This is a genomic window from Rhizobium sp. BK098, assembly GCF_014193155.1.
Lineage (GTDB): Bacteria > Pseudomonadota > Alphaproteobacteria > Rhizobiales > Rhizobiaceae > Rhizobium.
The window spans coordinates 113,351-168,863 of sequence record NZ_JACHYY010000006.1 but is presented as its reverse complement, the minus strand read 5'-3'; the positions used below and the strand labels follow the sequence as shown (position 1 = coordinate 168,863).

Annotated in this window: 56 protein-coding genes, 2 tRNA genes and 1 riboswitch (2 of these 59 cut by a window edge); of the genes, 34 read left to right on the top strand and 24 right to left on the bottom strand. The window is 60.4% G+C overall.

Annotated features, from left to right (window positions below; genetic code table 11):
• Both FHT73_RS17250 and FHT73_RS17245 read left to right on the top strand, forming a co-directional pair.
• A protein-coding gene (locus FHT73_RS17250; protein ID WP_183713260.1) for a HAMP domain-containing sensor histidine kinase crosses the window boundary here: on the top strand, positions 1-730 show its final stretch. Its footprint begins 791 nt before the window's first position; 730 of the gene's 1,521 nt are visible here — the last part of the coding sequence; its start codon lies beyond the left edge, outside the window; it ends in the stop codon at positions 728-730.
• A gap of 125 nt (positions 731-855) precedes the next feature.
• A tRNA-Arg gene (locus tag FHT73_RS17245) sits at positions 856-932 on the top strand.
• 113 nt (positions 933-1,045) lie between these two features.
• Here FHT73_RS17245 and FHT73_RS17240 read toward each other — a convergent pair.
• Complete coding sequence (locus FHT73_RS17240; protein WP_183713257.1) at positions 1,046-2,596, bottom strand: MDR family MFS transporter; 1,551 nt, start codon at positions 2,594-2,596, stop codon at positions 1,046-1,048.
• Positions 2,593-3,042 carry a MarR family transcriptional regulator gene (locus FHT73_RS17235; RefSeq protein ID WP_183713254.1) on the bottom strand — a complete coding sequence of 150 codons (450 nt, stop codon included), beginning with the start codon at positions 3,040-3,042 and terminating at the stop codon, positions 2,593-2,595. The genes FHT73_RS17240 and FHT73_RS17235 overlap by 4 nt, the downstream gene beginning before the upstream one ends.
• Positions 3,043-3,187: 145 nt before the next feature.
• Between FHT73_RS17235 and FHT73_RS17230 the strand changes: the two genes are divergently transcribed.
• On the top strand, positions 3,188-3,661 hold the full coding sequence (locus tag FHT73_RS17230) for a BA14K family protein (protein WP_183713250.1): 474 nt from the start codon (positions 3,188-3,190) through the stop codon (positions 3,659-3,661).
• Between the two features lie 73 nt (positions 3,662-3,734).
• Here FHT73_RS17230 and FHT73_RS17225 read toward each other — a convergent pair whose 3' ends face one another.
• On the bottom strand, positions 3,735-4,655 hold the full coding sequence (locus tag FHT73_RS17225) for an oxidoreductase (protein ID WP_183713247.1): 921 nt from the start codon (positions 4,653-4,655) through the stop codon (positions 3,735-3,737).
• A gap of 215 nt (positions 4,656-4,870) precedes the next feature.
• On the opposite strand from FHT73_RS17225, the gene FHT73_RS17220 reads away from it, so the two are divergent.
• From FHT73_RS17220 to FHT73_RS17200, 5 genes are all read left to right on the top strand, one after another.
• A complete protein-coding gene (locus tag FHT73_RS17220; protein ID WP_183713244.1) occupies positions 4,871-5,518 on the top strand; it encodes a methyltransferase domain-containing protein in 648 nt (215 codons plus the stop codon).
• A gap of 58 nt (positions 5,519-5,576) precedes the next feature.
• Positions 5,577-6,221 (top strand): TetR family transcriptional regulator, encoded by a 645-nt coding sequence (locus FHT73_RS17215; protein ID WP_183713241.1) that lies wholly within the window; start codon positions 5,577-5,579, stop codon positions 6,219-6,221.
• A gap of 196 nt (positions 6,222-6,417) precedes the next feature.
• The gene (locus tag FHT73_RS17210) at positions 6,418-7,299 is read left to right on the top strand and encodes an aldo/keto reductase (protein WP_183713238.1); all 882 of its coding nucleotides are present in this window, start codon (positions 6,418-6,420) and stop codon (positions 7,297-7,299) included.
• Positions 7,300-7,850: 551 nt separating this feature from the next.
• Entirely contained in the window at positions 7,851-9,155 is a 1,305-nt protein-coding gene (locus FHT73_RS17205; protein WP_112609444.1) for an alpha/beta hydrolase, read from the top strand.
• Positions 9,156-9,332: 177 nt separating this feature from the next.
• Entirely contained in the window at positions 9,333-10,370 is a 1,038-nt protein-coding gene (locus FHT73_RS17200) for a 4-hydroxyproline epimerase (protein ID WP_183713235.1), read from the top strand.
• Between the two features lie 208 nt (positions 10,371-10,578).
• Here the strand turns inward: FHT73_RS17200 and FHT73_RS17195 are convergent, their stop codons facing one another.
• Both FHT73_RS17195 and FHT73_RS17190 read right to left on the bottom strand, forming a co-directional pair.
• Positions 10,579-11,013, bottom strand: a complete 435-nt coding sequence (locus FHT73_RS17195) for an RbsD/FucU domain-containing protein (protein ID WP_183713232.1) — start codon at positions 11,011-11,013, stop codon at positions 10,579-10,581.
• Entirely contained in the window at positions 10,997-12,244 is a 1,248-nt protein-coding gene (locus FHT73_RS17190; protein WP_015338684.1) for an ROK family transcriptional regulator, read from the bottom strand. The genes FHT73_RS17195 and FHT73_RS17190 overlap by 17 nt, the downstream gene beginning before the upstream one ends.
• 251 nt (positions 12,245-12,495) lie before the next feature.
• On the opposite strand from FHT73_RS17190, the gene FHT73_RS17185 reads away from it, so the two are divergent.
• The 6 genes from FHT73_RS17185 (at position 12,496) to FHT73_RS17160 (ending at position 18,708) form a co-directional block, all read left to right on the top strand.
• Positions 12,496-13,521 (top strand): sugar ABC transporter substrate-binding protein, encoded by a 1,026-nt coding sequence (locus FHT73_RS17185; RefSeq protein WP_112609448.1) that lies wholly within the window; start codon positions 12,496-12,498, stop codon positions 13,519-13,521.
• A gap of 178 nt (positions 13,522-13,699) precedes the next feature.
• A complete protein-coding gene (locus FHT73_RS17180; RefSeq protein ID WP_015338686.1) occupies positions 13,700-14,764 on the top strand; it encodes an ABC transporter permease in 1,065 nt (354 codons plus the stop codon).
• Positions 14,740-15,549, top strand: coding sequence for an ATP-binding cassette domain-containing protein (locus tag FHT73_RS17175; protein WP_183713229.1), 810 nt, complete (start codon positions 14,740-14,742; stop codon positions 15,547-15,549). The genes FHT73_RS17180 and FHT73_RS17175 overlap by 25 nt, the downstream gene beginning before the upstream one ends.
• Positions 15,546-16,178 carry a nucleoside triphosphate hydrolase gene (locus FHT73_RS17170; RefSeq protein ID WP_183713226.1) on the top strand — a complete coding sequence of 211 codons (633 nt, stop codon included), beginning with the start codon at positions 15,546-15,548 and terminating at the stop codon, positions 16,176-16,178. The genes FHT73_RS17175 and FHT73_RS17170 overlap by 4 nt, the downstream gene beginning before the upstream one ends.
• A 144-nt stretch (positions 16,179-16,322) precedes the next feature.
• Positions 16,323-17,363, top strand: a complete 1,041-nt coding sequence (gene pyrC, locus FHT73_RS17165; RefSeq protein WP_183713224.1) for a dihydroorotase — start codon at positions 16,323-16,325, stop codon at positions 17,361-17,363.
• A 193-nt stretch (positions 17,364-17,556) separates the two neighbouring features.
• Positions 17,557-18,708: a GGDEF domain-containing protein gene (locus FHT73_RS17160; protein ID WP_183713648.1), complete on the top strand. Its 1,152-nt coding sequence runs from the start codon at positions 17,557-17,559 to the stop codon at positions 18,706-18,708.
• A gap of 38 nt (positions 18,709-18,746) precedes the next feature.
• Here the strand turns inward: FHT73_RS17160 and FHT73_RS17155 are convergent, their stop codons facing one another.
• Positions 18,747-19,226: an anthrone oxygenase family protein gene (locus FHT73_RS17155; RefSeq protein WP_112336622.1), complete on the bottom strand. Its 480-nt coding sequence runs from the start codon at positions 19,224-19,226 to the stop codon at positions 18,747-18,749.
• The gene (locus FHT73_RS17150) at positions 19,223-19,411 is read right to left on the bottom strand and encodes a hypothetical protein (protein ID WP_183713221.1); all 189 of its coding nucleotides are present in this window, start codon (positions 19,409-19,411) and stop codon (positions 19,223-19,225) included. The genes FHT73_RS17155 and FHT73_RS17150 overlap by 4 nt, the downstream gene beginning before the upstream one ends.
• A 98-nt stretch (positions 19,412-19,509) precedes the next feature.
• Here FHT73_RS17150 and FHT73_RS17145 point away from each other — a divergent pair, with 98 nt between their 5' ends.
• The 3 genes from FHT73_RS17145 to FHT73_RS17135 all read left to right on the top strand — a co-directional run bounded on the left by FHT73_RS17145 (position 19,510) and on the right by FHT73_RS17135 (position 21,987).
• Entirely contained in the window at positions 19,510-20,160 is a 651-nt protein-coding gene (locus FHT73_RS17145; RefSeq protein WP_183713218.1) for a TetR/AcrR family transcriptional regulator, read from the top strand.
• A 125-nt stretch (positions 20,161-20,285) separates the two neighbouring features.
• Positions 20,286-20,984 carry an orotate phosphoribosyltransferase gene (locus tag FHT73_RS17140; RefSeq protein ID WP_112609453.1) on the top strand — a complete coding sequence of 233 codons (699 nt, stop codon included), beginning with the start codon at positions 20,286-20,288 and terminating at the stop codon, positions 20,982-20,984.
• A gap of 76 nt (positions 20,985-21,060) precedes the next feature.
• Entirely contained in the window at positions 21,061-21,987 is a 927-nt protein-coding gene (locus FHT73_RS17135; protein WP_112336619.1) for a carbohydrate kinase, read from the top strand.
• 146 nt (positions 21,988-22,133) lie between these two features.
• On the opposite strand, the gene pgi is transcribed toward FHT73_RS17135, so the two are convergent.
• Both pgi and FHT73_RS17125 read right to left on the bottom strand, forming a co-directional pair.
• The gene (pgi, locus tag FHT73_RS17130) at positions 22,134-23,759 is read right to left on the bottom strand and encodes a glucose-6-phosphate isomerase (protein ID WP_183713215.1); all 1,626 of its coding nucleotides are present in this window, start codon (positions 23,757-23,759) and stop codon (positions 22,134-22,136) included.
• A gap of 175 nt (positions 23,760-23,934) precedes the next feature.
• A complete protein-coding gene (locus tag FHT73_RS17125) occupies positions 23,935-25,632 on the bottom strand; it encodes a long-chain fatty acid--CoA ligase (protein WP_112607971.1) in 1,698 nt (565 codons plus the stop codon).
• 346 nt (positions 25,633-25,978) lie between these two features.
• Here FHT73_RS17125 and FHT73_RS17120 point away from each other — a divergent pair, with 346 nt between their 5' ends.
• Complete coding sequence (locus FHT73_RS17120) at positions 25,979-26,371, top strand: PRC-barrel domain-containing protein (protein WP_183713212.1); 393 nt, start codon at positions 25,979-25,981, stop codon at positions 26,369-26,371.
• A 57-nt stretch (positions 26,372-26,428) separates the two neighbouring features.
• Here FHT73_RS17120 and FHT73_RS17115 read toward each other — a convergent pair whose 3' ends face one another.
• Positions 26,429-26,824 (bottom strand): VOC family protein, encoded by a 396-nt coding sequence (locus FHT73_RS17115; protein WP_183713209.1) that lies wholly within the window; start codon positions 26,822-26,824, stop codon positions 26,429-26,431.
• Between the two features lie 177 nt (positions 26,825-27,001).
• On the opposite strand from FHT73_RS17115, the gene FHT73_RS17110 reads away from it, so the two are divergent.
• Complete coding sequence (locus tag FHT73_RS17110; protein ID WP_183713206.1) at positions 27,002-27,385, top strand: YciI family protein; 384 nt, start codon at positions 27,002-27,004, stop codon at positions 27,383-27,385.
• Between the two features lie 18 nt (positions 27,386-27,403).
• Here the strand turns inward: FHT73_RS17110 and FHT73_RS17105 are convergent, their stop codons facing one another.
• The 4 genes from FHT73_RS17105 to FHT73_RS17090 form a co-directional block, all read right to left on the bottom strand.
• The gene (locus FHT73_RS17105) at positions 27,404-28,159 is read right to left on the bottom strand and encodes an ABC transporter permease (RefSeq protein WP_183713203.1); all 756 of its coding nucleotides are present in this window, start codon (positions 28,157-28,159) and stop codon (positions 27,404-27,406) included.
• Entirely contained in the window at positions 28,156-29,103 is a 948-nt protein-coding gene (locus FHT73_RS17100; protein WP_183713200.1) for an ABC transporter ATP-binding protein, read from the bottom strand. The genes FHT73_RS17105 and FHT73_RS17100 overlap by 4 nt, the downstream gene beginning before the upstream one ends.
• On the bottom strand, positions 29,100-30,266 hold the full coding sequence (locus FHT73_RS17095) for an ABC transporter permease (protein WP_183713197.1): 1,167 nt from the start codon (positions 30,264-30,266) through the stop codon (positions 29,100-29,102). The genes FHT73_RS17100 and FHT73_RS17095 overlap by 4 nt, the downstream gene beginning before the upstream one ends.
• Before the next feature lie 121 nt (positions 30,267-30,387).
• The gene (locus FHT73_RS17090; protein WP_183713194.1) at positions 30,388-31,296 is read right to left on the bottom strand and encodes an ABC transporter substrate-binding protein; all 909 of its coding nucleotides are present in this window, start codon (positions 31,294-31,296) and stop codon (positions 30,388-30,390) included.
• A 442-nt stretch (positions 31,297-31,738) separates the two neighbouring features.
• Here FHT73_RS17090 and FHT73_RS17085 point away from each other — a divergent pair, with 442 nt between their 5' ends.
• The 3 genes from FHT73_RS17085 to FHT73_RS17075 all read left to right on the top strand — a co-directional run bounded on the left by FHT73_RS17085 (position 31,739) and on the right by FHT73_RS17075 (position 33,952).
• Positions 31,739-32,965, top strand: coding sequence for a LysR family transcriptional regulator (locus FHT73_RS17085; RefSeq protein ID WP_183713191.1), 1,227 nt, complete (start codon positions 31,739-31,741; stop codon positions 32,963-32,965).
• Positions 32,966-33,060: 95 nt separating this feature from the next.
• On the top strand, positions 33,061-33,273 hold the full coding sequence (locus tag FHT73_RS17080; protein ID WP_183713188.1) for a hypothetical protein: 213 nt from the start codon (positions 33,061-33,063) through the stop codon (positions 33,271-33,273).
• A gap of 277 nt (positions 33,274-33,550) precedes the next feature.
• Positions 33,551-33,952, top strand: coding sequence for a hypothetical protein (locus FHT73_RS17075; protein ID WP_183713185.1), 402 nt, complete (start codon positions 33,551-33,553; stop codon positions 33,950-33,952).
• A 76-nt stretch (positions 33,953-34,028) separates the two neighbouring features.
• Here FHT73_RS17075 and FHT73_RS17070 read toward each other — a convergent pair whose 3' ends face one another.
• The 6 genes from FHT73_RS17070 to FHT73_RS17045 all read right to left on the bottom strand — a co-directional run bounded on the left by FHT73_RS17070 (position 34,029) and on the right by FHT73_RS17045 (position 37,695).
• Complete coding sequence (locus tag FHT73_RS17070; RefSeq protein WP_112398436.1) at positions 34,029-34,328, bottom strand: antibiotic biosynthesis monooxygenase; 300 nt, start codon at positions 34,326-34,328, stop codon at positions 34,029-34,031.
• A 148-nt stretch (positions 34,329-34,476) separates the two neighbouring features.
• Positions 34,477-35,355, bottom strand: coding sequence for a glycosyltransferase (locus FHT73_RS17065; protein ID WP_183713182.1), 879 nt, complete (start codon positions 35,353-35,355; stop codon positions 34,477-34,479).
• A gap of 360 nt (positions 35,356-35,715) precedes the next feature.
• Complete coding sequence (locus tag FHT73_RS17060) at positions 35,716-35,967, bottom strand: DUF982 domain-containing protein (protein ID WP_112336605.1); 252 nt, start codon at positions 35,965-35,967, stop codon at positions 35,716-35,718.
• Between the two features lie 59 nt (positions 35,968-36,026).
• The gene (locus tag FHT73_RS17055; RefSeq protein ID WP_112607995.1) at positions 36,027-36,275 is read right to left on the bottom strand and encodes a DUF982 domain-containing protein; all 249 of its coding nucleotides are present in this window, start codon (positions 36,273-36,275) and stop codon (positions 36,027-36,029) included.
• 246 nt (positions 36,276-36,521) lie between these two features.
• Positions 36,522-36,597: transfer RNA gene (locus tag FHT73_RS17050), tRNA-Thr, on the bottom strand.
• Positions 36,598-36,735: 138 nt separating this feature from the next.
• Complete coding sequence (locus FHT73_RS17045; RefSeq protein WP_112608123.1) at positions 36,736-37,695, bottom strand: nitronate monooxygenase family protein; 960 nt, start codon at positions 37,693-37,695, stop codon at positions 36,736-36,738.
• A gap of 351 nt (positions 37,696-38,046) precedes the next feature.
• Between FHT73_RS17045 and FHT73_RS17040 the strand changes: the two genes are divergently transcribed.
• Positions 38,047-39,294 (top strand): hypothetical protein, encoded by a 1,248-nt coding sequence (locus tag FHT73_RS17040; protein WP_112607997.1) that lies wholly within the window; start codon positions 38,047-38,049, stop codon positions 39,292-39,294.
• A 125-nt stretch (positions 39,295-39,419) separates the two neighbouring features.
• Here FHT73_RS17040 and ppk2 read toward each other — a convergent pair whose 3' ends face one another.
• Positions 39,420-40,301 (bottom strand): polyphosphate kinase 2, encoded by an 882-nt coding sequence (ppk2, locus tag FHT73_RS17035; protein WP_112607999.1) that lies wholly within the window; start codon positions 40,299-40,301, stop codon positions 39,420-39,422.
• A gap of 272 nt (positions 40,302-40,573) precedes the next feature.
• Between ppk2 and phoR the strand changes: the two genes are divergently transcribed.
• From phoR to phoB, 7 genes are all read left to right on the top strand, one after another.
• A complete protein-coding gene (gene phoR, locus FHT73_RS17030; protein ID WP_183713646.1) occupies positions 40,574-41,800 on the top strand; it encodes a phosphate regulon sensor histidine kinase PhoR in 1,227 nt (408 codons plus the stop codon).
• Between the two features lie 184 nt (positions 41,801-41,984).
• Positions 41,985-43,019, top strand: coding sequence for a substrate-binding domain-containing protein (locus FHT73_RS17025; protein ID WP_183713179.1), 1,035 nt, complete (start codon positions 41,985-41,987; stop codon positions 43,017-43,019).
• A 62-nt stretch (positions 43,020-43,081) separates the two neighbouring features.
• Positions 43,082-44,563, top strand: a complete 1,482-nt coding sequence (gene pstC, locus FHT73_RS17020) for a phosphate ABC transporter permease subunit PstC (protein WP_183713176.1) — start codon at positions 43,082-43,084, stop codon at positions 44,561-44,563.
• Between the two features lie 29 nt (positions 44,564-44,592).
• Positions 44,593-45,894, top strand: coding sequence for a phosphate ABC transporter permease PstA (gene pstA, locus FHT73_RS17015; RefSeq protein WP_183713644.1), 1,302 nt, complete (start codon positions 44,593-44,595; stop codon positions 45,892-45,894).
• A 15-nt stretch (positions 45,895-45,909) separates the two neighbouring features.
• The gene (pstB, locus tag FHT73_RS17010) at positions 45,910-46,725 is read left to right on the top strand and encodes a phosphate ABC transporter ATP-binding protein PstB (protein ID WP_183713173.1); all 816 of its coding nucleotides are present in this window, start codon (positions 45,910-45,912) and stop codon (positions 46,723-46,725) included.
• A 51-nt stretch (positions 46,726-46,776) separates the two neighbouring features.
• Positions 46,777-47,490 (top strand): phosphate signaling complex protein PhoU, encoded by a 714-nt coding sequence (gene phoU, locus FHT73_RS17005; protein WP_015338719.1) that lies wholly within the window; start codon positions 46,777-46,779, stop codon positions 47,488-47,490.
• A 31-nt stretch (positions 47,491-47,521) separates the two neighbouring features.
• The gene (phoB, locus tag FHT73_RS17000; protein ID WP_004128368.1) at positions 47,522-48,205 is read left to right on the top strand and encodes a phosphate regulon transcriptional regulator PhoB; all 684 of its coding nucleotides are present in this window, start codon (positions 47,522-47,524) and stop codon (positions 48,203-48,205) included.
• A gap of 89 nt (positions 48,206-48,294) precedes the next feature.
• Here phoB and FHT73_RS16995 read toward each other — a convergent pair whose 3' ends face one another.
• Positions 48,295-48,831: a GcrA family cell cycle regulator gene (locus tag FHT73_RS16995; RefSeq protein WP_112608009.1), complete on the bottom strand. Its 537-nt coding sequence runs from the start codon at positions 48,829-48,831 to the stop codon at positions 48,295-48,297.
• Positions 48,832-49,255: 424 nt separating this feature from the next.
• Here FHT73_RS16995 and FHT73_RS16990 point away from each other — a divergent pair, with 424 nt between their 5' ends.
• The 3 genes from FHT73_RS16990 to FHT73_RS16980 all read left to right on the top strand — a co-directional run bounded on the left by FHT73_RS16990 (position 49,256) and on the right by FHT73_RS16980 (position 52,484).
• The gene (locus FHT73_RS16990; protein WP_183713171.1) at positions 49,256-50,455 is read left to right on the top strand and encodes an aspartate aminotransferase family protein; all 1,200 of its coding nucleotides are present in this window, start codon (positions 49,256-49,258) and stop codon (positions 50,453-50,455) included.
• A 73-nt stretch (positions 50,456-50,528) separates the two neighbouring features.
• A complete protein-coding gene (gene argF, locus FHT73_RS16985) occupies positions 50,529-51,446 on the top strand; it encodes an ornithine carbamoyltransferase (RefSeq protein ID WP_112608013.1) in 918 nt (305 codons plus the stop codon).
• A gap of 48 nt (positions 51,447-51,494) precedes the next feature.
• Positions 51,495-52,484 (top strand): Hsp33 family molecular chaperone, encoded by a 990-nt coding sequence (locus FHT73_RS16980; protein ID WP_112336595.1) that lies wholly within the window; start codon positions 51,495-51,497, stop codon positions 52,482-52,484.
• Between the two features lie 6 nt (positions 52,485-52,490).
• On the opposite strand, the gene apaG is transcribed toward FHT73_RS16980, so the two are convergent.
• Positions 52,491-52,883, bottom strand: coding sequence for a Co2+/Mg2+ efflux protein ApaG (gene apaG, locus FHT73_RS16975; protein WP_015338724.1), 393 nt, complete (start codon positions 52,881-52,883; stop codon positions 52,491-52,493).
• A gap of 611 nt (positions 52,884-53,494) precedes the next feature.
• Between apaG and FHT73_RS16970 the strand changes: the two genes are divergently transcribed.
• Positions 53,495-54,208, top strand: a complete 714-nt coding sequence (locus FHT73_RS16970) for a DNA helicase (protein ID WP_183713169.1) — start codon at positions 53,495-53,497, stop codon at positions 54,206-54,208.
• A gap of 64 nt (positions 54,209-54,272) precedes the next feature.
• Here FHT73_RS16970 and FHT73_RS16965 read toward each other — a convergent pair whose 3' ends face one another.
• Positions 54,273-55,460 carry an O-succinylhomoserine sulfhydrylase gene (locus tag FHT73_RS16965; RefSeq protein ID WP_183713166.1) on the bottom strand — a complete coding sequence of 396 codons (1,188 nt, stop codon included), beginning with the start codon at positions 55,458-55,460 and terminating at the stop codon, positions 54,273-54,275.
• A 43-nt stretch (positions 55,461-55,503) separates the two neighbouring features.
• Positions 55,504-55,513: riboswitch (SAM riboswitch) on the bottom strand (it continues 69 nt past the right edge of the window).

Here is a 55,513-nt window from a genome sequence, read left to right as displayed (position 1 = left end):
GCAGCAGAAGAACCTGGCAGCGCTGGGCCTCGCCGTGTCGAAGATCAATCACGACATGCGCAATATCCTCTCGGCCGCGCAGCTGATGTCGGATCGTCTGGTCGATGTCGACGACCCGATGGTCAAGCGCTTTGCTCCGAAGCTGTTGCGCACCATCGATCGCGCCGTCGGCTACACGACCGAGGTTCTCTCCTTTGGCCAGACCTCCGAATCGGCCCCACGCCGGCGCAAGATTCACATATTCGAACTTATTGAAGAGGTGCGTGATATCCTGGCGATCGATCCGGACAGCGGCATCGAGTTCATCGTGCAGCTCAGCCCGGATCTGGAGGTCGATGCCGACAGCGAGCAGCTTTTCCGCGTCATTCATAATCTCTGCCGAAATGCCTATCAGGCGCTGATCGCTTTCGGCGAAGCGGAACCCGATAGCGTGAGGCGAATCACGGTTTCGGCGCATCGGATCGGCAGCGTCGTCAGCATCACCGTCGACGATACCGGGCCGGGCATGCCGCAAAAGGCGAGGGAGAACCTGTTTACGGCCTTTCGCGGTTCGGCGCGCTCGGGTGGCACCGGCCTTGGCCTCGCGATCGCCCGTGAACTCGTCCTTGCCCATGGCGGCACGATTGCGCTCGTCGAAAAACCGGCGGCCGGCACGCAGTTCCGCATCGAAATTCCCGACCGCCCGGTATCCCTCGATGATTACCGCAGCAGAAGCCTGCAAGAAAACTGATTGTTTTCAGTTGTTTGACGTCGCTATGCACGAAAATTGCGATCTTTTTCAGAAATCCACTTGCATTCCCTCAAGGGACGCTTTAGAGAACCGCCCACGCCAACGGTTTCTTCCGTTTCGGCCACGCACCCGTAGCTCAGCTGGATAGAGCACCAGACTACGAATCTGGGGGTCAGGAGTTCGAATCTCTTCGGGTGCGCCATTTCTTCATAAAGATTTGAGTTTTATATCTATCAGGTGTGGACGTACTGCGTCTTCGAGATATTCGATGTCCGGCGCATGCGCATTCTGACTGTTCTTCACGCCGATTCAGTTTCATTGCGTGGCCCCCGGCTTGTGATCCGTCGCCAGCGGCAATTCCGGCAAGAACAACAGCACGATCAGCGCCGATGCTACGATCGCCGTGCCCGTCGCGAAGGTCATGGCGATAGCGTGACGATAGAGCGCTATCGCCGCGTCATGCGCCTCGGGAGAGGCGGTGGCGAGCTGCTTCATACCGGCTTCGGTCAGTGAGGAACCATGCATCGCGTGGAGGACGCCGCCGGCATTCTGTACGCGATAGGCGAGAAGGGCCCCCGAGCCGGTGACGCCGATGAGGCCGCCGAGCGAGCGGAAGAAGGCGAGCGTCGCCGTCCCCACGCCACGATGGACCGGGGAGAGGGCATTCTGTACCGCGATGGTCATTGTGGGCATGACGAGGCCAAGGCCGAGGCCGAGCGCAAAGACCGTCGGCTCGATGATCCACAAGCCCTGGCCGGTGGCGGCAGCCCAGGCGAGCACGGCAAAGGCGACGGTTGCGAGGCTCAGGCCGCAGAGCTGCGCCGGCTTGTAGCGCCCGAAGCGATGCAGCAGCACACGCCCGTTGACCATGGAGGAGATGACGACGCCGATCATCAGTGGGCCGGTGAGCAGGCCGGAATGCGAGGCGCTGACCCCCATGACCATCTGGAAGAACAGCGGAAAGAAGAGGCTTGCTCCCAGCATGCCCATGAAGGTGAGGGCGAGCACGATGCAGGCGACGACGAAGAGCCGGTTGCGGAAGAGATCGGGCGGCAGCACCGGCTCAGGCTCACGCCGGATATGCAGGATGAAAAAGACGAAGAGAACGAGTGCAAGCGCAGAAAGCCCGAAAATCTCGGGCGAGTTCCAGGCCCATTCATTGCCGCCGAGCGCGAGCACCAGCAGGAAGCTCGTCGTACAGCTCGTCAGCAGCGCCGCGCCGAGATAGTCGATGCGGCGGCTGCGCGCCTGATGCGGGCGCTTGAGTGCACGGCCGATCATGACGAGCGCAACGGCGCCGATCGGCAGGTTGACGTAGAAGATCCAGTGCCATGACAGGAGATCGGTGATGACCCCGCCGGCGATCGGGCCGATGACGCTGCAGACGGCGAAGACGGCCGCGATCGAGCCTTGATTGCGCCCGCGTCTCGCCGGCGGCACGATGTCGCCGATGATGATCTGCGCCAGCGGCAGCAATCCGCCTGCGCCGATCCCCTGGATCGCTCGGAAGATGATGAGCTGCATCAGCGTCTGCGCCATGCCGCTCAGCACCGAGCCGAGAAGAAAGATGAGGATTGCCGCATAGATCATCGGCTTGCGGCCATATTGGTCGCTGAGCTTGCCGTAGAGCGGCATGGTGCTGGTCGAGGCGAGCACATAGGCGCTGACCACCCAGGAGAGATGCGTCAGGCCCCCGAGATCGCTGACGATGCGTGGCAGCGCCGTCGCAACGATGCTCTGGTCAATGGCGCCGAGGCCGAGAACGATCATCAACCCGAGGATGACGGCGCGGATCTCGCGGCGATCGGGCGGGACGTCTGCTGCCGAAGCCAATGGCGTGGCACTATCCGGAAGAGTCGCATTCATTGCCCGATCTCCATGAGCGGTTCGATGGCGGCGCGAATGGCGTCGCGCTGCTGCGGCGACAGTTTGGCGAGTTCTGAGGCGAGCCAGTCGGTTCTCCGTCGTTTCAGGCTGCGGATGATTTCCTCACCTTTCTCGGTCGCCACCAGGCCATTGCGGCGACGGTCGCTCGGGTCCGGTTCCGAGCGGGCAATGAGGCCATCCCGCTCCATCGCCTTCACATGGCCTGAAATCGTCGGTCCTCTCAGTCTCTCCAGCCGAGCTAGTTCGGCAACGCCGATGCCTGGCTGTTGGATGATGGCGACGAGTAGCGGGGCATGCAGCGGCGACAAGTCGGCCTCGTCGCTCTCGCGCCGCAATTGTCGATAGAGTCGATGGAGTGCAGGGCGCAAAGCCTCGGCCAGCGCGTAGGCGTCCTCGCGGCCCTGACGGCGGTCGGCTTTACCCATTACGTCTCTCACTGATAGATAGATAGGCTTCCTATCTATATGCCTATCGCGTGGCATGTACTTGCGCAAGCAATAATATTGTGAAAGATTTTCAATCATTGCGCGTTGTTCATCAGTGTTACGACTCGACGGGAGGAGAAGAGCTGTGAAACGATTTCTGACAACCGTAACGGTAACTACCTTGAGTGCCCTGCTTGCCGTTACGTCTTTCGATCCGGTGGCAGCCGCCCCAATCCAGCCGCTGACCCAGCCGGCCATCCAGCACACGGGTGAGCAGCTCGCCGGCCTGACGGAAGTTCAGTACCGTCATCACAACAGGCACTATCGCGGGCGGCATCGCCCCCATTATCGTCCGCACTACCGTCCGCATCATCGCCCCGGCTACTGGCACGGCCACCGCGGCTATCGCTATCATCGCCCCGGCTATCGGCGTCATGACGGCTGGTGGTATCCGATGGCTGCATTCACAGCCGGAGCAATCATCGGCGGGGCCGTATCACAGCCTCCGCGCGGCGGCGCGCATGTCCGCTGGTGTGCAAGCCGCTACAAGAGCTATCGTGCGTCGGACAATACCTATCAGCCGACCAACGGTCCGCGGCGCCAGTGCGTCAGCCCGTAATGTGAAACAGATCGAAATCCCTCTCCGTTCCGCTGAGGGGATTTCTTTCAGACTGTCGCGGGAAGGGGTGCCTTCAACCGGTCATTTGCTCGGAAATGTCCCACAGCCGTCGCCAGATCGCCTGATCATGGGCGTGAGCGGCAATCTTGGCACGCACCGGCGGACCTTTGAGTTCATAGAAACCGTTCGGGCCATACATGGCGCCGCCTTCCGCCTCCGGCGCGGTAGCGGCGAAGAGCGTCGGCAGGGCGCCGGCTGCTGCCGATTGCGAAGCAAGCGGCTCCATCCACTTCATGGTAAGTTCAAACAGGCTTGGCCGGTCTCTGCCCATGCGAGGTCCTGTCGTCTGAAGTCCGGTGACGGCATAGCCCGGGTGGGCGGCAATGCTCTTAAGCTTCCAGCCTTCAGCGCGTGCAATGCGATCGAGCTCCAGGCTGAAGAGCAGCGTTGCCAGCTTCGATTGGCAATAGGCGGGCCAGGGCCGATAGCGCTTGCGCCACTGCAGATCGTCGAAATTGATCCTGCCGCTGCGATGCGCCAGGCTGCTGACCGTGACCACGCGCGGATTTTCGGCCGCTGAAACCTTCGGCAACAGCCGCATCGTCCAGGCGAAATGGCCGATATAATTGGCGCCCATCTGCATCTCGAAACCATCTTCGGTCTCGTGCCGGTCCGGAATGGCCATGACGCCGGCATTGTTGATGAGCAGGTCGATATGCGGCACCCTATCGGCGATGCGGGTCGCCGTGCGCGCGACGGAATCAAGGCTGGCTAGATCGAGTGCCTCGAAGGTCACGTCTGCTCCCGGTGTTGCTGCACGGATCTTGGCGATCGCCTCTTGGGCCCTAGCCTCGTTGCGGGAGGCTATGACGACCTTGGCGCCGGCCGCTGCCAGAGCCTTTGCCGCCTCGTAGCCGATACCGCTGTTGGCGCCGGTAACGACTGCGATACGACCTGTCTGCGGCGGAATATCTTTCACTGTCCAGTCTGGCATTGCGGGCTCCTGTGAAGTGATTTGGCATTGCCCGTTGTATCTGGTAATTCATATACTAAATGCAAGTTTGCATTGAATGAAAATATAGAAGCGAAAAATGCGCGACAACACTTGCGTATCAGGGACTTTCAGCAGCCGGATGGCGCGGCATGCCTTTGAATTGCCATGCTGTTCGGCACTCATCATGCCTTATGGCCGAAGATTGGATTTGCGGAATGACGACAAAGACCTCGTGCGCTGATTTTGTGCAGTTCTTCCGCTCCTGGGTGAGCAATCCGATGCGCGTTGCGGCGGTCGCGCCCTCGGGCGAGCGGCTGGCAAGGCTGATGACTCAGGAGATCGGGCCGGTCGATGGTCCGATCCTTGAGCTCGGTCCAGGCACCGGCGTATTCACCCGGGCGCTGCTGGAGCGAGGCATTCCCGAGAGCGCGCTGACGCTCGTCGAATTCGGCGAGGAGTTTGCCGTCCGTCTGCGTGAGCGTTTTCCGGCGGCAAGGGTCGTGCATATGGATGCCGCCAAGCTCGGCCAATGCGGTCTTTTCGATGACGCGCCTTTCGGTGCTGTCATCAGCGGCCTGCCGCTACTCTCCATGCCGCCCTCGAAGGTCGCGGCCATTGTTGGCGGCGCTTTTGAAACGATGAAGCCGGGCGGGGCTTTCTATCAGTTCACCTACGGCCCGCGCTGTCCCGTGCAGAAAGCTATCCTTGAAAGCCTTGGTCTCACTGCAAAGCGCATCGGCGGCACAGTGCGCAACATTCCGCCGGCCTGCGTTTACAGGATATCGCGGCAAAATCCTCTGGAGCTCTCGATCATCGGCGCCAAATATCGTAGCACCGGAGGGAAAGCCGGAATCGGCGCCTAGGAGCGGATGCCGGCAAGGTCGATTTGGGGCGGCCGAAGCGAGTGCCGGGGGGTAGCGGATGGCAAAAAAGCCGGATGTCGATAGCGCGGTAAAGGAAGGCCGGCGCGAGCGCAAGCGCCGTCAAACCCGCGAACGCATCCAAGCCGCCGCCCTGAAGCTTTTCCTCGAGCGCGGCTTTGACGCTACCACGATTGAAGACATCACCGAAGCGGCCGATGTTTCCAAGCGCAGTTTCTTCGATTACTTCCCCAGTAAGGAAGAGGTCGTTGCTGCCTGGCAGGATGGTTTTGCCCGCGAGCTGATCGGTGCGGTTGCCGCGCAGCCCGAGGATGCTTCGGTCGTCGAAGTCATCGAGGCGGCCGTCAATTCTGCCCTTCGTACGGCGGTAGCAGATCCGCAAAGCCTTGCTCTGGCCGCCCTCATTCACAATACGCCGACGCTTCAGGCTCGCGATCAACTGAAATATGCCAAGCTGGAGAAGAAGCTCGCGGACGCGCTGTCTGCCCGTGGCAGCGGCGGCGAGGAGGAGCGTCTCCGCTTTGGCATGCTTGCGGCCGCCGTCGTGACGATGCTGCGCATCGGCAGCGAGCGATGGATGCGATCTCCACAGGATATCTCGGTAGAGCAGTTCGCCCGCAATCTGTTCGACGAGCTTTGGGCCGCGCTTGCCGATCTCGGGAAGCAGGCGCAGCGGCACATATGACGGCGCGAGATTAGAGCAGGGGAAGCCGCCTGATCGGCCTCGACGCATTGCATATGCCGCGATGCAGACCCATCTAGTACCGGGTCGCGACCGCATTCTCCCTCGCGAAACCCAGATTTGCCCTTAAAATCTCGGCATCCCTCCCGGATGCCGCTCATGCCAGATACATTTCAGATCAGCAAAAGGGACTATAATCATGTCAGAACTCGACGCAGCCAAGTCCGGCCAGTTCAAGATCGGCGGTGATCTCCCCGTTCATCGTCTCGGTTTCGGTGCCATGCGCATTACCGGTGCCGGTATATGGGGTGAGCCAGAGGACCGTGACGAAGCCGTCCGCACGCTGAGGCGCCTTCCGGAACTTGGCATCAATTTCATCGATACCGCCGATTCCTATGGCCCGGACGTTTCCGAACGTCTTATCAAGGAAGCGCTCCATCCCTATGGCCATGGTCTTGTGGTAGCGACCAAGGGTGGTCTTACTCGAACCGGACCGAATGTCTGGGTGCCGGTGGGTCGCCCCGAATATCTGATCCAGCAGGCGCACAAAAGCCTGCGTAATCTCGGCGTCGATCGCATCGATCTCTGGCAGTTGCATCGCATCGATTCCAAGGTGCCGGCGGCCGAGCAGTTCGATGCCGTGAAGTCGCTGCAGAGCGACGGCATCATCCGTCATGCGGGCTTGAGCGAAGTCTCGGTTGCCGACATCGAGGCGGCTTCGAAGCATTTCAAGGTGGTGACGGTGCAGAACCGCTACAATCTGGTCGATCGTACCAGCGAAGATGTACTCGACTATTGCGAAAAGCACGGCATCGGCTTCATCCCGTGGTTTCCGCTTGCCGCCGGTGATCTCGCCAAGGAAGGCTCGCTGCTCGATACTATCGCGAAAAAGCACGATGCCGCTCCGAGCCAGATCGCGCTTGCATGGGTGCTGAAGCGCAGCCCTGTGATGCTGCCGATCCCCGGAACGGGCAAGGTCAAGCATCTCGAGGAAAACATCGCCGCCGTGAACATCGCCCTCTCCGACGAGGAGTTTGCAGCATTGGACGCGGAAGGCAAAAAGGCCTTCAAGGCTGCATAAGTCGAAATTCGTTTGTCCGGTGGGCGGTTGCTGACCGGACAAGCGTCGGCGAAGGCTCTTTCCCATGCAGAAACGCCGATCACGATCATGTGAATCCTAGGATTTGGGTCAATAACGACTGCAAAATAGGCGCTGGCAAGCCCTAAAATGCCCGTATTATGCGATATTTCCGGCATCTGCAAAGAAAGCAATGCGCTGTATGCATTGCTGCATTGCGAAAGCCGATCTGTTCATGCTGTCGCAGGCGTTATATCTAATCCCTCGAAGGCAGCGCACTCCTCCTCCCAGCGCTCCTTCAATGATTGGCAACACTCCTCCTCCTCCCAGTTGCCAATCCGGATCAAGAGCCCGATGCATCCTCCTCCCGCGTCGGGCTCTTTTTTTATTTTCAGCCAGATCATCAGTTAGCGGTGTTGGACGATTGCGTTGCGCCTTTGCAATGCTGTCGCGAATTAGCATTGCGTCATGAGCCAAAGAACCGCGGGAGCAGCTTGCGCCGTGGACATGCATGCGTAGAGTGGCGCGACGTTACGGCATTGAGGAAGGGTTGCATGATGCAGCGCATGGCGGGTTCGGGCCGGTGGGGAAAGCTGTTTCTCCGAACTATGGCCGTGGTTGCGACATTGTCGCTCGCCGCTTGCGGCCGCCCTATCGGGGTTATGCAGCCCATCAGTGAAAACGTGCCTGGCACATCCAAGGTCGATCTCCTCGTCGCGACGACACGGCTGCCGGACAAAGATCCGGCGATCCTGTTTTCGGGTGAGCGCGGGCCGGGGCTCAAGGTGGATGCCGTCAGCGTCTCTATTCCGCCAGAGGCCAATCGCAAGGTCGGCCAGGTGCAGTGGCCGAGCCGCTTGCCAGGCGATCCGCTGAAAAATTTCGTCACCACCGCCGTCAAGCCTTTGGCGACGGAGGCGGATGGGCGAGCCTGGGTGCATGCGGAATTGCCCAAAAACAAACGGGTGCTGATCTTCGTGCATGGGTTCAACAACCGCTATGAGGATGCCGTCTACCGCTTTGCGCAGATCGTTCACGATTCGCATGCCGACGTCGCACCGATCGTGTTTACCTGGCCGTCGCGTGCCAGCATCTTCGACTATGCCTATGACAAGGAAAGCACGAACTATTCCCGTGACTCGCTCGAGGAATTGCTGCGCCGCGTCGCCGCTGATCCGGCCGTCGGCGATATCACCGTCATGGCGCATTCGATGGGCAGCTGGCTCGCAGTCGAATCGCTGCGACAGATGGCGATCCGTAACGGTCGCGTTGCGCCGAAGATCAAGAATGTCATCCTGGCCTCGCCCGATCTCGACGTCGATGTCTTCGGAAGACAGTTCGCAGCACTCGGCAAGGACAAGCCGCATTTCACGCTATTTGTCTCACGGGACGATCGCGCGCTTTCACTCTCACGTCGCATTTCCGGCAATATCGACCGGCTCGGACAGATCGACCCGACAGCCGAGCCCTATCGCAGTGAGCTGGAAAAGCAGGGGATTACTGTGCTCGATCTCACGAAGCTCAAAACCGGCGATGGTCTCAATCACGGCAAGTTCGCCGAAAGCCCGGAAGTGGTGAAACTGATCGGTGCGCGGTTGATTGCCGGCCAGACGATCACGGACTCCGATGTCGGCATCGGCGATGCCGTCGGAGCAGTTGCCATGGGTGCTGCCCAGACGGTCGGCAGCGTGGCGGGTGCTGCCGTCAGCGCTCCGATTGCCATTTTCGATCCTCGGACGCGGGCGAATTACGGCGAGCAATGGCGTCGCGTCGGCGCATCAGCCGGCAATACGGTGGGATCTCTGGGCGATAGCGTCGAGGCGACCGGCAGCAATGTCGGCGAAGCATTGCGTCAATAATGCTATGATGATCCGATCCGGAGCAGCCGCATTCATCGTTGCTGCGAAACGCGATAGTCATGTTTCGCCATCTGATATATCAGAGATGCAAGCAGTCAGATGGCGCCGGCCAATTCGTTGGCCCGGTATCGGTGTCGACGGCTGCACGATCTGCCGTGTGTGATTGGAGTGGATGAGATGAGATGGAAGCGCACGATCCAGTTGCTGGACGTTCACTGCGAGGGTGAGATCGGCAAGGTTGCCATCGGCGGCGTGCCGAAGATCCCCGGCAACAGCATTGCCGAGCAGCTCCATTGGCTGAACACGGATCCAAAGGGCCAGGAGCTGCGCCGTTTCCTCGTGCTGGAGCCGCGCGGCGCGCCGATCGGATCGGTGAACCTGCTGCTGCCGGCCAAGCACCCTGAGGCCGATGCCGGTTTCATCATTCTGCAGCCCGATCAGGCGCATGCAAGCTCCGGCTCGAACTCTATCTGCGTGACCACGGCGCTGCTCGAATCCGGCATCGTCGAGATGAAGGAGCCGGAAACGGTCGTCACGCTCGATACCGCCGCCGGCCTCGTGCGCGCCACTGCGACCTGCCGCGACGGCCGCTGCGAAAAAGTGCGGCTGACCATGGTGCCGTCCTTCGTGCATGAGCTGGATGTCGGGCTCGACACGCAGCAATGGGGCAGGATCAAGCTCGATCTCTGCTATGGCGGCATCTTCTACGCGCTCGTCGATGTCGGCCAGATCGGCTTGAAGATCGAAAAGGCCAATGCGGCTGCCCTCGTCCATGCCGGTATGGTTATCAAGGAAGCGATCAACCGTGCGATGACCGTAGTTCATCCGGAAATCCCGGCCATCTCGGGCGTTGCCTATGTGATGTTCCGCGATATCGACGCCGATGGCGCCATCCGCACCTGCACGACCATGTGGCCCGGCCGCGCCGACCGCTCGCCCTGCGGCACCGGCAGTTCGGCCAATCTGGCGACGCTGCACGCGCGCGGAAAGGCCAAGGTCGGAGATGTCTTCAAATCCCGCTCGATCATCGGTTCGGAGTTCGAAGTGGGGCTGCAGGCAGAGACCGAAGTTGCCGGAAAGCCGGCTATCATCCCGACGATTACCGGCCGCGGCTTCACCTTCGGCTTGAGTCAGGTGGCACTCGATCCCTTCGACCCGATGGCGGAAGGTTTTGCCATGACGGATGTCTGGGGACCCTCGGCGGGAGATATTTGAGGGTGGCCGAGCAAACAGTTCCCACCTGTCTCTTCGAGAGTTTTGCCTCTCACCCTAACCCTCTCCCCGTTTGACGGGGAGAGGGGACGACCTCTCACGCTACTTTGGGCAATTGGTTGATAGGAAGGCTGCGGGTGCGCCCATCCCCTTCTCCCTGCGAGCGGGGAGAAGGTGGCCGGAGGCCGGATGAGGGGCCTTTGGCACAATCTTATGCTTTCGGATAAATCACACCCTTGCGCAAAATGATGTTCCCATAGAGCCGCGGCTCGCTGGTCTGTATCAGCGCATGCGCACGCTGCACCCGCTCGTAGAATTCCGCCGGCAGTAACGGCACGACCTTGATCTCGGGCACATGCCGGGCGCAGCATTCGATCATTTCCGCATGAACGGGGTCGATGGCATCGCGGTCCTGCTTGACGGTCGCCCGGAATATCGCCTGCGGCACGAAATCGTCGATCGGCAGCACGCTCAGCACGGCATCGAGGACGCGAATGACGCCATGGCCGTCGAGGCGGATGAGGCGGCGTCCATGTTCGAGACCGGGATAATTGCCGTCTACGAGGGCGATCTCGTCGCCATGGCCCATGGCGCGTAGCGTCGCCAGAAGCTCCGGGCTCAACAGTGGGTCAATGCCCTTCAGCATGCTCTATCTCCTTGAAAAGAACGTTCTGGTCGATGAGGTAACGCGCGAAGATCGGCAGGCTGGCGCCGCCGATGGCGCGTGCCTGCGGCCCGACGGCACCCTCGATGATCTCGGGCATGACGACGCCCTGAAGATCCAGTTCCGCCGCTGCCTTGATGGTTGCGCGCACCACGCGTTCTCGCACCCAGCCGGGAAAGCCGCCATCGATGACGGCGGCGCTGAAATCAAGAACGGAGGCGGAGGCAACGATCGCTTGTGCCAGTGCCTTGGCCGTATCCTGGATCCAGATCTCCAGCGGCTCGCCGAAATCGATCCAATTATCCGCCGAATACCAAAGAGGGCGTGGATCGAAACCATGATCCCGCAATAGATTTTCCAACACGAAGATCGAGGCGATCTCGAGAAGCTGGCGATTCTCGCCGTTGCGGCCGCGCACGGGCAGGGGGCCGAGTGCGCCGGCGGTGCCCGTTCGGCCAACGAAGACGGACGAATTCAGGACGATGCCGCCGCCGAGGAACGAGCCTATGAAGAAATAGACGAAATCCGGATAATGCGGGCCGATCCCGAAGACCAGTTCGGCACCGCAGGCGCTGGTAGCGTCGTTTTGCAGAAAGACCGGGTAAGACACACGCGAGGCAATTTCGGCTCTTAGATCGAAGCCTCGCCAGGCATCCATCGCTCCCGGCGGCGCGCCCACCTGCTCGGCCCAATTCCAGAGCTCGAACGGTGCGGCAACGCCCATTCCCGCGATCTTGCGGCGCTGCTCTTCGCTGAGGCGCCCTTCCAGTTCCTTGATGCCGGCCGCGACGAAGGTGATGATGTCCTGCGGCAGCGGGTAGGGGTAGATCTGATGGAGCTGCATCCGGATGCCGCCGACGAAATCCATCAGCACGAGGTCGGCGCTGCGTCGGCCGATCTTGACGCCAAAGGAGAGTACGGCGTCCGGATTGAGCCGCATCGGAGTGGAAGGCTGACCGACGCGCCCGCGGACCGGCGCATCGCGGGACAGCAACCCGTCCTTTTCCAGCTCCCGCATGATGACGGACACCGTCTGTGCCGAAAGCCCGCTCCGCCGCGCAATATCGGCCTTCGAAAGAGCGCCGTGACGGCGCACGAGCGAAAGCACAAGCCGTTCGTTGTGGGCGCGCACGCCAAGCTGGTTCGCGCCCCCAGAGGGGTCGAGAATCGCCGGTGTTGTCGGTGTGTCCTCCGGGTCATGCACGAGAGACATGGGCCTGCTCCTTCCATCATGGCCATGCCCTATTTTTTTCCAGAATGCCACATCGAATTAATAATTCAATCCGATTTATTTATTGACAGGCGGATTTCTTTAGGGTCTGATATCGACCGTCGAGGATGCGCGCATAGCCTTGGAGGAGGTCCACCGAAAACAATCCCACAGGCTTGACGCATCTTTAACCGGGTTCGAAGCGAACCCGCGACAGCCGGAGGGTCCGGCTTTTCAAACATCGGGAGGATTGAATGAAGAAATCCATTATTTCCGCAGCCGTTGCCGCCCTGGCGCTCGGCGTTGCATTTGCCGCTCCGGCCAAGGCCGCCGGCGTATCCGCCTGCCTCATCACCAAGACCGATACCAATCCCTTCTTCGTCAAGATGAAGGAAGGCGCCACCGCCAAGGCCAAGGAACTCGGCGTCACGCTGAAGTCCTATGCCGGCAAGATCGACGGCGACAGCGAAAGCCAGGTTGCCGCGATCGAAAGCTGCATCGCCAGCGGCGCCAAGGGTATTCTGATCACCGCTTCCGACACGAAGGGCATTGTTTCCTCCGTCAAGAAGGCACGCGATGCCGGCCTGCTGGTCATCGCGCTCGACACGCCTCTGGAACCGGCTGACGCCGCCGACGCGACCTTCGCCACCGACAACCTTCTTGCTGGCAAGCTGATCGGCGAATGGGCCAACAAGACGCTGGGCGACAAGGCCAAGGATGCCAAGATCGGCTTCCTCGACCTGACGCCGTCGCAGCCTTCCGTCGACGTCCTGCGCGACCAGGGCTTCATGATCGGCTTCGGCATCGACCCGAAGGATCCGAACAAGATCGGCGACGAAACCGATCCGCGCATCGTCGGCCATGATGTCACCAACGGCAACGAGGAAGGTGGCCGCAAGGCCATGGAAAACCTCCTGCAGAAGGATTCCAGCATCAACGTCATCCACACGATCAACGAACCGGCCGCTGTCGGCGCCTATCAGGCCCTGAAGGCCGTCGGCTTGGAAAAGCAGGTTCTGATCGTGTCGGTTGACGGCGGTTGCCCGGGCGTCAAATCCGTCAAGGAAGGCGTGATCGGCGCTACGTCGCAGCAGTATCCGTTGATGATGGCAGCCCTTGGCGTTGAGGCGATCAAGAAGTTCGCCGATAGCGGCGAGAAGCCGAAGCCGACCGAAGGCAAGTCCTTCTTCGACACCGGCGTCTCCCTGGTCACCGACAAGCCGGTTTCCGGCCTGAAGTCGATCGACACCAAGGAAGGCACGGCAAAGTGCTGGGGCTAAGCCCCTTACGAAATGTGATATAATCCCTTCGGGAGCCGCGTCATGCGCCTGCTGGCGCGGCTCTCCCTATAAGGGAGCAGACCATCGCAACAGTCACGTCGGCCGGGGTTCATCCCCTCGGCGGACCCCTTAACAGCCGGCGGTTTCCGCGCATGAGCGCGGTGGCGGAGGAATAATTATGTCCGGAGCACAGGAATTCGAACGTGTTCTCGACGGCAGCGACAAGAACGTCGCGTCGTTCGAGCAGCACGATGTCTCTTTTCTCAAGCGCGTGCAGCACTTTCTGCATTCGACGCCGGCCGCCGTGCCGTTGATCGTATTGGTAATGGCGATCGTGATCTTCGGCATCGCGATCGGTGGGCGGTTCTTTTCCGCCTATACGCTGACACTGATCCTGCAGCAGATCGCAATCGTCGGCATTCTCGGTGCTGCCCAGACGCTGGTCATCCTGACCGCCGGCATCGATCTTTCGATCGGCGTGATCATGGTCATTTCCTCCGTCGTCATGGGCAACGTCGCCGTCACTTACGGTCTGCCGGCGCCGGTCGCCATCATCGCCGGCATGGCCGCTGGCGGCCTCTGTGGGCTGCTCAACGGTTTCCTCGTCGCCAACATGAAGCTGCCGCCGTTCATCGTGACGCTCGGCACGTGGAACATCGTCATGGCGACGAACTTCATCTATTCCGCCAATGAAACCATCCGCGATACCGATGTCGATGAAAAGGCGCCGCTCCTGCATCTCTTCGCGATCAGCTTCCGGCTTGGCGGTGCGGTGCTGACCCTCGGCGTCATCGCCATGGTGCTGCTGGTGCTGGGCCTATGGTATATTCTCAATCATACCGCCTGGGGCCGGCATGTCTATGCCGTCGGCGATGATCCGGAAGCGGCGAAATTGTCGGGTATCCAGACCAAGAAGGTACTGCTTGCCGTCTATGGCGTTTCGGGACTGATCGCGGCTTTTGCCGCCTGGGTTTCGATCGGCCGCAACGGCTCTGTCTCACCGTCTTCGGCCGTGACGGACTTCAATCTTCAGGCGATTACCGCAACCGTGATTGGCGGCATCTCGCTCTTCGGCGGCCGCGGCTCGATCCTCGGCACGCTCTTTGGCGCCATGATCGTCGGCGTCGTTTCCATGGGCCTCAACATGCTCGGCGCCGATCCGCAATGGAAGGTGCTTCTGACCGGCGTGCTCATCATCGGCGCCGTCGCGATCGATCAATGGATCAGAAAGGTATCGGCATGACCACGACCGTCGAACCCATCCTCACTGCCCGCGGTCTCGTCAAGCGCTATGGACGCGTCACCGCGCTCGACAACGCCGATTTCGATCTCTATCCCGGCGAAATCCTTGCGGTCATCGGCGACAACGGCGCCGGAAAATCCTCGCTGATCAAGGCGATTTCCGGCGCGGTGACACCCGATGAAGGCGAGATCAAGCTGGAAGGCAAACCTGTTCATTTCAGGTCGCCGATGGAAGCGCGCGATGCCGGCATCGAAACGGTCTACCAGAACCTGGCGCTGTCGCCGGCGCTCTCGATCGCCGACAACATGTTTCTCGGTCGCGAGATCCGCAAGTCCGGTTTCCTCGGTTCCGTCTTCCGCATGCTCGATCGGCCGGCCATGGAAAAGCGCGCCCGCGACAAGCTCAGCGAGCTCGGCTTGATGACGATCCAGAACATCAACCAGGCGGTGGAAACGCTCTCCGGCGGTCAGCGCCAGGGCGTTGCCGTGGCACGTGCCGCCGCCTTCGGTTCCAAGGTCGTCATCATGGACGAGCCGACGGCAGCCCTAGGCGTCAAGGAAAGCCGCAAGGTCCTTGAACTCATCCTCGACGTGCGTGCGCGCGGCTTGCCGATCGTTCTGATCTCGCACAATATGCCGCACGTCTTCGAGGTTGCGGACCGTATCCATATCCACCGCCTTGGACGACGCCTGACCGTCATCAATCCGAAGGAATACACCATGTCCGACGCGGTTGCCTTCATGACCGGCGCCAAGGCTCCGCCGGTCGAGAACGTCGCTGCATGAGTGCTTCTCTTGACGATGTTGCCGGCGAGATCATCGCGCGCGCCGGCAACACGAAACGCTTCCTGGTGGCGATTGCCGGGCCGCCCGGGGCAGGCAAATCCACCCTGGCCGATAATGTCGCCAAGGCGTTGAAGGCGAGGGGTGAAAGCGCCGAAGTCCTGCCCATGGACGGCTTCCACATGGATAACGCCGTCCTCATCGAGAAGGGACTTCTGAAACGGAAGGGCGTGCCTGACAGTTTCGATGTGCGGGCCTTCCTCGATATCGTCAGGGCCGTACGCGCCGCCGACCAGGAGGTCCTGGTGCCGGTCTTCGACCGTTCGCGAGAGATTGCCATCGCCTCGGCCCGCATCGTATCGGCAGATCATCGCTTCATCGTCATCGAGGGCAATTATCTGCTGTTCAACCAGGGCAAATGGGCGGAGCTGGAAGGCATGTTCGACTATTCGATCATGCTCGCGCCGCCGATGGAAGTGCTGGAAGAGCGACTTTGGGCGCGCTGGAGGGGCTACGATCTCGATGAAGAAGCCGCCCGGGCCAAGGTTTACGGCAACGATCTGCCGAACGGCCGGCTGATTCTGGAGAACCGGCGCCGCTCGGACGTCACCATAGATATCGTGCAGGATTGACCTCGCCCATCATTTAACCGCCGTCGCGGATTGTTTTGCGAGGGCGGATGGTGCTATCGAAGCGCGATAGCAGAAAGTGCGATCTCGAAAAGGCTGAAGCGGCTTTCGGGTAGGATCGCGCTCACATTTCTAGAGGTCGCGCCCATGCAAAAGCTCACCATCCGCCGTCCTGACGACTGGCATCTGCATTTGCGGGACGGAGCCATGCTGGAAGGCGTGATAGCCGATACCTCCAGGCATTTCGCCCGCGCCATCATCATGCCTAATCTCGTGCCGCCTGTGGTAACAACGGCGGATGCGACCGCCTATCGCGAGCGCATCCTGAAAGCGCTGCCGGCGGGTGATCGCTTCCTGCCGCTGATGACGCTTTATCTCACCGAACACACCAATCCTGACGACGTCGAAGAAGGCAAGAAGAGCGGCCTCATCACCGCTGTCAAACTCTATCCGGCGGGTGCGACAACCAACTCACATGGCGGCGTGCGCGATCTGAACAAGGCAATGCCGGTGCTGGAGCGCATGGCGAAGATCGGCCTGCCGCTCTGCGTTCATGGCGAGGTCACGACGCCGGAAGTCGATATTTTCGATCGCGAGGCCGTGTTCATCGAAACCGTACTTGATCCGTTGCGCCAACGCCTGCCTGAACTGAAGGTCACGATGGAGCATGTGACCACCGCGGATGGCGTGGACTACATCAAATCGGCAAAGGCCAATCTCGCCGGCTCCATCACGACGCATCACCTGATCATCAATCGCAACGCCATTCTCGTCGGCGGCATTCGCCCGCATTATTACTGCCTTCCGGTCGCCAAGCGCGAAAACCATCGTCTGGCCTTGCGTGCGGCCGCAACCAGCGGCGACGCCAGGTTCTTCCTCGGCACGGATTCGGCTCCGCATGTCGATCCGCTGAAGGAATGCGCCTGCGGCTGCGCCGGCATCTATACGTCGATCAACACCATGAGCTGCCTTGCCCATGTCTTCGAGCAGGAAGGCGCATTGGACAGGCTTGAGGCTTTTGCGTCGCTGAACGGCCCGGCCTGGTATGGCCTGCCCGTCAACGAGGATAGCATCACCCTGGTACGCCGGGCTGAGGCTGTGACTTTCCCTGCCAAGATCGAGACCGGCGCCGGCCCGGTCACTGTTTTCGATCCCATGTTCCCCTTGCATTGGGACGTCGAGATTTAGCGGAATCATACATAAGTAAAGCCAAATACAAAAACCATATTGTGGCAACCCATGGGTGTTTGCCGCAATATGAAACGTATATTTTGTTGATATATATTTTCTTTATTATTTGCCGTAACTAATTCGATACCCCTAAGGACCTAGTGTGCCCGGAGACACCTTGCGGTAGAAATCAAACCGTAGAAAGAGCATGATGCTGGTCGATTACAACTCCCTGCTTCTCGCCCTCGGTGTTTCCGCATCATGCCTTGCGGTCACGTTGGTCGGAAGCTGGTTTTCGCGCCGGCCCGATACCTTCCTGCTGACGTGTTCTGCCGGTCTTGTGCCTATCGTCGGCGGCATCTTCGTCTACGGCGCCTATGTCGACCATCCCAAGCCGATTTTTGCCATTTTGACGTTCGTCTTATTTTTCCTTGGCTTCGCGACGATCTGGGTGGCCGGTTATCAGTTTCGCACGGGTCGCCTCTCCAGGATCCGCTTTGCCCTCGGTTGCTTGCCGGGCATATCAGCATCGATCGGGCCGATGCTTGCCGGCTACGACGGGCTGGCTTTCATCGCCGATAACCTTGTCATCTGCGTGCTCCTACTTCTGACGGCGCGCGAATATTGGCTCAGCCGGCGCGAGGCACCGACGCCGCTCTATGGCATTGCGGCGCTTTACACGCTGACGGCCATTTCCTTTGCCTTATGCGCGGCCGTGCTGATCGCCGATGGCAAGCTCGTACTCGGTCATGCGCCGGACAACTGGGCGGAGGATGTCAGCCTCGCCGTCTGCATCGCCGGAATGACCGGGATCGGGGCACTGTCCCTTGCTTTGCACCAGTGGCGCCAAGCCGCATTTCATCGTCAGGAGGCGATCACCGACGCCCTGACCGGGCTGCTTAATCGCCGCGCGCTGTTCGATCTTTACGGCCGCCGGTCCTTCGGCCCTTCGATGGCCGTCATCATCTTCGACATCGACCGTTTCAAGGCGATCAACGATCAGCACGGCCACGCCGCCGGCGATCTCGTGCTCAAGCTTTTCGGCCAGGAACTCGCCTTCGGTTTGCGGCCTTCCGACACGGTGGCGCGTCTGGGAGGCGAGGAATTTGCGCTTGTTCTCGACAACGCGCTGCCGGGTCGCGCGGAGCAGGTCGCAGAGCGGGTGCGTGATGCCTTTGCGGCACGGGCGATCAGCATCGAAGGCAAATCTTTCGCCTGCACCGTCAGCGCCGGCATTGCGACCGGTACTGCCAAAGGGCTCGGCTTCGATGATGTGCTTCGCGCCGCCGACAAGGCGCTTTATGAGGCAAAGCGAAACGGCCGCAACCGTGTAGAGGTCGCGGCCTATCTGCGGGCTGTCTAGCCGGGCGTTTTCGGCTGACCATCTCTCGTCACAGGCTGTCAGAACAGGGCCTTCACGAAGGCGCATGCGGCCAGTAGCGAGGCGACCGTGCGCACATGGTTCCAGCGCGTCCAGTCGCTAATATAGGTGGACCATAGCTGCACCGACTCAGCGGAATGGCCGTCCACTTTATCGAGTGCGTCGTTCAGGGGCACATTGAAGACCATGGTCGAAAGAAAGCTCGCGACGATATAGAGCGCTGCCCCCGTCAGCATCAGAACGCTGGTGCCGCCTCGCCAGTAAAGGATGGCCATCACTGCGATGAAGATCGAGAGCGCCGCCGTCAGCAGGAACAGCACGATGAAGGGCGAGCGCACGATCGTCGTGTTGATCGATTGCATCGCGGCAATCCCCTGATCGACGGGAAGGCGGGCGAAAGCCTGCATGATGAACGTCGAGAAGGCGAAATAGACGCCGGCGAGAAGCCCGCTGCTGAGTGCGGCGATGATGAGAGCAATATTCGTGATCGGAAAGGTCATGATTGAGCACTCCAGATGCCGGTTGCGGCGGTTTGTCGGGCATAATCGAAAAAATCTTTCGGCTGCCTGCGGAGGAGCCAGCCGATGCCGTTCATGACAGGCGAGTTGCAGCCGTCGAGACGCTCGGCGAAGCGGTCGCCGATTTTTCCCAATCCGCCGATGACGGCAATTGTCGAGATCTGCATTTCAAGCTTCTCCAGCACAAAATGTGATAAATTCTCTCATTTGCAAATGTGATAAACTCTCTTATACTGCTTGTCAACAGGCGTAGGCAGGGAATGGAATGGCACGGGAACCGATCGCGAGACGCAGGCGCAGCAAGGATGAGGCGGGGACGCCGCGCCGCATACCCAGTCAGCAACGCGGCCGCGAACGCGTGGATCTGATCCTTTCGGTGGCATCCGAGCTGATTGCGAAAAACGGCAGCGATGCGCTGCGCATGGGCGAGATCGTCGAGAAGGCGGGCGTTTCCTTCGGCTCGCTCTACCAATATTTCCCCGACAAGACGGCGATCATCCGTGTGCTGGCCGAGCGCTTCAACGAGCAGGGCCGGCAATGCGTCGAAGACGAACTGGTGGCAATCAAAAGCCGCGATCAGCTGCAGTCCGCTCTCGGCCGCATTGTCGATGGCTACTACGCTATGTTTCTGGAAGAGCCTGTCATGCGCGACATATGGCACGCGACCCATGCCGACAAACTGCTGCAGCAGGTCGATGCCGAGGATATGGAATGGCATTCGCAGGCGTTTCTGACCGTTCTAAAACGCCTATGGCCGGCGCGCGACGACTCCGAACTTGCGAGAACAGCCCGGTTGACTATGCAGCTTGTCGCGGCTGCGGTGCGCTATGCGATTTCGATCGAACGGGAAGAAGGCGACAAGGTCATCGAACTGTTCAAGGCGATGCTCCCTACCGATCTTGGAGCACTGCACTGATTGCTTCCGGTCGCCCTGCAGAGGGCGACCGAGGGGATGCCCGCAAAAGCTTTCATATGTCTGGAAACTCGGCCCGCTTGCTGCTATTGCCGCTGGAACATTAGCGCTCGCCAAGGAGGCCTTGCATGACCCAGATGATATTCACCGATCGCACCGTCATGGCTGAGCTGATGGCTAGGATGCTTTGGGAGATCAAGGCGGTCCACTTCAATGCCGACAAGCCCTACAAGTTCGCGTCCGGCATGGCGAGCCCGGTCTATATCGATTGCCGAAAGCTGATCTCCTATCCGCGCATCCGCTCGACGGTCATGGACTTCGCCGCCAGCATCATCGTGCGCAATGTCGGCTTCGAGCAGTTCGATTGCGTCGCCGGCGGCGAGACGGCGGGCATTCCTTTCGCCGCCTTCCTGGCCGAGCGCCTGAACCTGCCGATGATCTATGTACGCAAGCAACCGAAGGGCCATGGCCGCAACGCCCAGATCGAAGGCGATATGAAAGACGGCGCCCGCGTGCTCGTCATCGAGGATCTGACGACGGCCGGCGGCAGCATGTTCACCTTCATCGACGCGATCCGAGCAGCCGGCGGCATTGTCGATCATGGCATGGCGCTGTTCTATTACGGCATCTTCCCCGAGGCGGTCGAACGCTTTGCCAATCGGAAGGTGAGCCTGCAATACATTACGACCTGGCGCGAAGTGCTCGCCGTTGCCAAGGAACAGAAGCTGTTCGACGACAAGACGCTGGAGGAAGTCGAAGCCTTTCTCAATGCGCCGCTCGCCTGGTCCGGCCGGAACGGTGGTATTTCGGAGCTGCCAACAAACTGACGCTTTGCTTTTGCACTGAATCTATCTAATCGATTTATGTAATGGACACGATGGACGCGCTCTTTGGGAGGCCGGAATGATTTTGTGCTGTGGCGAAGCTTTGATCGACATGCTGCCGCGGGATACGACGCTGGGTGAAAAGGGCTTTGCCCCCTACGCCGGCGGCGCGATCTTCAACACCGCGATCGCGCTCGGCCGTCTCGGCATTCCCACGGGCTTCTTCACCGGCATCGCCGACGACATGATGGGTGAAATCCTGCGCGATACGCTATCGGCCTCCAAGGTCGATTTCAGCTATTGCGCCATCACCCCCCGTCCGAGCACGATCGCCTTCGTCAAGCTCGTCAACGGCCAGGCGACCTATGCCTTCTATGACGAAGGCACGGCTGGCCGCATGATCACCGAAGCGGATCTCCCGACGCTCGGCGATGATTGCGAGGCGCTGCACTTCGGTGCGATCAGCCTGATCCCCAATCCGTGTGGCGGAACCTACGAGGCGCTGATGAAGCGCGAGTACCAGCGCCGGGTCATCTCGCTCGACCCGAACATCCGCCCGGGATTCATCAAGGACAAAACAGCTCACATGGGCCGCATCAGCCGGATGGCGGCCATGTCCGACATTCTCAAATTCTCCGATGAGGATCTGGAATGGTTCGGCATTGCGGGCAATCACGACGAACTCGCCACTCATTGGCTGAACCAGGGCGCCAAACTCGTCGTCATCACCAAGGGTGCGGAAGGCGCAACCGGCTATACCAAGTCGCTGAAAGTCTCGGTGCCGAGCGAGCGTGTCACGGTTGTCGATACGGTCGGCGCGGGCGATACCTTCGATGCCGGCATTCTGGCATCGCTGAAGATGAACAACCTGCTGACCAAGGCGCAGGTGGCATCGCTGAACGAAAAGGCGCTGCAGGATGCGCTGGCTCTGGGCGCGAAGGCTGCGGCGGTCACGGTCTCCCGCGCTGGAGCCAATCCGCCCTGGGCGCATGAGATCGGGCTTTGACCCAACCCTCCCCTTGAGGGGGAGGGTGGGCACGCAGTGCCGGGGTGGGGTGATCCTTTATTCCTTCCAATGCGGGAGAGCTTAATCACCCCCCACCCGCCGCTTCGCGGCGACCTCCCCCTCAAGGGGGAGGTAGATGAAATGCTTTACTTCGCGCGGCTTGCCAGCGCAGCCACCAGCCCCTGTGTCGAGGAATCGTGGCCGGCAGCGCTTTCCTTGCCTTCGATGACCGGGAGCAGGCCGGTTGCCAGTTCCTTGCCGAGTTCGACGCCCCACTGGTCGAAGGAGTTGATGCGGAAGAGCACGCCTTCGACGAAGACGCGGTGTTCGTAGAGCGCGATCAGGCGGCCGAGCGCAAAGGGCGTCAGCTTGTCGTAGACGAAGGTGATCGACGGACGATTGCCGGTGAAGACGCGGTGCGGCGCGATGAAATCGGCCTTCTTGTCGTCCATGCCCTTGGAGGTGAGCTGAGCCTTGGCTTCCTCGAAGGTGCGGCCCTTCATCAGTGCTTCCGACTGCGCCAGGCAATTGGCCATCAGCAGGTCGTGCTGGTGGCGCAGCTCCGGTTCGAAGCCGTTTGCGGCGATCATGAATTCGGCCGGGATGATGCTCGTGCCCTGGTGGATGAGCTGATAGAAGGCGTGCTGGCCGTTGGTGCCGGGCTCGCCCCAGACGACCGGGCCAGAATTGCCTTCGACCGGCGTGCCGTCGATGGTCACGCCCTTGCCGTTCGATTCCATATCCAGCTGCTGCAGATAGGCCGGGAAGCGCGACAGGCGCTGGTCATAGGGCAGGATCGCGCGCGTCGGATAGCCGAGCACGTTGCGATGATAGAAGCCGATGAGGCCGAGCAGCATCGGCAGGTTTTCCTTGAACGGCGCCTGGCGGAAATGGTTGTCCATCGCATGCGCGCCATCAAGGAATTTGCCGAAGTTTTCCGGACCGATCGCGATCATCAGCGGCAGGCCGATGGCCGACCAGATCGAGTAGCGGCCCCCGACCCAATCCCAGAAGCCGAAGACGCGCTCGCTGTCGATACCGAAGGCGGCGACCTTGTCGAGCGCCGTCGAAACGGCCGCGAAGTGGTGCTGTACGGCAGCTTCGCCGAGCGCATCGGCGATAAACTTGCGCGCCGTCTGGGCATTGGTCATCGTTTCGATCGTCGTGAAGGTCTTGGAAGCCACGATGAAGAGCGTCGTTTCCGGCTTAACGAGTTTCAGGATATCGGCGATATGGGCGCCGTCGATATTGGAGATGAAGTGCGAGCGCGGGCCGTCGTGGAAAGGCGCCAGCGCCAGCGTCGCCATGACCGGGCCGAGATCGGAGCCGCCGATGCCGATGTTGATGACATCGGTGATCGCCTTGCCCGTCGAGCCCTTCAGCGCGCCAGAGCGGATGCCGTCGGCAAATTTGCCCATGGCGGCGAGAACAGCGTTGACGTCAGGCATGACATCCTTGCCATCGACCAGCACGGGCTTGTTCGAGCGGTTGCGCAGCGCGGTGTGCAGAACGGCGCGGTTTTCGGTGAAGTTGATGGCGACACCGGAGAACATTTCCTCGCGCTTGGCGGCGACGCCGCCTTCGGCTGCGAGCTTCTCGAGAAGGGCGAGGATATCGTCGTTAACAGCTGTCTTGGAGTAATCCATCAGCAGGTCGTCGAACGAGGCGCTGAAGCGGGAAAAGCGTTTCGGATCGGCGGCGAAGGCGGCGCGAATATCCGTGGCCTTCGTTGCCGATGCGGTGCTCTTCAGTTGATCGACGAGGGCGTTCATGGGAGGCTCCTTGCGGTTCGCGCTGCTGGCCTTCAAAACCGGGCCAAGCGCTTTGAGTTTGGTCGCGAAAACTATTCCCTATGTAGGGCGTAAATCAAGTTCACCTATCGCCCAAAACGAAAAAAGCCGCTCGTGAAACAAGCACGAGCGGCTTCCTGAATGACACGGAATTATGTCAGCCGCGCAACTCCTTGCGCAGGATCTTGCCGACATTCGATTTCGGCAATTCGGTGCGGAACTCGATGAAGCGCGGGCGCTTGTAGTTAGTAAGATTTTCCGCGCAGTGAGCCTTGACGTCGGCCTCGGTCAAAGCCGGGTCCTTCTTGACGATGAAGAGCTTCACCGCCTCGCCGGAATGCGGATCGGCCACGCCGATCGCAGCTGCTTCCAGAACGCCCGGATGCATGACGGCGACTTCCTCGATCTCGTTCGGATAGACGTTGAAGCCCGAGACCAGGATCATGTCCTTCTTGCGATCGACGATCTTGGTGTAGCCGCGCTCGTCCATGAAACCCATGTCGCCGCTGCGGAAGAAGCCATCCTCCGTCATGACGCGTGCAGTTTCGGCCGGCTGCTTCCAATAGCCTGCCATGACCTGGGGTCCACGGATGCAGATTTCGCCGACTTCGCCGAGCGGCAGGGAATTGCCGTTCTCGTCGCGAATATCGAAATCGGTGCCCGTGATCGGCAGGCCGATCGTGCCGGAGAATTCGGAACTGTCGAAACGATTGGCGCTTGCGACCGGCGAGGTCTCGGAAAGGCCATAGCCTTCGGTGATCCAGGCGCCAGTCATCTTCTGCCACCGCTCGGCGACAGGCCGCTGCACCGCCATGCCGCCGGCAAGCGTTGCAGTATTGGACAGGTCAAGCTTGGTGAACTCCGGATTGTTCATCAGCGCGTTGAACAGCGTGTTCAGGCCGGGGAACATGTCGAACTTGTATTTGCCCAATTCCTTGATGAAGGCGGGTATGTCGCGCGGATTGGCGATGAGCACATTGTGGCCGCCGAGCGACATGCCCATCAGCGAATTCACCGTCAGCGCGAAGATATGATAGAGCGGCAGCGCGCAGACGAAGGTCAGCTGTTCCGGTCGCGGCTTGTTGATATAGGCGGATTGCAGCCAGAGCAGCAATTGCAGCTGGTTGGCGAGCAGATTGGAATGCGTGAGGATCGCGCCCTTGGCAACGCCGGTCGTGCCGCCGGTATATTGCAGGAAGGCAATGTCGCTGCCTGTCAGCTCCGATAGCTTCAGGGGCAGACGCGAGCCCTCGGCGATCACGCTCTTGAAGCTGCGGTGGCCGGGAATGGACCAGGCTGGCACGAGCTTCTTCACCTTACGGACGATCAGGTTGACGATGTGGCCCTTGACGCCGAGCATGTCGCCAAGCGCGGTGACGACCACATGGCGCACATCCGTATGGGCCAGGACCTGCTCGACCGTATGGGCGAAATTTTCCAGAACGAAGATCGCCTTGGCGCCGCAATCGCGCAGCTGATGTTCGAGTTCGCGCGGCGTGTAGAGCGGGTTGACGTTGACCACGACGAGCCCCGCGCGAAGAATGCCGTAAACCGCGATCGGGTTTTGCAGCACGTTCGGCATCATGACGGCAACGCGATCGCCCTTCTGCAGGTCGAGGCTCTGCAGCCAGGCGGCGATCTTGCGCGTCTGCAGGTCGAGATCGCGATAGGTGATGGATTTGCCCATGCTGGTGAAGGCGGGTCTGTCGGCGTAGCGCGCGCAGCTCTCCTCCAGCAGTTCGGCGAGCGAGGCATGCTCCAGCGGCGGCAGCTCTGCCGGTACGATATCCGGGTAAGAAGCGAGCCATATTTTCTTGACCTGCGGTTTATCCGAAGGAGCGGAGACTGAATTCATGCGCATTTCCTCCTCTACGCACCATCACCACGCCCGGCCGTCATATGCGGCGGCTATGCAGAGTGTCATTGGACGATCAAAAAGTCTCCCGCTTTTCGCATCGCCGTAATCTTGCTCTCAGATAAATCACCAGAGCACAACCGAAGCTACAATAACCTTGACGTAAACGTCAACATTTGTCCCGCACTCACGTTTTTTTACAATCCTGAAAAAAGTACTGGAACTTTTATGACAACGGAGCGTTAATAGCGCCATGGGTTTAAACCCATCGGAGCATCGTGCTGCCTTAACAGCAGATCGGACGCTCCATAGTTTATGTGACGCGTATCCAAAAGGAGGTGCGCATATGCATAAAGAGAGTGCCGATTTCTCGGGTCGTGACCTTTACATCAAGGACATGTCGATGCTGGTCGCCTGCGACCGCGTCGAAGGGTCCAGGGTATACGGCTCGGACGGCAAGCAGATTGGTCATATCGAGCGGCTGATGATGGAAAAAAGTGATGGACGCATCGCTTTCGTCATTCTGAGCTTCGGCGGTTTCTTCGGCATCGGTCAGGAGCACTACCGGCTGCCGTGGGAGAAGCTGCGCTACGATGCCCGCATTGACGGCTATCGCGTCAGCATGACCAAGAACGACATCGAAAAGGCGTGCCGCTTCGCTGCTAAGGACGATCACGACCATAAGAATCATGGCCACAAGGGCCACGATTATTTTGGCGTGCCTCCCTATTGGATGTGAACGCGCTGGCGGAACTGCCGGATGCCCCGCCGAGGCGGGGCCGGCGCCTTGTTTGGGCTATTTGAACCGCCCAAGCCTTTGCACGACCTCGATCTTGTAACCATCGGGGTCGGTGGCGAAGAATAGCAATGCAAAAAGCTTCCCATCACGATTGAGTTCGATGATTTTGCCCGGGTTGAGCCCGAGCTGGGTCATGCGTGCATGCTCGTCCCTCAATTCCGCAACGGAGACTGCAAGGTGGCCATAGGCATCCCCTTGCGCATAAGGCTCGATCCGGCCCTGATTAATGGTCAACTCCAGTTCGAATCCGGTCTCGGCATTGCTGAGATAGACCAGGGTGAAGGTCTCGAAGGCAATGCGGTCGGCAACCTTGAGGCCGAAAGCCTTGTCGTAGAATTCGATCGAGCGCGCTTCATCGAGCACGCGGATCATCGAGTGGATCATCTTGGCCATCGGCGTCTCCATAAATCGTCAGGGCATGTCATTGCAGCCAATGCCATCGGCAGCCGGTGAAGGCAAGCATGGGGAAACTCGCCATGTCTCCAGTTGAGTATAGATCCAGGGTTCCCGAATTGCGATCGGTCTGCTTAACTTCCCGGCGCTCAAGTATACGGCTCAAGGGGAGAAACCATGTACTACGCCATTCTGGCCTATCACGAGGAAGATATCGTCGAATCCTGGAGCAAGGAGGAGGATGCCGCACTCATGACGGACCTTTTGGAGATCAATGACCGCCTAGTCGCGCAGAAATCGCTGGGACCGGCCGCACGTCTCGGATCGACCCAAAACGCCGTCACCTTGCGGGGGACGGGTGTGGGAATGGTCATCGACGGGCCATTTGCAGAAACCAAGGAACAGCTGCTCGGCTTCTACGTCGTCGATTTTCCGACGATTGAGGAGGCAGTTGCGGCAGCGCGCGAATTGCGTCGCGTCAACCCTACCGCCGTTTATGAAGTCAGGCCGATTTCGCTTTACCTGCCCGGTGCATCCTTGCCGCCAGGCGAAGGCAATTGATGGCAGGCTGTGATCGCCTCAATCTCCATGGGATTGGAGGCCGATCCTGCCGGTGACTGACCGCTCGATCATCTCCATGCCGTCATAGATCAGCACCGCCATCAAGCCGACGATCAGGCCGCCTTGGAGGATGAAAGCGGTGTTGTCGTTGATAAGCCCGGCGATGATGACTTCACCAAGCCCTTTGGCGGCGACGGTTGAGCCGATCGTCGCCGTGCCGATATTGATGACGGTTGCGATCTTCAGCCCTTCGATGATGAGCGGCAGGGCGAGCGGCAGCTCGACGCGGAAGAGCCGCTGCCAGCCGTTCATGCCCATGCCGTCGGCGGCATCGAGCACGGAGCCGGGCACCTGCTGCAGACCGGCAACCGTGTTCTCGAAGATCGGCAACAGGGCGTAAAGGAAAAGCGCGATGAACGTCGGCACAGCGCCGAAGCCCGTGGTCGAGATGGCAAGCGCCAGCACGGCAACCGGCGGAAAGGTCTGACCGGCATTGGCGATCGCCCGCGACAGCGGCAGGAAGTCGGCGCCGATCGGCCGCGTGACGAAGATCCCGCCGAGCACCGCCAGGATGCCGCTTGCCGCGATCGAGACGAGGATCAGCTCGAGATGGCTGAGCGCCAGGCTCGGCAGGCTGTTTTGCGTATAGATCGGCGACGCACCGAATTTGGTCAGCGGCGTCAGAACGGGCGTCAGCCATTCCGGACGGAAGAGCATCACCAGCAGCAATGCCAGCGCCAGGAGGCGAAAGAGATTGGCGGCGAGAAATCTCATGCCTTGCGGCCCAGCTCGATCAGGTGCTGGATCGAGATCGAGCCGACAGGCACCTTGCGCTCGTCTTCGACCGTCGCCTCGTCCGCACCCTGCCAGATCAATTCCGCCAAGGCGTCGCGCAGATTGAGGGTCTGCGGCAGGCGGTGCCCGAGGCCAGGCCGCGGCGGCTGCATGCTTTCCTTCAGCGGCAGCAGCGACATCAGCTTCAAGGCGCGGTCGGAGGTGCCGGTCAGCTGCTGCACGAAGGGATCGGCCGGCTCGGTCAGGATCTTCTCGGGCTCGGAACATTGCAGAAGCTTGCCCTCGCTCATGACGGCGATCTGGTCGCCGAGATGGAAGGCTTCGTCCATATCGTGGGTGACGAGGACGATGGTCGTGCCGAACTGCTTCTGAATGGCGAGCAGGTCGTCCTGTGCCTTGCCGCGGATGACGGGGTCGAGCGCGCCGAAGGGCTCGTCCATCAGCAGCAGTTCCGGTTCGGCAGCAAGAGCCCGCGCGACGCCGACGCGCTGCTGCTGGCCACCGGAAAGCTGGCTTGGATATTTGCCGGCAAAGGTGCCGGGGTCGAGATGGAAGAGGTTGAGGAGTTCTTCGACACGGCTGTCGATGCGCGTCTTTTCCCAACTCAGCAGCTCAGGGACCGTGGCGATATTCTGCGCGACTGTGCGATGCGGAAAGAGCCCGTGCCCCTGGATGGCATAGCCGATGCGGCGGCGAAGTTCGGTCGCCGGCACATTCATGATGTCCTCACCGGCAACGAAGATGTGACCTGCCGATATCGGCACCAGCCGGTTGATCATACGCATCAGCGTCGATTTGCCGGAGCCGGACGTACCGACGATGACGGTGATCGTGCCCTTCTCTATGTTCATGCTGACATTATCGACCACGGTGGCGTTGCCATACCGCTTGGTGACGCCCTTGAGCTCGATCATGCTGGTCATGCGCGTTGTCCCCGGATGCTGTCGATGACCGCATCGAGGATGACGGCCGATGAGAAGGCGAGAAAGACCGTCGGCACGGCGCCGAGCAGAACGAGGTCATTGGCCGTCTGGCCGATGCCCTGGAAGATGAAGAGGCCGAAGCCGCCGCCGCCGATGAGGGCTGCGACCGTCACCAGCCCGATCGCCTGCACCAGCACGATCCGGATGCCGGTGAGGATGACTGGAAAGGCAAGCGGCAGGTCGATGCCGGTCAGGATCTGACGGCGCGTCAGCCCCATGCCGGCAGCGGAGTCGCGCACGGAAGGATCGACGCCGGCAAGGCCGACGACGGTATTGGCGACGATCGGCAGCAGCGAATAGATGATAAGCGCCACCAGCGCCGGCGCCACGCCGATTCCCTGGATACCGATCGCGGCAGCAAGCGGCACGTGGGCGGCGATATAGCCGAGCGGCAGCATGAGAATGCCGAAGAGGGCAAGGCTCGGAATCGTCTGCACCAGGCTCAGCGCCCGCAGCACCACAGCGCGGAGGCGCGGCTGCCAATAGCAAAAGATACCGAGCGGCAATGCAAGCACGATGGCGATGGCGACGGAGCCGAGAGAAAGGAAGACGTGACGCAGCGCTTCATGCCAGAACTTGTCGGCGTTGTTGGCGTATTCCTTCATGATTGAGAGATTGTTGAGCAGGCCAGAGCGCAGGACGAGGACGAGCAGTACGGCATAGGCAGCAAGCGCCGCCACCCGTAGCCAGGGCGTCAGCCGCAGCTTGACCAGCGCGTCCGAAATCATCAACCCGACGACCCCGAGCAGCACCCAGAAGGAACCGCCGGGCGTAATTCGCGCCACAGTGCTGCCTGCCGGCGTTGCAACCGTCGAGACGAGGCCAAGCGTGACGATCAATGCAGCGATCGCAAGGGTCGCCACGCCGAGACGAATGAGCTGATTGTGGAGGAAGAGTGCGGAAAGTGCCGCCGCAGCGAGAAGGGCGATCAGCACCAATGCTGCCGGCTGGGCAATGAGCTGCGTCAGCAGTTGTGGCTTGCCGGCGGCGATGCGGTTTGCCTTGACGATGATGAACGGCATCCAGGCCGTTGCCAGCGTGCCGCCTGCCACCAATACCACTCCGAGACGGTCCACTCTGCGGACCGCTAGCGCATCTTCCATCAGGCAAGCTCCGTCAGCGCATGAGCCCAGAATTCAAGGCGGGTTCGGACAAGATCATGCCCAATTGAAACCCCGCGGCTCCACCTTATCAAAATGGAGCCGCCAGAGCAGCGTCAATGCCCTACTTCAGAAAGCCATTGTCCTTGAGGTAGGATTCGGCAACAGCCTTCGCCGGCTCACCATCGACCTGGATGCGGCCGTTGAGCTTGCGCAGCACGTCGGCAGTCAGGCCCTTGAAGATCGGTGCCAATACTTCTTCGATCTTCGGATTGGCCTTCAGCACGGCCTCACGGATGATCGGCGTCGGCGCGTAGACTGGCTGCACGCTCTTGTCGTCCTCAAGGACAGTCAGTTCGGCGGCTTCGATGGCGCCGTCGGTACCGTAGACCATCGCCGTGTTGACGCCGTTGGTCTGGTCGGCCGCAGCTTTGATGGTCGCCGCCGTATCGCCGCCCGAAAGTACGACTTCCTGATCCGGCTTCAGCTTGAAGCTGTAGGTGGTTTCGAAGGCAGGCAGGGCCGCCGGCGAATTGACGAATTCCGAAGAAGCCGCGATCTTGATTGGGCCGCCGCCGGCGACCCACTTGCCGAAGTCCGACATGGTCTTCAGCTTCGCTGGGCCGGCGACATCGTTGCGCACAGCAATCGCCCAGGTATTGTTGGCGGGCGAGGGTGTCAGCCAGACGATCTTGTTGGCGTCATAATCGAGCTTCTTGGCCAGATCGTAGCCCTGCTGCAGGTTCTTCCAGGCGGCATCGTCGGCCTTGTTGAAGAAGAAGCCGGCATTGCCGGTATATTCGGCATAAATGTCGATTTCGCCCGCGGTAATCGCCTTGCGCACGACCGGCGTCGTACCGAGAGCGATGCGATCCTGCGCCTTGATGCCGTTGGCATTGAGTGCTGCGAGGATGATGTTGCCGAGCAGAGTGCCTTCGGTATCGATCTTGGAGGAGACGACGACGTCGGCGGCGCTGGCGCCACCGGCAAGGAGAGCCGTCAGCGTGGCGGCAAGTGCAAGCTTCTTGAACATGATGTTTCCCTTCGTACCCCGTTAAATCGTTCTTCGGCTTGCCCGCGCCGCCTTGCAGGGCGCGGTCCGGACAGGCCGCTTGGAGCGGGCCGGCGGCCCACGGCGAATTCGTGGCTGCTTCAGGGACGTAGCGCTCATCGCGGAAAAGTCGATGCGCTTCGGATACCCGTTGCAGTCGCGCGATTATGATGAGCGTACTCGACATTCGCGCGAAATTGGATTTCTTTTTTCGGGGGCAAGTGCGTTTGTTTTTGTTCCCCTTACCCGTTTGACGCTATTCCGATCTCATTTTTGCGGCTGGATCGGTGAGGCGGCTATGGAACGATAGTCGTTGCCTTTCAGCTTAGGGATATCTTTTTTCGAGAACACGGCATATCGTCAGGATATTATTGATCTTCTTGCGGCCGAGCCAGGATGCGTGCCGCGGATAAGGGGATGGGTTTTGTATCTCGGTGCTTTGTTCGTGGCCGATATGGTGTTCTCCATCGGCTCGGTGAGGGAAACCGCGCGGCGGCTGTCCTTTTCGGCGTCGACCGTTTCCGGTGCGCTGCGCCGGCTCGAAACGGAGCTTGCCATGAAGCTTGTCGAGCGTGCCTCCGGTGAGCTTGCGACCCTTCTGGCGAGTTCCAAGGTTCAGAAGGGGCTGCAGCCCATTCTCAGTGGCATGCGGCAGCTTTCGACCCTGATGAAGGAACCGCCGGCTCCAAAGGACTACGACCAATGGGCCGCACGCCTGCCGCTGAAGATCGCCACCATCGAACGCTTCCTTGAGGTTGCCGATCAAGGCAGCATCAATCGCGCCGCGCGCCGCCTTAGGCTGGGCCAGCCGCAACTCTCCTTGCAGATTGCCAATCTGGAGGAACTGTTCGGCTGCCGCCTGTTCGCCCGGCAGGCGCAGGGTTCCGTGCTGACGGAGGCCGGACAGGAGGTTCATGCTATCCTCTCCGCCATCGCGCAGGCCTGGGACGAGATGAAAGCGGCAGCGGACGAGCGCTTCCAGCGAACCGCCCGCGCCGTGCGCATCGGCTCGATCATTCCCACCGGTTCGGAAAGCTGGGTTGCGCGCTCGCTTGCAAGCCTGGTATCGCGCTGGAACATCGGCGGTAACAGCAACATGCTGTCGCTGCTGCTGATGACGGCGGATGATCTGCGAGAGGCGCTTCGATCCGGCCGCATCGATGTCGCTATTGTCGATTCCGTCTTCGGCCTCGACGCCTTCGAACATGTGGAACTGGTCGCCACGGACATGGTGGCGATCGCCCCGCCGGATAGCACTGAGCAGACCTTCGCCGCGCTCATGGAAAACCATCCGCTCTGCGTGCCAAGCCCGCGCACCGGCATTGGCAATGCCGCGACAGCCTTCGGTTACGACAGCCGCGACCGCCGCCGGTTTCGCGGCCGCGACATCACCTCGGCCGATTCCCTGCCCGTCATCGTCGATCTCGTCGCCAATCACGGCTATGTGTCGTTCCTCGGCCGCGTCAGCGCGCTTCCGATCGCCGACAAGGTCCGCATCGTCGATCCCGATGAGATTTTGCCGCTGTCCTATCACCTCGCCCATAATGGCCGTAAAGCCTCGGTTGAAGCGTGCCGGCTGATCCAGCAGGCGGTTCGCGAACTGGTTGGAGAGATGGGGACGACACGAAGGCGCCTGTCGTCCCGCGGGTAGCGGAACAAATGCGGCATCTTCGCGTTTAGGTCGGTTAGGTTAGTCCGGGCGTACGCAGCCGGGGGGCGCGTTCGGCACCCAAGGAGAGACCATACATGAAAATTCTCGTAACGGCGCTCGTCGCACTAGGCATTATTATTCTGCCCGCTACCTATGCCGAGGCGCGTGATCATCACCATCACCGCTGGCATCAGCACCATCATCGCGACTATCGCCCTCATCATCATGGCTGGCATCGCCATGAAGGCTGGCGGCATGGCCATGGCCATCATCGCTGGCACAGCAAGCCGCATTTCTCGCATGCCTGACGGCTGCGGACAGGCATCAAAACGGCGTCTTCGGGCGCCGTTTTTTTTGGCCACTGGCCAACTGCGTCCTTATTCTTCCGTCCTGCTAATATCGGTTGAAGCGCACCCGCCGATGAGCCTGCGATCGTAATCAGGCGGGTCCGATGGCGATGTCGCGAAAACGCCTGCTCCTCAAGGGATAGCGGAACTTTCGAAGGCGCTATTGCGTTTACTATATCGTCCGGAGGACGCAAGTAATCCGAGTAGCGTTTACGTCCGGCATTCAAGGAGGCTGGAAATGAAAATTCTGGCAACAGCGCTGATTGCGCTAGGTATGGTCGCGTTGCCGGCAACCTATGCCGAGGCGCGTCCTCATCATCATGGGCACCACCATCGGATGATCGTCCATCGGTATTATCATCACCACTACTATTACCGCCATCACTACTATCGCCCATATTACGGCTATTACGCGCCGTATTATGGCTATGACCGACCCTATTACGGCTATTACCAGCAGCCCTATTATCCTTTGGGGGTATTCGGCGTTTTCGGGGGCTATGGCGGCTATCACCATCACCACGGTTGGTATGGCGGGCGCGGATACCATCACGGCTGGTATGCCGGCGGTCATCGCGGATGGCACGGCGGCGGCGGCCATTGGCGCTATTACAGCGAGCCGCATTTCTCGCACAACTGAGGGCCTGTCCGATGGCAAAACGGCGCCCTTTGGCGCCGTGTCAGGATGAGTTTATAAACTGTCCGGCAGTGCAGGTTCACGCCGGGTTCAGGACGTGAACGGCGCGATCGGCCATCAGATGCTTCACCTTCTCGCCGTAGGCGGCCATATGCGCGGAGGCGGCATGCGCCTTCAGCGCCGCCAGGCTCTCCCACTTCTCGACCACGACGAAGGTGTCAGGCCCAAAAGCTGGATCGGCCCCTTCGACATCCACAACGGCGGTATATTCGATGCAGCCGTCTTCGGCGTGAACGGCCGGAACATTCGCCTGGAATGCTTTAAGCACTTCGGCGCGCTTGCCGGGATGGGCGGTGAGGATGGCGAGTACGTGAATCATGGAGATGTCCTTGGCAAGATAGCTATACGGATGAAACGAGCGGACGCTGCCGAATGCGCGGCCGGTTCACCATTATCACGGAAAGACGCGAGCCGAACGCCGAACGTCCATTTTAATCGCGCTTCGAATCCCGCCGCTTCCGGCGGGTTTACATCCGTTTGATGTATTTCGGATCGAGCGATCCGCTCAGCAGATGGCTGACTGCAAGGAGATTGCCCTGCAGGCGACCGCGCCGGTCGATATAGGGCGGTGGACTGACCGAGCCGACGACATTCGAGGCGATATTGCCGCCCATCAGCTTCAGCGCCCATTTCAGCGATACCGAGCGCTTCTTGACGAGATAGAGCGGATTGGCGACCTGGGAGTACCCAAGGCGCAGGCCCGATGTGCGGCCCGTCTTGACGCCGAGATGGACGCCACGCAGGCGATTGAACTTGACGATCTTGCCGAAAGGACGCAGCCGCCGGCACAGATCGACATCTTCCTGCCAGGCGTAGAGCGGCAGATCCTCGTCGAAATAGATACCATTTGCCAGCATCGCTTTTCGTCGGAAGATCATGTTGCAGCCGTAAGCATTATGCGTGGCCTCGATCGTCGGTGCCGGAAAGGGAGTGGCATCGGCTGCGAGTGCGGCATCCGCTTCGTCCGCGGTCAGGCCTGGCCCAAGGATACCGTCACGAACGACTTCGCCTGTCGCCACGACAATATCTTCATCCGCCTCGAATAGGGCTTCCGTCTCAGCAAGATAGTTCGTTGCCGGGAAGAAATCGTCATCGAAGAAGACGACGACATCTATGCCGACAGCCGCATCGATGATGGCATTGCGCTGCGGGCAGCTTCCCTGCGGCGAGGAGAGGATCGTCACCGGAAACGGCGCTGAGCTCAAGCGCGCCATGTCGATATCGTCATCCTTGGTCGGACACAGGAAGAGGTGATCCGGCTTGCGCGCCTGTGTCGCGAGCCTGTCGATCATTGAGGCGAGGATCGCCTTGCGACCGCATGTCGCCACGCCAACAGCAATTTTCATGATGCACCCCCAGAATATGATCCCAAGGCGCACGGAACCACCAAAAGCTGAATGTTTGGTTGTGCTAATCGCGTGCATTCAACGGATCACGCGCGAAAGGCGTTTCGTTGTCAGCGGCCGGTTCGTTACATCTGTCGACGGAGCGTTTCGAACGAGCGCATCCGTCTCGTAGGTCGGCATTCGTGATCGGCTCGAATGCGTGACGCAAGCCATGAATGCCGAGACTTGCAGCATATGCGGTTCTGAAACAGGTCACCGCGCCGTTCGTTGCCGGATGAGAAGTGACCGCATTGGCCGACATCGTCGGCTTAGCAGTTGCTCACGTGGGTTTTAAAGGCGCGGATCATGGAATCGACAAGCTCAGTCGTCGAAGATGAATATGTCGCCTTCCTGCAAAGCCGCGATGAAAGCCTCTCTGGCTTTCTCGGCGTCAAGCTTACCCTCATGTGCGTCCAACAGCGCTTTTCTGGCGGCCCTGTAGGCTTGTCCGTCCTCAAGCGTCGGCCACTCCTTTGCCATGTATTCCATGGCGCGTTCCGCATTCGATATCACCAGCCGGTCGCCTGTCTTGCGGGTCTCGACGATTGCGGGCTTGCTCCACCATTGGGCCATGAGATTTCTCCTTCCACGGTCAACGTATCGTTGGCTGGAATGTTCCCGGAGGCGCGCCGTCACGACAATAAGGGAATTCCTGCTTCGGCCGCGGCGGCAATAAAGGCAACGCGCGCTTCTTCGGGCGCTCGCCTGCCGCGTTGGACGTCGATGCAGATGAGCAATGCCGACAGAAAGCAGTCACCTTCCTCCGACGGCCAGTCATCGAGAAGCGTCTTCCATACTTCCTCGACCGTACCGACGGATTTCGTTTCACCAGATCCGCAGCGAAAGATGCGGATCGGAGGAAAGTGTGGCACGATGTTCATGGTCGAAGACTCCGCCTTGGCGCAGCCGTTTTGGACCTTCTGCCATTAGGGATGCATTTAACTTTGTTAATCCGCCGGCGCCCTTTTAGGCGTTCCGCAATCAATCTCTGGCCCTAGGCGGGAAAAATCGGGCTTGGACACAAAATTCCGTGCTCATTCCAAGCAAGCGGCAACCTCGTGCCGCGAACGATCTCGATCCGCGTTCGAACACGCGGTTCAATATCACTGGCAAACAGGAAAAATGGATGGTGCCGCTTACGTGACTCGAACACGTGACCCCATCATTACGAATGATGTGCTCTACCGACTGAGCTAAAGCGGCATTCTGCGGAGCATTCGGTTCGGCCCCGTGATTTGCATGGCGCTGATACAGTCTATGCGGTCAGATTTCAAGCGCTCAAATTGCCATTTGGCAAAAAAGCGGGATGCTTGTGAAAATAGCCCCGCTTTTCAGTGCCGGTCAAAGCGCCAGCCGGGCGCGTGCCTGTCGGTATTCTCTCTCCAGCCGATCGATGAGAGCGGATACGGGCTGGATGGACTTGACCGCGCCGATGCCCTGGCCGGAACCCCAGATATCCTTCCAAGCCTTCACGCCTGTCGTGGCGGCCTCGAAATCCATTTTGGAAGGATCGGCCTCGGGCAGCTTGTCCGGATCGAGGCCCGCGGCGCGGATGGAGGGTTTCAGATAGTTGCCGTGCACACCGGTGAAATAATTGGAATAGACGATATCGGCAGCGGTGCCCTCGACGATCGCCTGTTTGTAGGTGTCGGCCGCGCGGGCCTCCTCCGTAGCGATGAAGGGCGAGCCGATATAAGCAAGATCAGCGCCGGCAGCTTGCGCCGCGAGGATCGCGCCGCCGGTGGCGATGGCGCCGGCCAGCAGCAACGGCCCATCGAACCATTCGCGGATTTCCTGCACGAGCGCAAAGGGCGAAAGCTGGCCGGCATGGCCGCCGGCCCCGGCAGCGACGGCAATCAGCCCGTCGGCCCCTTTGCGGATCGCCGAATTGGCATGCCGGTTGTTGATGATGTCGTGCAGCACGATGCCGCCATAGGAATGCACAGCCGCATTCACCTCGGGCACGGCGCCCAGCGAGGAAATGACGATCGGCACCTTGTATTTCACACAGAGCATCAGATCGTGTTCCAGGCGCTTATTTGACGTATGGACGATCTGATTGACTGCAAATGGAGCTGCCGGACGATCCGGATTTGCGGCATTATAAGCGGCAAGATCCTCGGTGATCATAGCAAGCCATTCGTCGAGCTGGCTTTCCGGGCGCGCGTTCAGCGCCGGAAACGAGCCGACGACACCGGCCTTGCATTGCGCCAGCGTCAAGGCGGGATGAGAGATGATGAAGAGAGGCGAAGCCACCACCGGCAGGCGCAGGTGCTCGGTCAGGATCGAGGGGAGGGTCATGAACATCATCCCTTTTGACGTTTACGAAAACGTCAAAAGGGATAGCAGATGTCTGCCGAGAGGGGAAGATGGTGGAGGAGGCAGGCAAGAGCAGCAGGCAATGGGCAATGGGCAATAGGCAATAGTGCCTGACCGTCCCGGTCCGATACCTTCGCCTACTGCTGCTGCCTACCGGCACCCCATTTGTGTCGTCTTTGCCATTTATCCCCGCCCGGGTGCCCTTAACCCAAGGCAGAGGCTTGCGTATTGCAGAACGGGGCGTTACCGAATCCGGTTAACGATTGATGAAAATATGGCTGCCTTGCCAGCGGGCTTTCTAAGTATGGTGCGAGTGAGCGTAAAGGATCGGATGTGAGCGGATTAGAAACGGCCATCAGAAGCGCGTTGGATCGGTCTGATCGCGCCAATCCGGAAATCCGGGCTCGCATCTATCAGTCGGCACGGCAGGCTCTGGAAGCCGGTCTTCGCAAGCAGGACATTACCGATGTCAATGTCGTAGCCGCCCAGCGCCAGCGTCTGGAGGCGACGATCCGCGAGATCGAGGCCGAGGAGCGCGCCCGCCGCGCGCAGGCGATACCGGTTTCACCGGAGCTGGACGCTCCGCATGTTTCTCCATCCGCACCCAGGCCTGAAGCAAGCCAAGCTGCCGCACGGCCGCATGAGCCCGTCATGAGCGTGCGGGGAGAGACACGCGATCCGCCGATGTCGGCTGGCCCTGCCGTTCCGGTAGAGCCGATGTCGGCCGAGCGGGCGGGACGCGAAGGTGATTTCGGCGATATGCGCGCCGGACCCGCCGATCATCTCGGTGCGGACAGCGATGTGCGTCCGACGGCCGATGCGCGGTCGGCGCGGTCGATGAACTTCAAGCCGGAGCGCGCGGCCGTGCGCCGTAAGCCGCGCAAGTTCTTCTCGCGCCTGCTCGTCTTCTGCATTCTGCTTGCCTTCCTCGGCGTCGGTGCCTGGTGGATCAAGACCTCGGGCGTGCTCATGTCCGCCGCCCAGCGGGACACGAGCGTGCCCAATCCGCCGGCGCATGTCGATTCGCAGGATTTCAGCGGCAACAGCAATGATGACGACACGTCTGATCAGGATGACAATAGCGGCCCTGTCAATCCGGGCCTTGCCACCATCGATCCGCAGAACAGCTTTTCCGCGGAATGGCTGGAGGTATTGAAGCCCACGGACGCCCCGAAGGTTGCCACCAGCCCGCAATCGAAGGCCGAAAACGTATCGGAGAATGAAGGGCCGGCCGTGAGGCTGACCTCGCTCAGCAGCGGCCCGGACGGCAGCGGCTCGATCGAGGTGCCCGTCAATGTACTGCAGCAGATGGCCGGCAAGGCCTCGACGATCGCTCTGACATTGCAGTCCACCTCGGATGCACCGACGCAGATCACGGTGGAGTGCGATTTCGGTTCTCTCGGCCGTTGCGGCCGGCATCGTTTCACCGTCAGCCGGCAAAAGACGGATTCGCTGTTCCAGGTCAAGTTCGATCGTGCCATGGCGCCGACCAGTTCAGGGCGCCTGATCATCAATAGCGATGTCGATGGCAAGGCCCGCGGTGTCAATATCTACGCCATTCGCGTCCTGCCCGGGCAATAGAGCGTTTCCACTTTTCTTTGAATCGCGAAAACGCTCTATGCTCTTATTTCCCAACGCATTCCTGACGGAAAACCGCTGCGCATTTTTCCTGGAAGTGCTTGAGGCCGGGCCACGCGTCGAACTCGTCAGGCGAGGATATCCGATCCCATGCCGAGGATTTTCTGGTCGATTTCGCCGATGGCCTTCTTGTCCTTGCCGTCATAATCGAGCGTCAGCAGAATGTGACGGATAAGGTTCAGGCGCGCGCGCCGCTTGTCGTTGGCGCGCAGGACGGTCCAGGGTGCGTGGTCCGTATGCGTGTCCTTCAGCATGCGGTCGCGCTTTTCGCTGTAATCCTTCCATTTCGGCAGGGCGGCGATATCCATCGAGGAAAGCTTCCAGACGGCGCGTGGATCGTGGCGCCGGTCGTGGAAACGCTTCAGCTGCATCTCCCGGCCGATATCGAGGTAGAATTTGAAGAAATGGATGCCGTCCTGAACGATGAGTTTCTCCATCTGCGGCGCCTGCTTCAGGAATTGCTCGTATTGCTTCGGCGTGCAGAAGCCCATGACTGGCTCCACCCCGGCGCGGTTATACCAGGAGCGGTCGAAGAGCACGAATTCGCCCGCCGTCGGAAACTGGGCGACATAGCGCTGGAAATACCATTGGCCGCTTTCGCGGTCGGTCGGCTTCGTCAACGCCACCACGCGCGCCAGACGAGGGTTCATATGGGCCGAGGTCGCAGCGATCGAGCCTCCCTTGCCGGCGGCATCGCGTCCCTCAAAGAGCGCCATCACCCGCTTGCCGGTCGCCTGCAGCCAGAACTGCACCTTGATGAGTTCGATCTGCAGCGTTTTCAGCTCATCGAGATATTCTTCTTCCTTCAGCTTCTTCTTGTAGGGATAACCGCCCGAGGTCAGCGCCTCGTCATCGATCCAGCTCGGCAGCACGGGGTCATCGACATCGAAGATGCGCTTGATGCCGTGGATATCCAGCTCCACCGCCCGGCTCTCTGTCTTCTCCCCCATATCTCGGCTCCTCGGCTGTTTACATGGCGTTAACCCTGCCGCCGGCGGCGGCAAAAAGCTTGGCCAGAAAACTGGGGCATTTATTCAATAGTTTCAAGCCTTTTGCCGCCGCCCTATTTTGCCGGCTACATTTATTTTTGCCAGTTACTGGCTTCTGTGGATAGAGCCGAATACTTCTGTCATGAATCGCAGATAAGACGCGGAATCCAGCGTTCCATGATGGCAGGCGAAGGACGGCGCAGTTGGAAGACGAATGGTCATTTGTCAGGAAGTTGGCGGTGCGGCTGCGGCAGGAGAGCGCCATCCTGGTTCTGGCGACGCTGATTGCCGCGCTCGCCCTCGTCGAAGGCATCAACACCGGCGCCGTATTCTGGATCTGGGCGATCGTCATGATCGTCACGCTCATTCGTCCGCCGCTGGTCGAGCGGGTGGAGGTGCCGTCACAAGCCGAACCTGCGCCTGCCGATGCGCAAACCCTGTTGCGCACCGCCTTTGCGGGACTTGCGGCGCTCGATATGCCGGTGCTGATCATCGACCGCGAGGCGTCGGTGCTGGTGCAGAACATGGCCGTCGAAAAAGCCTTCGGTGCCTTTCCGATCGGCGCACATATTTCCTCCAAGCTGCGCTCGCCGGGTCTGCTCGATATGGTACGCGAGACCATCGCCACCAATGCGCCGAACCAGATCGAGCATTCCGAGCGACTGCCATCGGAGCGGGTCTATGTCGTGCGCATCGCGCCGATCGATCTGCCTGAGATCGACAGGCAGGAAGATGCGCTCTTTCTGCTCTCGTTCCGCGACATATCGGAGTTGCGTCACATCGATCGCATGCGTTCGGACTTCGTTGCCAATGCCAGCCATGAATTGCGCACGCCCCTAGCATCGCTGCGCGGCTTCATCGAGACGATCCAGGGGCCTGCCAAAGCCGATCCGAAGGCGCAGCAGCGTTTCCTCGGCATCATGTTCGATCAAACCACCCGCATGAGCAGGCTGGTGGACGATCTCCTGTCGCTGTCCAGGCTGGAGCTGAAGTCGCATATCGCGCCGGATCAGAAGGTGGATCTCGTCCCCTTGCTCGGTCATGTGCGTGACTCCCTGCTGCCGCTTGCGGGGGATCTCGACGTGACCATCAATCTGCATTTGCCGGTGGGCAAGGTGGAGGTATTGGGGGATCGAGACGAGCTGGTGCAGGTCTTCGAGAACCTGATCGAGAACGCCTGCAAATACGGCCAGGAAGGCAAGTCGGTGGAGGTTTCGCTACTCAGCGGTGCCGGCCAGGCCGTCGAAGTGGTCGTCTCGGACAGGGGGCCGGGCATACCCGCAGAACATGTGCCGCGCCTGACCGAGCGGTTCTATCGCGTTAACGTTGAGGACAGCCGGTCCAAGAAGGGGACCGGTCTCGGGCTTGCCATCGTCAAGCACATTCTGACCCGCCATCGCGCCAGACTGATCGTCAAGTCGGAAGTCGGAAAAGGTACCGACTTCACAGTCCGCTTCTGACAACCTCCACCTATCCCAGTATGGGCGGCGATTTATCCAAATTATATCAGGCATATAGCCTGTCATAATTGTTTCACTCGCCTGACATAAAAGGGCGGTGTTTTCGCCAGTAAGAATGGACTGCTGAAAAAGTGGATGTGGCCTCCACCTCGGCGCTCTTCAAAGCTCATCAGGGGGATTCGTTGTGAATGCTTTGAAAATGTCCGTTCTTGCGCTGGTTGCATCGGTTGCCCTGGGCGGCACTGCAACCGCCCGCGATCAAATTCAGATCGCCGGCTCATCGACCGTATTTCCATATGCCAAGATCGTTGCCGAAACCTTCGGCGAGACCTTTACCGATTTCAAGACTCCTGTGGTCGAGTCCGGAGGCTCCGGAGCCGGCCTGAAGGAATTCTGCAAGGGTGTCGGAACGGATTCCATCGACATCGCCAATTCGTCGCGCCCGATCAAGGACAGCGAAGTCCAAGCCTGCAAGGCGGCCGGCGTCACCGATATCCAGCAGATCAAGATCGGCTATGACGGCATCGTCTTTGCCTTCGACAAGAGCAATCCGGACATCAGATTCGAACCCGTCGATCTCTATAAGGCGATTGCCGCCGAAGTGGTCGTCGATGGCAAGCTCGTCGCCAACCCCTACAAGAAGTGGTCTGAGATCAATCCATCGCTGCCGGATTTTGAAATCGCTACCTATATTCCGGGTGAGAAGCACGGCACGCGCGAAGTCTTCGAAGAGAAGGTGCTTGCCGCCGGCTGCAAGGCTTCTGGCGCAGCCGATGTCATCAAGGCCGCAGTCTCCGATGCTGCTCAGCAGGCGAAAAAATGTGTTGCCGTGCGCAAGGACGGCGCTGCTGTTGATATAGACGGCGACTATCCCGAGACGCTGGCCCGCATCAATGCCAACAAGCACGGCATCGGTGTGTTCGGCTTGTATTTCTTCCAGAACAACGCCGACAAGCTGAAGGTTGCCACCGTCAGCGGCATCGTGCCCTCGGGTCAGACGATTGCCGATGGCACCTATCCGGTATCGCGGCCGCTGTTTTTCTACGTCAAGAAGGCCCATCTGGGTGTCATCCCGGGGCTCAAGGAATATGTCGATTTCTTCACGAGCGATCAGATGATCGGACCGGACGGCCCGCTGGCGGAATATGGCCTCGTGCCGGCACCGGATGCTGAGCGCGACCAGATCCGTAAGGATGTCGCGGTCGGGAAGATTATGTGAATGCTGAAGGGTCGAGCGCCGGTGCGGCTTTCCGCTGTGCCGAGGTTCGCCGGGGAATGGGAATGAGTGTATCGCTGCTGCTGCTCTGCTTGTCGGTCTTCGGCGCCTCCGCTTTCGTGCTGGGGCGGGTGAGGGCGGCTGCGCTGTCGGCCGGCAGGTCCTCGTCCATGCATTCCCGGCTCGGCTATCACGGCGCCTATGCCGCTATATGGGCTGTGCTTCCCGCTCTCGCGCTCGTCTGCGTCTGGCTGATCGTCAGCCCCATTGTGATCGATCGCGTAGTGACGAAATCCTTTCCCGAGGAAGTAAGGTCTTTGCCGCAGGCGGAGCTCAATCTCAGCTACGGCATGGTGCGCAGCATCGCCCGCGGGATGCGCATGCTCGAGAGCCAGGAGCTCGCCGATGTCGATGGCGGCAAGGCTGATCTTCAGTTGCTGCTGGCGCAGAAGGGCGTTCCGCTCGCCGTTCGCCCCACGGGCTACATGATCGACGCTGCCAACAAATATAATGGCATGCGCGAAGCGAGCCGCATGGTCATGTCGGCAGCGGCAATCGCCCTATCGCTGCTTTGCGCAGCCCACGGCCTTCGTGCCATCGCCCCACGTTTTCGCGCCCGCAATCGTGTGGAACAGGTCATTCTCGGAGCCCTGATCGTCGCTTCCTCCATCGCGGTGCTGACGACGGTCGGCATCGTCGTTTCCATGCTTTCGGAAGCGGCGCGTTTCTTTAGCATGGTGCCGGCCAGCGAGTTCTTCTTCGGCACGGTCTGGGACCCGCGCTTCGCCGGCGCCGGCACGCAGACTTCAGGCACCTTCGGCCTGATCCCGCTGCTGGCGGGCACGATCTATATCGGGCTCGTTGCCATGCTGTTTGCTGTGCCCATCGGCCTGTTCGCGGCGATCTACATGGCCGAATACGCCTCGGCGCGCGTCCGCTCCATCGCCAAGCCGATGCTGGAGGTCCTGGCCGGCATCCCGACGATCGTCTACGGCTTCTTCGCCCTTGTCACCGTCGGCCCCTTCCTGCGCGATATCTCAGCCGAGATCGATGGCTTGATGACGGGCAACTATAAAAGTTTTATCGAGGCACAGAGCGTTTTGACGGCCGGCTTCGTCATGGGCGTTATGCTCATCCCTTACGTTTCCTCGCTGTCGGACGATATCATCATGGCCGTGCCGCGCTCGCTGCGCGACGGTTCGCTTGGCCTCGGCGCCACGCGGTCGGAAACGGTCAAGCGTGTTCTGCTGCCGGCCGCCCTTCCGGGCATCGTCGGCGCACTGCTGATGACCGCGTCGCGGGCGATCGGTGAAACCATGATCGTGGTGCTGGCGGCCGGCGTGGCCGCGCGCATGCAGCTCGATCCCTTCGAACCGATGACGACTGTCACCGTGAAAATCGTCAACCAGCTGACCGGCGATCTGGAGTTCACCTCGCCGCAGACGCTCGTCGCCTTTGCACTCGGGATCACGCTGTTCTTCCTGACGCTGTGCCTCAACGTCTATGCGCTCTACATCGTCCGTCGATATAGGGAGCAATACGAATGAGCGACGTCGTATCCTCCTCTCAGCTCAACATGCCGCGCGGCCTGACGCCGGGTGCGTCGGTGCGTCGCGATATCGGCATCAGACGGCGCTATGCCGCCGAACGCCGCTTCCGCGCCTATGGGCTCACTGCCGTCATTTTCGGCCTTATCTTCCTCATCATCCTGATCTCCACCGTGGTCCGCACGGGTTATACCGCCTTCGTTCAGACCTCGATCAACCTGCCGATCGAATTCACCGAGGAGGTGATCGACCCCGCAGGCAAGCGCGCCAGCGATCCGAAAGTGCTGATATCAGCCAACTACCCGGTACTGGTGCGGGATGCGCTGGTGAAAGCCTTGAGCATCGATCCCGCCAATCGCGCGCTCGTTCGCGAGGCGACGGCCATGGTGTCGGACAGTGCCAGGATCGCGCTGCGCGACAAGGTCGTTGCCAATCCCTCGATCATAGGGACGACTGAGAACGTCACCTTCCTTGCAAGCTCCAATATCGATTCAGCCAACAAGGGCCAGATCGATCTGACAGTCGATGAGAAGGATCGCAAGATATCCGACCGCCAGGTCGCCTGGATGAAGCAACTCAGCGAAAGCGGCGCGCTTTACAAGGCCTTTAACAGCGGTCTCTTCCTGTCGGGCAACTCGAGCCGGCCCGAAGCCGCCGGGCTCGGCGTCGCTCTGATCGGCTCGTTTTACCTGATGCTGACCGTTCTCGTGCTTGCCTTGCCGGTCGGCGTCGCCGCCTCGATCTATCTGGAGGAGTTCGCGTCGAAGAACCGGCTGACGGATCTGATCGAGGTCAATATCAACAATCTCGCGGCCGTCCCTTCGATCGTCTATGGCTTGCTGGGTCTCTCGGTCTTCATCAACATAATGGGTCTGCCGCGTTCGGCCTCGCTGGTCGGCGGTCTCGTGTTGAGCCTGATGACGCTGCCGATGATCATTATCGCCACACGCTCGGCGTTGCGGGCCGTGCCGCCGTCGATCCGCAGCGCAGCGCTCGGTCTTGGCGCATCGCGCATGCAGGTGGTCTTCCATCACGTGTTGCCGCTTGCGATGCCCGGCATTCTGACGGGCACGATCCTGGGGCTTGCGCACGCGCTTGGCGAGACTGCGCCGCTGCTTCTGATCGGCATGGTCGCCTTCGTCGCCAACTATCCGGCATCGCCGCTCGATCCTTCGACGGCGCTGCCGGTGCAGATCTACATGTGGGCGAGCGAAGCCGAGCGGGCCTTTGTCGAAAGGACGTCCGGCGCCATCATCGTGCTTCTCTTCTTCCTCGTCGCGATGAACATCGGCGCCATCCTGCTGCGCCGCCGCTTCGAGCGGCGCTGGTAAGGGAGGGCGCACGAAATGAACATGATGACGGAAGCCGCCAGCGAAAAAGCATTGTCCAGGAAGATGATGACGATCCCCTACAAGATGATCGGCCAGGACGTTTCTGTGTTCTACGGCGACAAGCGGGCGCTCTTCGACGTCAATCTGAAGATCCGCGCCAATACCGTCACGGCTTTGATCGGCCCTTCCGGTTGCGGCAAGTCCACCTTCCTGCGCTGCCTCAACCGCATGAACGATACGATCGAGACCTGCCGGGTCACTGGCAAGATCACGCTCGACGATCAGGATGTCTACGACGACAGCATCGACGTGGTGGAGTTGCGCGCCCGCGTCGGCATGGTCTTCCAGAAGCCCAACCCATTCCCAAAGTCCATCTTTGAGAACGTCGCCTACGGCCCGCGCATCCATGGCCTGCATCGCTCAAAGGCCGATCTCGAGCATATCGTCGAGACCAGCCTGCAGAAGGCCGGTCTCTGGGGCGAGGTCAAGGATCGGCTCCATGATGCCGGCACGAGTCTATCGGGCGGTCAGCAGCAGCGTCTGTGCATCGCCCGCGCCGTCGCGGTCAGTCCGGAGGTCATCCTGATGGACGAGCCATGCTCGGCGCTCGATCCGATCGCGACCGCCAAGGTCGAGGATCTCATCCACGAGCTGCGGGAGAATTTCACCATCGTCATCGTGACGCATTCCATGCAGCAGGCAGCCCGCGTCTCGCAGCGTACCGCAATGTTCCATCTCGGCCATCTGGTCGAGGAGAACGACACCGATAAGATGTTCACCAATCCCGACGATTTCCGCACGCAGGATTACATCATGGGCCGTTTTGGTTGATGATGTCAGGCGCGCGGCTCATTTCACACAGTTCACCTTGAGGATAGAAAAATGGTCTCCACTCACATTCTCTCTGCCTATGACGAAGACCTGAAGTTCCTGACGCGCCGCATTGCTGAAATGGGCGGCCTGGCAGAGCAGATGGTTAGCGACAGCGTACGCGCGCTGGTCAATAGCGACGCTGCCCTGGCCCAGAAGGTCATCTCCGACGACGTCGTTCTCGACCATGCCGAGCGCGAAGTCGGCGACAAGGCGATCGTTACCATCGCCCGCCGTCAGCCGATGGCGGCGGACCTGCGTGAAATCATGGGCTCGATCCGCATTGCATCCGATCTGGAGCGCGTCGGCGATCTCGGCAAGAACACCGCAAAGCGCGTCATCGCCGTCCAGGGCACCGGTGTCCCGCGCCGTCTCGCCCGCGGCATCGAGCATCTCTCCGAACTGGCGCTGAGCCAGCTCAAGGAAGTTCTGGATGTCTACGCGACCCGCTCGCCGGACAAGGCCGTATCGATCCGCGAACGCGACGAGGAAATCGACGCCATGTACACCTCGCTCTTTCGCGAGATGCTGACCTACATGATGGAAGATCCGCGCAACATCACCACCTGCACGCATCTTCTCTTCTGCGCCAAGAACATCGAGCGCATCGGCGACCATGCCACCAACATCGCCGAGACGATCTATTACATGGCGACGGGCGCGCAGCCGGAAGGCGAGCGCCCGAAGGACGATACCGCCAATACCGTCGGCGCAGTGACCGAATAATCCGAAAGCGAAGAAAGGAGACCATAGGCGCATGGTTCCGAGAGTTGCTGTTGTAGAAGACGAGGAAGCGCTCAGCGTTCTGCTGCGCTACAATCTTGAGGCCGAAGGCTTCGAGGTCGACACGATCCTCAGAGGCGATGAGGCCGAGCTGCGTCTCCAGGAGCGCATCCCCGATCTCCTGATCCTCGACTGGATGCTGCCCGGCGTATCGGGCATCGAGCTCTGCCGCCGGCTGCGTATGCGGCCGGAGACTGAGCGCCTGCCGATCATCATGCTGACGGCCCGCGGCGAGGAAAGCGAGCGCGTGCGCGGGCTTTCGACCGGCGCGGACGATTATGTCGTCAAGCCGTTCTCGACGCCGGAGCTGATGGCTCGCGTCAAGGCGATGCTGCGGCGTGCCCGCCCGGAGGTTCTCTCCACGGTGCTGCGTTGCGGCGATATCGAGCTGGACCGCGAAACCCATCGCGTTCACCGCAAGAGCCGCGAAGTGCGGCTGGGGCCGACGGAATTCCGCCTGCTGGAGTTCCTGATGTCCTCGCCGGGCCGCGTCTTCTCGCGTTCGCAGCTGCTCGACGGCGTATGGGGTCACGATATCTACGTCGACGAACGCACGGTCGACGTCCATGTCGGCCGCCTGCGCAAGGCGCTCAACTTCTCCAATATGCAGGATGTCATTCGCACCGTTCGCGGCGCGGGCTACTCCATGGAGGCCTGAGCGGGGATACCCGATCAGGCATCAACATAGCGGCGGAAACAGAAAACGGGCCTCAAGGGCCCGTTTCTTTATCTCAGTCATCAAGCTTCTCAGCCACGCGGCTGGGCCGGCCTACGCCGTTCATGCACCGGCTGGTAGGCCAGGCGCTGATGGTAGGTGCAGTAAGGCGATGAATCTGGGCTCTCATTGCCGCAGAAATGGAAATCGTCCTTCAGCGGATCGCCGACCGGCCACTTGCAGGTGCGCTCCGTCAGTTCCGTCAGGCCGAGGCGGCGGGAGATCGGAACGACGACGTTCGATGCCGGGCGATACTGGATTTCGTTGACGGAATCGATCTCGATCTCTTCCTTCAGCATGGTTGCGCCCTGCTGGCGGGCAACCACCGTGCGGGTAGCAACGCGCGATCCGTAGGTCGCAGCGCGAGGTGCCGCTGCGCTGCGCTTCGGCGTGCGCGCTGCGGTTGTCGCGCCGCCCGCCTTCGCTCGGCCGGGGAGGTTCAGGCGATGCACCTTGCCGATGACGGCATTACGGCTCACGCCACCGAGCTGCGCAGCGATCTGGCTGGCGCTCAATCCTTCGGACCATAGCTTTTTCAGCTTCTCGACGCGTTCGTCTGTCCAATTCATGCCCTGTCTCCGCTGTCGCGTTTCCGATGGCAGAATCCCTCACCATTGCCTCGCATGGTATCGAGGCGCGAAACGCTCTAAAATTGTGGTGACTAGTTCCGCCGCATGCAGTCTAGCAATTGGTTTTTAACCTAGTGTGAGGCTGACTCCGTGACAAGAGTCGCGGGAATCTTGAGGAATCGATTTCGAGGTTTTCCCCAACTTGCTGTCCGGGCGTGGCATTTCTGCCATAGGCGCCGCCCGACGCATCTCTTTTGCCGGCAAGCGTTTTCTCGCACCTGCTAAAACGGCAGTTTTGTTGACATCGCGGTGCAAAACATCAATAGTGCCCAAGCCGCCGCAAGGCGGCATTTTTGATTTTTTCGGACCCGTTTCATCAAATGGAAGCGATCGGTCCTTAAAGTTGTGATCAGGAGATATGGCCATGGCCGAGACCACGCCGCTTTACGACACCTACTTGCGCGCTCCGCTGCGGTTCGAGCGAGGTGAGGGCGTCTGGCTGGTCACTGAGAATGGCGAACGCTACCTCGATTTCGCAGCCGGCGTCGCGGTCAATTCGCTCGGTCATGCTCATCCCCATCTTGTCGCCGAGCTGAAGGCGCAGGCCGACAAGGTCTGGCACCTGTCCAACCTCTATGAGGTGCCCGGCCAGGAGAAGCTGTCGAAGCGGCTGACGGAAGTGACCTTCGCCGACAAGGTGTTCTTCACCAATTCGGGCGCGGAGGCGCTGGAGTGCGCCATTAAGACTGCGAGGCGCTATCAATTCGCCAAGGGGCATCCCGAGAAGTTCCATATCATCACCTTCGAAGGCGCCTTCCACGGCCGCACCATCGCAACGATCGCCGCCGGTGGCCAGGAAAAATATATCGAAGGATTCGGCCCGAAGGCACCGGGCTTCGACCAGGTGCCCTTCGGTGATCTCGACGCCGTCCGCGCCGCCATTACCGATGCGACGGGCGCTATCCTGATAGAGCCGGTGCAGGGCGAGGGCGGTATCCGCCCGGCGACCAACGAATTCCTGCGCGGGCTGCGGGAGATCTGCGATGAGCACGGCCTGCTTTTGATCCTCGACGAAGTACAGTGTGGTGTCGGCCGTACCGGCAAGCTCTTTGCCCATGAATGGTCCGGTATCAAGCCTGACATCATGGCGGTCGCCAAGGGTATCGGCGGCGGTTTCCCGCTCGGTGCGTGCCTTGCGACGGCGGAAGCCGCTTCCGGCATGAAGGCCGGCACGCATGGCTCGACCTATGGCGGCAATCCGCTTGCCATGGCAGTCGGCAATGCGGTTCTCGATATCGTGCTTGCCGAAGGCTTCCTGCAGCATGTGCGCGATGTCTCGCTGGTCTTCCGCCAGGGGCTCGCCTCGCTCAAGGATCGTTTTCCTGACATCATCGAGGACGTTCGCGGTGAAGGCCTGATGCTCGGCATCAAAGCGGCCATTCCGCAGGCGGAATTGCTGCAGGCGATCCGTGCCGAGCATCTGCTCGGCGTTCCGGCCGGCGACAACGTCATCCGCCTGCTGCCGCCGCTGGTCGTCACTCCCGAGGAAGCACGCGAAGGTCTCGCCCGCCTGGAGCGCGCCGCCGAGCGCGCGCGCGCTGCCCGCACCAAGAAATCGGCTTGAATTTAACGCCCGCTGTCGGGGCGTTCCTGCCCCACACGGGCGTTATTGTTTTTTCTGGAGCACAGGTAAGGACATGGCTTCTCCGAAACACTTTCTCGATCTCTCTGCCGTTCCGGCTGCCGATTTGCGCAACATCATCGATGACGCGATCGTCCGAAAGAGCGCGCAGAAGGCCGGCACGGCCGACAGGCCGCTTGCCGGCAAGATGCTGGCGATGATCTTCGAGAAGCCGTCCACCCGAACCCGTGTCTCCTTCGACGTCGGCATGCGGCAGCTCGGCGGCGAGACGCTGTTCCTCTCCGGCACCGAAATGCAGCTTGGCCGCGCCGAGACGATCGGCGATACGGCGAAAGTGCTATCGCGCTATGTCGATGCGATCATGATCCGCACCACCGATCATTCCCGCCTGTTGGAGCTGGCGGAACATGCGACCGTCCCGGTCATCAATGCGCTGACCGACGATACGCACCCCTGCCAGATCATGGCCGATATCATGACCTTCGAAGAGCATCGCGGCCCGATCAAGGGCAAGACGCTTGCCTGGACGGGCGACGGCAATAACGTGCTGCATTCGCTGATCGAAGGGGCCGCCCGTTTCGGCTATCGCATGAATATGGCGGTACCCCTTGGTTCCGAGCCGAAGGATCACTATCTGAACTGGGCCCGCAACGAGGGCGCCGAAATCATGCTCTCGCATGATGCAGACCGTGCGGTCGCCGGCGCCGATTGTGTGGTAACCGATACCTGGGTTTCCATGAATCAGGAACACCGGGCACGCGGTCACAACGTCTTCCAGCCCTATCAGGTCAACAAGGCTTTGATGGCACAGGCCGGCAAAGACGCGTTGTTCATGCATTGCCTTCCAGCCCATCGCGGCGAAGAGGTGACGGACGAGGTGATCGACGGTCCGCAATCCGTTGTCTTCGATGAGGCGGAAAACCGCCTTCATGCGCAAAAGTCGATTCTTGCTTGGTGCCTGGGCGCGATCTGAGGATATGAAGCCGCGTTTTAAGGGCGCGGGCGCAGTAGGAGTAAAGCAATGGCCGAAAATGCAGCCTCGCTGGGTCAGTTTGATTTCGCCGGTGACGATCACGTCGTTCCCTTCCAGGTGGAAGGTCTGGACGTGCGCGGCCGTGCCGTGCAGCTCGGTCCGCTGCTGGACGCGATCCTTGCCCGGCACGATTATCCGACGCCGGTCGCGCGGCTGCTCGCCGAAGCCATCGTCCTGACCGTCCTGCTCGGTACGTCGCTGAAATTCGAAGGCAAGTTCACCGTGCAGACCAAGGGCGACGGTCCCGTCGACCTTCTGGTCGCCGATTTCTCGACGCCGGAAAACGTTCGGGCCTATGCGCGTTTCAATGAAGAAGCGCTGGCAAAGGCAGTTGCGGAAGGCAGAACCGAGCCGGAACAGCTGCTCGGCAAGGGCGTGCTCGCCTTCACCATCGATCAGGGCCGTTTCAGCCAACCTTATCAGGGTATCGTCGCGCTTGATGGTGCCTCGCTCGAAGAGATCGCCGGCACCTATTTCCGCCAGTCGGAACAGATCCCGACGCGCGTGCGTCTGGGCGCGGCAGAGCTCTTCGATCGCGATGAGAACGGCAAGCCGCGTCACCGCTGGCGTGCCGGCGGCCTGATCGCGCAGTTCTTGCCGGAAGCGCCCGAGCGCATGCGCCAGCCGGACCTGCATGGCGGCGATGGCGATACCGGTGGGCGCGATCATGCCGAGGATGATGCCTGGGCGGAAGCGCGCAGCCTGGTGGAAACCATCGATGCAGATGAGCTGACGGATCCGCAGGTCGGCACCGAGCGGCTTCTCTATCGCCTCTTCCACGAGCGCGGCGTCCGCGTCTATGAACCGAAGGCCGTCTATGACCGCTGTTCGTGCTCGCGCGACAAGCTGAAGGGCGTCTTGAAAGGTTTCTCAGCCGAGGAGATCGAGGCCAGCCAGGAGAATGGCGAGATCGCCGTCACCTGCGAGTTCTGCTCGACGACCTATCGCTTCGAAGTGTCGGAAATAGAGGTGGCCTGAGGTCGCTCAGTTCAGCGTGCGCAGCAGGTTAGGCGTATCCAGTGAAAAGGCGGGGATCTTGACATGGAATTGCTCCCCGCCGTCCGTTTCCATCTGGTAATGACCGAACATCATGCCTGATGGTGTATCAAGTGGACAGCCCGAGGAATATTCATAGGTATCGCCGGGCTTTAGGTGCGGCTGCTCGCCGACCACGCCGGGGCCTGTCACTTCATCCACGATGCCATTCATGTCGGTGATGTGCCAATAGCGCGTTACCAGCTTCACGGCTTCCTTCGAGTGGTTGGAAATGACGATGCGGTATCCCCAGACATAACGGTCATCATCCGGATCGGATTGCTCCTCCAGATAAAACGGCTCTACAACCACCTCGATGTCGCGTGTTAGGGCGCGATACATGCCTGACACCTTGCCACTGCCCTGAAACGTAGAGCGCTCCTTGAAGCCGCATCGCCGTTTCAGCATTTTCAAGTTTGCGGCATATTATCCGCTTTCCACCATTCCCGCAAAGTGCAGGATATTTAGCGGTATCCTATAACCGATGGTTTCCGTCAAGGAACGACGTAATGAAATCTTGCGTGAACGGTTGGGACGGTTTCGATGCCAGCTATTACGGTTCATGTGGAAGGTTAACCAAGTCGTCTCCAAGTATCCTAGATCACCGTGATTTGATCTTATCTGCCGGAGTAGAGGTAGGCGCATCCTCCGCACTCAGGAAACGCTTGCCACGATTGTCCGTGGACTTCTGTGATCGATGGTCAACCTGATCGCCCGGCATCAAAACCTCCAGGCCATATAACCCCCATTCCTTTTATATGTTCCTCCGACAGGACTTGCATGAGATTCCCCTGCAGCAGGATTTCGGCTATCATCTGATTCTGGCATCGCCCATGCCTCCCCCCTCCATTCGGGAAAGTATATTTCATGCAGGGCCGTCGATATCCAAACCGACTGTTTGAGCGCCTGGCATAAGGAGGGGTTGCGGTCATTGCTCGCAATAGGAGGTTTATATGAGGCTTTCTGCCCCTGTTTATCATTTGAAACGTAAGGCGAGGCTCCTGTCCCGCCAGCAGAACATCCCCTTGCACGCCGCGCTGGATCGCGTCGCGGCCGTCGAGGGTTTCGGAGGCTGGAGTTTGCTTGCGAGCAAAACGAACTCAGCCGTGCCCGTCGGCGAGCTGTATTCGCGTTTAAGCCCGGGCGATCTGGTGCTGATCGGCGCACGGCGCGGTCACGGCAAGACCCTGATGAGCCTGAGGCTCGCCGTCGACGCCATGAAGGCTGGCAACCGTGGCATCTTCTTCACGTTGGAAGACACCGAAAAGGTCGTTCTGGACCGTTTCCCGGTCATCGGTGCCGATCATGCGGAATTTGCTGATCTATTCGAGTTCGATAATTCGGATGCCATCAGCGCCGATTATATCGTGGAGAGGCTGGCTCAGGCATCGCCTGGCACGCTGGCCGTGGTCGATTTTCTGCAACTACTGGATCAGAAGCGGGAGAATCCGGAATTAATGATCCAGGTTCAGATATTGAAGACGTTTGCACGCGCCAGAGGCGTTATCGTCGTCTTCATCTCGCAGATCGACCGTTCCTACGATCCGGCGTTGAAGCCCGTGCCCGATCTTGCGGATATTCGCCTGCCGAATCCCCTGGATCTCAAGCTGTTCGACAAGATGGTCTTCCTGAACAACGGCCTGGTCGAATTCAAGGTCGCCAGCTGACGGGCTGCCAATTGTCTAAAGGCAATCGAGCCGCCTGGAGAAAATCCGGGCGGCTCGACTGATATCAGGCGGAAACCTGCTCGAGCGCGCGAGCGAAATCTTCGACCAGATCGGCGCTGTCCTCGATGCCGGCGGAGAAGCGCACGGTGCCCGGCGAAATGCCGAGCTCGGCGCGGGCCTCGTCGGTGAGGTTCTTGTGCGTCGTCGTGGCAGGATGCGTGATCAGGCTCTTCGAGTCGCCGAGATTGTTGGAGATCTTCACGATCTCCAGCGCGTTCTGCAGCTTGAAGGCCGCTTCCTTGCCGCCCTTCAGCTCGAAGGCAACCAGCGTCGAGCCGCCGCTCATCTGCTTGGCGATGATATCGGCCTGCGGGTGATCCTTTCGGCCGGGATAGATCACGCGGGCGACCTTGCCCGTCTGCTCGGCGAGGAAATCGGCAACCTTGGAGGCATTCGCCGTCTGCTGCGCAACGCGCAGCGGCAGCGTCTCGATGCCCTTCAGCAGCGTCCAGGCGGTAAAGGGCGACATGGCCGGGCCGGTATGGCGGAAATAGTCCTGCAGGTTCTCGTCGATCCACTGCTTGTCGGAGAGGATGACGCCGCCGAGCGAACGGCCCTGGCCGTCGATATGCTTGGTGGCGGAATAGACGACGATATGAGCGCCGAGTTCCAGCGGCTTCTGGAAGAGCGGCGTTGCAAAGACGTTGTCGACCACGACCTTGGCGCCGATCTGGTTGGCGAGGTTGGCGACAGCGGCGATATCGACCACTTCCAGCGTCGGATTGGTCGGGCTTTCGAGGAAGAAGACCTTGGTGTTCGGCCGGATGGCCTTTTCCCAGTTCTCGGTGAAACGGCCATCAACCAGCGTGCATTCGATGCCGTATTTCGGCGCGAGCGTCTCGACCACCCAGCGGCACGAGCCGAAGAGCGCACGGGCGGCAACGATATGATCGCCGGCCTTCAGCTGGCAGAGGATGGCGGCAGAAACGGCGGCCATGCCGGACGCGGTGGCGCGGGCGTCTTCAGCGCCTTCGAGAGCGCACATGCGCTTTTCGAACATGTCGTTGGTCGGGCTGCCGTAGCGCGCGTAGATGAACCCATCCGTTTCGCCCTTGAAGCGGGCTTCCGCCGCTTCCGAGGTGTCATAGACGAAGCCCTGGGTCAGATAGATTGCTTCGGAGGTCTCGCCGAATTGCGAACGGAGTGTTCCGCCGTGAACGAGCTGGGTTGCGGGGCGCCAAGTCTTGCTCATGCCATCACCACTTTCAAAACAAAAAAACCGGTCGCAAAAGCAGACCGGTTCAA

Excerpts from the sequence above, each read along its gene's own strand:
- FHT73_RS17240 (WP_183713257.1), bottom strand. The coding sequence starts at position 2,596 with ATGAATGCGACTCTTCCGGATAGTGCCACGCCATTGGCTTCGGCAGCA.
- FHT73_RS17235 (WP_183713254.1), bottom strand. The coding sequence starts at position 3,042 with ATGGGTAAAGCCGACCGCCGTCAGGGCCGCGAGGACGCCTACGCGCTG.
- FHT73_RS17225 (WP_183713247.1), bottom strand. The coding sequence starts at position 4,655 with ATGCCAGACTGGACAGTGAAAGATATTCCGCCGCAGACAGGTCGTATC.
- FHT73_RS17220 (WP_183713244.1), top strand. The coding sequence starts at position 4,871 with ATGACGACAAAGACCTCGTGCGCTGATTTTGTGCAGTTCTTCCGCTCC.
- FHT73_RS17215 (WP_183713241.1), top strand. The coding sequence starts at position 5,577 with ATGGCAAAAAAGCCGGATGTCGATAGCGCGGTAAAGGAAGGCCGGCGC.
- FHT73_RS17210 (WP_183713238.1), top strand. The coding sequence starts at position 6,418 with ATGTCAGAACTCGACGCAGCCAAGTCCGGCCAGTTCAAGATCGGCGGT.
- FHT73_RS17205 (WP_112609444.1), top strand. The coding sequence starts at position 7,851 with ATGATGCAGCGCATGGCGGGTTCGGGCCGGTGGGGAAAGCTGTTTCTC.
- FHT73_RS17200 (WP_183713235.1), top strand. The coding sequence starts at position 9,333 with ATGAGATGGAAGCGCACGATCCAGTTGCTGGACGTTCACTGCGAGGGT.
- FHT73_RS17195 (WP_183713232.1), bottom strand. The coding sequence starts at position 11,013 with ATGCTGAAGGGCATTGACCCACTGTTGAGCCCGGAGCTTCTGGCGACG.
- FHT73_RS17190 (WP_015338684.1), bottom strand. The coding sequence starts at position 12,244 with ATGTCTCTCGTGCATGACCCGGAGGACACACCGACAACACCGGCGATT.
- FHT73_RS17185 (WP_112609448.1), top strand. The coding sequence starts at position 12,496 with ATGAAGAAATCCATTATTTCCGCAGCCGTTGCCGCCCTGGCGCTCGGC.
- FHT73_RS17180 (WP_015338686.1), top strand. The coding sequence starts at position 13,700 with ATGTCCGGAGCACAGGAATTCGAACGTGTTCTCGACGGCAGCGACAAG.
- FHT73_RS17175 (WP_183713229.1), top strand. The coding sequence starts at position 14,740 with ATGGATCAGAAAGGTATCGGCATGACCACGACCGTCGAACCCATCCTC.
- FHT73_RS17170 (WP_183713226.1), top strand. The coding sequence starts at position 15,546 with ATGAGTGCTTCTCTTGACGATGTTGCCGGCGAGATCATCGCGCGCGCC.
- pyrC (WP_183713224.1), top strand. The coding sequence starts at position 16,323 with ATGCAAAAGCTCACCATCCGCCGTCCTGACGACTGGCATCTGCATTTG.
- FHT73_RS17160 (WP_183713648.1), top strand. The coding sequence starts at position 17,557 with ATGCTGGTCGATTACAACTCCCTGCTTCTCGCCCTCGGTGTTTCCGCA.
- FHT73_RS17155 (WP_112336622.1), bottom strand. The coding sequence starts at position 19,226 with ATGACCTTTCCGATCACGAATATTGCTCTCATCATCGCCGCACTCAGC.
- FHT73_RS17150 (WP_183713221.1), bottom strand. The coding sequence starts at position 19,411 with ATGCAGATCTCGACAATTGCCGTCATCGGCGGATTGGGAAAAATCGGC.
- FHT73_RS17145 (WP_183713218.1), top strand. The coding sequence starts at position 19,510 with ATGGCACGGGAACCGATCGCGAGACGCAGGCGCAGCAAGGATGAGGCG.
- FHT73_RS17140 (WP_112609453.1), top strand. The coding sequence starts at position 20,286 with ATGACCCAGATGATATTCACCGATCGCACCGTCATGGCTGAGCTGATG.
- FHT73_RS17135 (WP_112336619.1), top strand. The coding sequence starts at position 21,061 with ATGATTTTGTGCTGTGGCGAAGCTTTGATCGACATGCTGCCGCGGGAT.
- pgi (WP_183713215.1), bottom strand. The coding sequence starts at position 23,759 with ATGAACGCCCTCGTCGATCAACTGAAGAGCACCGCATCGGCAACGAAG.
- FHT73_RS17125 (WP_112607971.1), bottom strand. The coding sequence starts at position 25,632 with ATGAATTCAGTCTCCGCTCCTTCGGATAAACCGCAGGTCAAGAAAATA.
- FHT73_RS17120 (WP_183713212.1), top strand. The coding sequence starts at position 25,979 with ATGCATAAAGAGAGTGCCGATTTCTCGGGTCGTGACCTTTACATCAAG.
- FHT73_RS17115 (WP_183713209.1), bottom strand. The coding sequence starts at position 26,824 with ATGGCCAAGATGATCCACTCGATGATCCGCGTGCTCGATGAAGCGCGC.
- FHT73_RS17110 (WP_183713206.1), top strand. The coding sequence starts at position 27,002 with ATGTACTACGCCATTCTGGCCTATCACGAGGAAGATATCGTCGAATCC.
- FHT73_RS17105 (WP_183713203.1), bottom strand. The coding sequence starts at position 28,159 with ATGAGATTTCTCGCCGCCAATCTCTTTCGCCTCCTGGCGCTGGCATTG.
- FHT73_RS17100 (WP_183713200.1), bottom strand. The coding sequence starts at position 29,103 with ATGACCAGCATGATCGAGCTCAAGGGCGTCACCAAGCGGTATGGCAAC.
- FHT73_RS17095 (WP_183713197.1), bottom strand. The coding sequence starts at position 30,266 with ATGGAAGATGCGCTAGCGGTCCGCAGAGTGGACCGTCTCGGAGTGGTA.
- FHT73_RS17090 (WP_183713194.1), bottom strand. The coding sequence starts at position 31,296 with ATGTTCAAGAAGCTTGCACTTGCCGCCACGCTGACGGCTCTCCTTGCC.
- FHT73_RS17080 (WP_183713188.1), top strand. The coding sequence starts at position 33,061 with ATGAAAATTCTCGTAACGGCGCTCGTCGCACTAGGCATTATTATTCTG.
- FHT73_RS17075 (WP_183713185.1), top strand. The coding sequence starts at position 33,551 with ATGAAAATTCTGGCAACAGCGCTGATTGCGCTAGGTATGGTCGCGTTG.
- FHT73_RS17070 (WP_112398436.1), bottom strand. The coding sequence starts at position 34,328 with ATGATTCACGTACTCGCCATCCTCACCGCCCATCCCGGCAAGCGCGCC.
- FHT73_RS17065 (WP_183713182.1), bottom strand. The coding sequence starts at position 35,355 with ATGAAAATTGCTGTTGGCGTGGCGACATGCGGTCGCAAGGCGATCCTC.
- FHT73_RS17060 (WP_112336605.1), bottom strand. The coding sequence starts at position 35,967 with ATGGCCCAATGGTGGAGCAAGCCCGCAATCGTCGAGACCCGCAAGACA.
- FHT73_RS17055 (WP_112607995.1), bottom strand. The coding sequence starts at position 36,275 with ATGAACATCGTGCCACACTTTCCTCCGATCCGCATCTTTCGCTGCGGA.
- FHT73_RS17045 (WP_112608123.1), bottom strand. The coding sequence starts at position 37,695 with ATGACCCTCCCCTCGATCCTGACCGAGCACCTGCGCCTGCCGGTGGTG.
- ppk2 (WP_112607999.1), bottom strand. The coding sequence starts at position 40,301 with ATGGGGGAGAAGACAGAGAGCCGGGCGGTGGAGCTGGATATCCACGGC.
- pstC (WP_183713176.1), top strand. The coding sequence starts at position 43,082 with ATGAGTGTATCGCTGCTGCTGCTCTGCTTGTCGGTCTTCGGCGCCTCC.
- pstA (WP_183713644.1), top strand. The coding sequence starts at position 44,593 with ATGCCGCGCGGCCTGACGCCGGGTGCGTCGGTGCGTCGCGATATCGGC.
- pstB (WP_183713173.1), top strand. The coding sequence starts at position 45,910 with ATGAACATGATGACGGAAGCCGCCAGCGAAAAAGCATTGTCCAGGAAG.
- phoU (WP_015338719.1), top strand. The coding sequence starts at position 46,777 with ATGGTCTCCACTCACATTCTCTCTGCCTATGACGAAGACCTGAAGTTC.
- phoB (WP_004128368.1), top strand. The coding sequence starts at position 47,522 with ATGGTTCCGAGAGTTGCTGTTGTAGAAGACGAGGAAGCGCTCAGCGTT.
- FHT73_RS16995 (WP_112608009.1), bottom strand. The coding sequence starts at position 48,831 with ATGAATTGGACAGACGAACGCGTCGAGAAGCTGAAAAAGCTATGGTCC.
- FHT73_RS16990 (WP_183713171.1), top strand. The coding sequence starts at position 49,256 with ATGGCCGAGACCACGCCGCTTTACGACACCTACTTGCGCGCTCCGCTG.
- argF (WP_112608013.1), top strand. The coding sequence starts at position 50,529 with ATGGCTTCTCCGAAACACTTTCTCGATCTCTCTGCCGTTCCGGCTGCC.
- FHT73_RS16980 (WP_112336595.1), top strand. The coding sequence starts at position 51,495 with ATGGCCGAAAATGCAGCCTCGCTGGGTCAGTTTGATTTCGCCGGTGAC.
- apaG (WP_015338724.1), bottom strand. The coding sequence starts at position 52,883 with ATGTATCGCGCCCTAACACGCGACATCGAGGTGGTTGTAGAGCCGTTT.
- FHT73_RS16970 (WP_183713169.1), top strand. The coding sequence starts at position 53,495 with ATGAGGCTTTCTGCCCCTGTTTATCATTTGAAACGTAAGGCGAGGCTC.
- FHT73_RS16965 (WP_183713166.1), bottom strand. The coding sequence starts at position 55,460 with ATGAGCAAGACTTGGCGCCCCGCAACCCAGCTCGTTCACGGCGGAACA.